Origin of the sequence: Actinosynnema sp. NPDC002837 (assembly GCF_040295345.1) — a bacterium.
In the GTDB taxonomy this organism is placed as follows: Bacteria; Actinomycetota; Actinomycetes; order Mycobacteriales; family Pseudonocardiaceae; genus Actinosynnema.
On sequence record NZ_JBEOVG010000005.1, the window covers coordinates 57,672 to 115,342 of the forward strand.

51 protein-coding genes (2 of these 51 cut by a window edge) are annotated in these 57,671 nt (G+C 67.5%); 28 read left to right on the plus strand and 23 right to left on the minus strand.

The features are described from left to right. Positions 1-81, plus strand: partial view of an ABC transporter substrate-binding protein gene (locus tag ABTZ99_RS05480; protein WP_499608363.1) — the 3' end only. The gene continues 1,341 nt to the left of window position 1, outside the view; 81 of the gene's 1,422 nt are visible here — the last part of the coding sequence; its start codon lies off the left edge, out of view; it ends in the stop codon at positions 79-81. 2 nt (positions 82-83) lie between these two features. Beyond that, a complete protein-coding gene (locus ABTZ99_RS05485) occupies positions 84-2,087 on the plus strand; it encodes an ABC transporter permease (RefSeq protein ID WP_498776608.1) in 2,004 nt (667 codons plus the stop codon). 46 nt (positions 2,088-2,133) lie between these two features. On the opposite strand, the gene ABTZ99_RS05490 is transcribed toward ABTZ99_RS05485, so the two are convergent. Then, complete coding sequence (locus tag ABTZ99_RS05490) at positions 2,134-2,874, minus strand: Imm52 family immunity protein (protein WP_499608365.1); 741 nt, start codon at positions 2,872-2,874, stop codon at positions 2,134-2,136. 354 nt (positions 2,875-3,228) lie between these two features. On the opposite strand from ABTZ99_RS05490, the gene ABTZ99_RS05495 reads away from it, so the two are divergent. The 3 genes from ABTZ99_RS05495 to ABTZ99_RS05505 are packed head-to-tail and all read left to right on the plus strand — an operon-like array spanning position 3,229 to position 6,919. Beyond that, positions 3,229-5,583: a xanthine dehydrogenase family protein molybdopterin-binding subunit gene (locus ABTZ99_RS05495; RefSeq protein WP_499608368.1), complete on the plus strand. Its 2,355-nt coding sequence runs from the start codon at positions 3,229-3,231 to the stop codon at positions 5,581-5,583. Beyond that, positions 5,580-6,425 carry an FAD binding domain-containing protein gene (locus ABTZ99_RS05500; RefSeq protein WP_499608372.1) on the plus strand — a complete coding sequence of 282 codons (846 nt, stop codon included), beginning with the start codon at positions 5,580-5,582 and terminating at the stop codon, positions 6,423-6,425. The genes ABTZ99_RS05495 and ABTZ99_RS05500 overlap by 4 nt, the downstream gene beginning before the upstream one ends. Beyond that, positions 6,422-6,919 (plus strand): (2Fe-2S)-binding protein, encoded by a 498-nt coding sequence (locus ABTZ99_RS05505; RefSeq protein ID WP_498782256.1) that lies wholly within the window; start codon positions 6,422-6,424, stop codon positions 6,917-6,919. Before ABTZ99_RS05500 ends, ABTZ99_RS05505 begins: the two co-directional genes overlap by 4 nt. Positions 6,920-7,077: 158 nt before the next feature. Here the strand turns inward: ABTZ99_RS05505 and ABTZ99_RS05510 are convergent, their stop codons facing one another. From ABTZ99_RS05510 to ABTZ99_RS05535, 6 genes are all read right to left on the minus strand, one after another. After that, complete coding sequence (locus tag ABTZ99_RS05510) at positions 7,078-9,108, minus strand: hypothetical protein (RefSeq protein WP_499608374.1); 2,031 nt, start codon at positions 9,106-9,108, stop codon at positions 7,078-7,080. 496 nt (positions 9,109-9,604) lie between these two features. After that, the gene (locus ABTZ99_RS05515; RefSeq protein ID WP_499608377.1) at positions 9,605-9,898 is read right to left on the minus strand and encodes a DUF3027 domain-containing protein; all 294 of its coding nucleotides are present in this window, start codon (positions 9,896-9,898) and stop codon (positions 9,605-9,607) included. Between the two features lie 43 nt (positions 9,899-9,941). Then, complete coding sequence (locus ABTZ99_RS05520; RefSeq protein ID WP_499608379.1) at positions 9,942-10,196, minus strand: hypothetical protein; 255 nt, start codon at positions 10,194-10,196, stop codon at positions 9,942-9,944. Positions 10,197-10,331: 135 nt separating this feature from the next. Next, a complete protein-coding gene (locus ABTZ99_RS05525; protein WP_498782248.1) occupies positions 10,332-11,075 on the minus strand; it encodes an SDR family NAD(P)-dependent oxidoreductase in 744 nt (247 codons plus the stop codon). Between the two features lie 110 nt (positions 11,076-11,185). After that, positions 11,186-11,617, minus strand: a complete 432-nt coding sequence (locus ABTZ99_RS05530) for an Rrf2 family transcriptional regulator (RefSeq protein WP_499608382.1) — start codon at positions 11,615-11,617, stop codon at positions 11,186-11,188. Positions 11,618-11,755: 138 nt separating this feature from the next. Continuing rightward, entirely contained in the window at positions 11,756-13,300 is a 1,545-nt protein-coding gene (locus ABTZ99_RS05535; protein ID WP_499608385.1) for an alpha/beta hydrolase, read from the minus strand. A gap of 322 nt (positions 13,301-13,622) precedes the next feature. On the opposite strand from ABTZ99_RS05535, the gene ABTZ99_RS05540 reads away from it, so the two are divergent. Continuing rightward, positions 13,623-13,955 (plus strand): hypothetical protein, encoded by a 333-nt coding sequence (locus ABTZ99_RS05540; RefSeq protein WP_499608387.1) that lies wholly within the window; start codon positions 13,623-13,625, stop codon positions 13,953-13,955. Between the two features lie 428 nt (positions 13,956-14,383). Here the strand turns inward: ABTZ99_RS05540 and ABTZ99_RS05545 are convergent, their stop codons facing one another. Next, positions 14,384-14,929 (minus strand): hypothetical protein, encoded by a 546-nt coding sequence (locus ABTZ99_RS05545; protein ID WP_499608390.1) that lies wholly within the window; start codon positions 14,927-14,929, stop codon positions 14,384-14,386. Positions 14,930-15,050: 121 nt separating this feature from the next. On the opposite strand from ABTZ99_RS05545, the gene ABTZ99_RS05550 reads away from it, so the two are divergent. Both ABTZ99_RS05550 and ABTZ99_RS05555 read left to right on the plus strand, forming a co-directional pair. Then, positions 15,051-15,353 (plus strand): transposase, encoded by a 303-nt coding sequence (locus ABTZ99_RS05550; RefSeq protein ID WP_499608393.1) that lies wholly within the window; start codon positions 15,051-15,053, stop codon positions 15,351-15,353. After that, positions 15,350-15,616, plus strand: coding sequence for a hypothetical protein (locus ABTZ99_RS05555; RefSeq protein WP_498782236.1), 267 nt, complete (start codon positions 15,350-15,352; stop codon positions 15,614-15,616). Before ABTZ99_RS05550 ends, ABTZ99_RS05555 begins: the two co-directional genes overlap by 4 nt. Before the next feature lie 25 nt (positions 15,617-15,641). On the opposite strand, the gene ABTZ99_RS05560 is transcribed toward ABTZ99_RS05555, so the two are convergent. Further along, positions 15,642-16,271, minus strand: coding sequence for a TetR/AcrR family transcriptional regulator (locus ABTZ99_RS05560; protein ID WP_499608396.1), 630 nt, complete (start codon positions 16,269-16,271; stop codon positions 15,642-15,644). Positions 16,272-16,360: 89 nt separating this feature from the next. Here ABTZ99_RS05560 and ABTZ99_RS05565 point away from each other — a divergent pair, with 89 nt between their 5' ends. Further along, positions 16,361-17,530 carry a cytochrome P450 gene (locus tag ABTZ99_RS05565; RefSeq protein ID WP_499608399.1) on the plus strand — a complete coding sequence of 390 codons (1,170 nt, stop codon included), beginning with the start codon at positions 16,361-16,363 and terminating at the stop codon, positions 17,528-17,530. A gap of 83 nt (positions 17,531-17,613) precedes the next feature. Then, positions 17,614-18,180, plus strand: a complete 567-nt coding sequence (locus ABTZ99_RS05570) for a class I SAM-dependent methyltransferase (protein WP_499608401.1) — start codon at positions 17,614-17,616, stop codon at positions 18,178-18,180. Between the two features lie 75 nt (positions 18,181-18,255). Here ABTZ99_RS05570 and ABTZ99_RS05575 read toward each other — a convergent pair whose 3' ends face one another. Both ABTZ99_RS05575 and ABTZ99_RS05580 read right to left on the minus strand, forming a co-directional pair. Next, positions 18,256-19,551 carry an MFS transporter gene (locus tag ABTZ99_RS05575; protein ID WP_498782228.1) on the minus strand — a complete coding sequence of 432 codons (1,296 nt, stop codon included), beginning with the start codon at positions 19,549-19,551 and terminating at the stop codon, positions 18,256-18,258. Beyond that, complete coding sequence (locus ABTZ99_RS05580) at positions 19,548-20,906, minus strand: MBL fold metallo-hydrolase (protein ID WP_499608405.1); 1,359 nt, start codon at positions 20,904-20,906, stop codon at positions 19,548-19,550. Before ABTZ99_RS05580 ends, ABTZ99_RS05575 begins: the two co-directional genes overlap by 4 nt. 76 nt (positions 20,907-20,982) lie before the next feature. Here ABTZ99_RS05580 and ABTZ99_RS05585 point away from each other — a divergent pair, with 76 nt between their 5' ends. Further along, complete coding sequence (locus ABTZ99_RS05585; RefSeq protein WP_499608408.1) at positions 20,983-21,639, plus strand: ArsR/SmtB family transcription factor; 657 nt, start codon at positions 20,983-20,985, stop codon at positions 21,637-21,639. Positions 21,640-21,859: 220 nt separating this feature from the next. Here ABTZ99_RS05585 and ABTZ99_RS05590 read toward each other — a convergent pair whose 3' ends face one another. From ABTZ99_RS05590 to ABTZ99_RS05600, 3 genes are all read right to left on the minus strand, one after another. Beyond that, positions 21,860-22,222: a DinB family protein gene (locus ABTZ99_RS05590; RefSeq protein WP_498782222.1), complete on the minus strand. Its 363-nt coding sequence runs from the start codon at positions 22,220-22,222 to the stop codon at positions 21,860-21,862. 216 nt (positions 22,223-22,438) lie between these two features. Then, the gene (locus tag ABTZ99_RS05595; RefSeq protein WP_499608410.1) at positions 22,439-23,032 is read right to left on the minus strand and encodes a tyrosine-type recombinase/integrase; all 594 of its coding nucleotides are present in this window, start codon (positions 23,030-23,032) and stop codon (positions 22,439-22,441) included. 15 nt (positions 23,033-23,047) lie between these two features. Further along, entirely contained in the window at positions 23,048-23,350 is a 303-nt protein-coding gene (locus ABTZ99_RS05600; RefSeq protein WP_499608412.1) for a phage integrase N-terminal SAM-like domain-containing protein, read from the minus strand. A gap of 634 nt (positions 23,351-23,984) precedes the next feature. Here ABTZ99_RS05600 and ABTZ99_RS05605 point away from each other — a divergent pair. Continuing rightward, positions 23,985-25,154, plus strand: coding sequence for a PIN domain-containing protein (locus ABTZ99_RS05605; protein ID WP_499608415.1), 1,170 nt, complete (start codon positions 23,985-23,987; stop codon positions 25,152-25,154). 299 nt (positions 25,155-25,453) lie between these two features. Here ABTZ99_RS05605 and ABTZ99_RS05610 read toward each other — a convergent pair whose 3' ends face one another. Together ABTZ99_RS05610 and ABTZ99_RS05615 are read right to left on the minus strand one after the other, a co-directional pair. Continuing rightward, complete coding sequence (locus ABTZ99_RS05610) at positions 25,454-26,146, minus strand: hypothetical protein (protein WP_499608418.1); 693 nt, start codon at positions 26,144-26,146, stop codon at positions 25,454-25,456. A 55-nt stretch (positions 26,147-26,201) separates the two neighbouring features. Then, positions 26,202-26,741, minus strand: a complete 540-nt coding sequence (locus tag ABTZ99_RS05615; RefSeq protein WP_499608420.1) for a DUF4365 domain-containing protein — start codon at positions 26,739-26,741, stop codon at positions 26,202-26,204. Between ABTZ99_RS05615 and ABTZ99_RS05620 the strand changes: the two genes are divergently transcribed. The 4 genes from ABTZ99_RS05620 (at position 26,695) to ABTZ99_RS05635 (ending at position 34,128) form a co-directional block, all read left to right on the plus strand. After that, positions 26,695-27,573 (plus strand): hypothetical protein, encoded by an 879-nt coding sequence (locus ABTZ99_RS05620; RefSeq protein ID WP_499608630.1) that lies wholly within the window; start codon positions 26,695-26,697, stop codon positions 27,571-27,573. The genes ABTZ99_RS05615 and ABTZ99_RS05620 overlap by 47 nt on opposite strands. Before the next feature lie 281 nt (positions 27,574-27,854). Then, on the plus strand, positions 27,855-29,702 hold the full coding sequence (locus ABTZ99_RS05625) for a type I restriction-modification system subunit M (protein ID WP_499608423.1): 1,848 nt from the start codon (positions 27,855-27,857) through the stop codon (positions 29,700-29,702). Next, positions 29,699-30,991, plus strand: coding sequence for a restriction endonuclease subunit S (locus tag ABTZ99_RS05630; protein ID WP_499608425.1), 1,293 nt, complete (start codon positions 29,699-29,701; stop codon positions 30,989-30,991). Before ABTZ99_RS05625 ends, ABTZ99_RS05630 begins: the two co-directional genes overlap by 4 nt. Then, positions 30,991-34,128, plus strand: coding sequence for a type I restriction endonuclease subunit R (locus tag ABTZ99_RS05635; protein ID WP_499608616.1), 3,138 nt, complete (start codon positions 30,991-30,993; stop codon positions 34,126-34,128). The genes ABTZ99_RS05630 and ABTZ99_RS05635 overlap by 1 nt, the downstream gene beginning before the upstream one ends. Before the next feature lie 990 nt (positions 34,129-35,118). Here ABTZ99_RS05635 and ABTZ99_RS05640 read toward each other — a convergent pair. The 4 genes from ABTZ99_RS05640 to ABTZ99_RS05655 all read right to left on the minus strand — a co-directional run bounded on the left by ABTZ99_RS05640 (position 35,119) and on the right by ABTZ99_RS05655 (position 38,021). Further along, complete coding sequence (locus ABTZ99_RS05640; RefSeq protein ID WP_499608429.1) at positions 35,119-35,382, minus strand: hypothetical protein; 264 nt, start codon at positions 35,380-35,382, stop codon at positions 35,119-35,121. 50 nt (positions 35,383-35,432) lie between these two features. Beyond that, the gene (locus tag ABTZ99_RS05645) at positions 35,433-37,316 is read right to left on the minus strand and encodes a tetratricopeptide repeat protein (RefSeq protein ID WP_499608431.1); all 1,884 of its coding nucleotides are present in this window, start codon (positions 37,314-37,316) and stop codon (positions 35,433-35,435) included. Then, the gene (locus ABTZ99_RS05650; protein ID WP_499608434.1) at positions 37,316-37,624 is read right to left on the minus strand and encodes an ATP-binding protein; all 309 of its coding nucleotides are present in this window, start codon (positions 37,622-37,624) and stop codon (positions 37,316-37,318) included. The genes ABTZ99_RS05645 and ABTZ99_RS05650 overlap by 1 nt, the downstream gene beginning before the upstream one ends. 115 nt (positions 37,625-37,739) lie before the next feature. Continuing rightward, the gene (locus ABTZ99_RS05655; RefSeq protein WP_499608437.1) at positions 37,740-38,021 is read right to left on the minus strand and encodes a DUF6289 family protein; all 282 of its coding nucleotides are present in this window, start codon (positions 38,019-38,021) and stop codon (positions 37,740-37,742) included. Positions 38,022-38,519: 498 nt separating this feature from the next. On the opposite strand from ABTZ99_RS05655, the gene ABTZ99_RS05660 reads away from it, so the two are divergent. The 5 genes from ABTZ99_RS05660 (at position 38,520) to ABTZ99_RS05680 (ending at position 45,538) form a co-directional block, all read left to right on the plus strand. Then, positions 38,520-40,040: an SEFIR domain-containing protein gene (locus tag ABTZ99_RS05660; RefSeq protein WP_499608439.1), complete on the plus strand. Its 1,521-nt coding sequence runs from the start codon at positions 38,520-38,522 to the stop codon at positions 40,038-40,040. Positions 40,041-40,256: 216 nt separating this feature from the next. Next, complete coding sequence (locus ABTZ99_RS05665) at positions 40,257-41,033, plus strand: toll/interleukin-1 receptor domain-containing protein (protein WP_499608441.1); 777 nt, start codon at positions 40,257-40,259, stop codon at positions 41,031-41,033. Further along, positions 41,030-43,600 carry a CHAT domain-containing protein gene (locus tag ABTZ99_RS05670; RefSeq protein WP_499608444.1) on the plus strand — a complete coding sequence of 857 codons (2,571 nt, stop codon included), beginning with the start codon at positions 41,030-41,032 and terminating at the stop codon, positions 43,598-43,600. Before ABTZ99_RS05665 ends, ABTZ99_RS05670 begins: the two co-directional genes overlap by 4 nt. 703 nt (positions 43,601-44,303) lie before the next feature. Next, a complete protein-coding gene (locus tag ABTZ99_RS05675; RefSeq protein WP_499608448.1) occupies positions 44,304-44,624 on the plus strand; it encodes a transposase in 321 nt (106 codons plus the stop codon). After that, complete coding sequence (locus tag ABTZ99_RS05680; protein WP_499608450.1) at positions 44,621-45,538, plus strand: IS3 family transposase; 918 nt, start codon at positions 44,621-44,623, stop codon at positions 45,536-45,538. The genes ABTZ99_RS05675 and ABTZ99_RS05680 overlap by 4 nt, the downstream gene beginning before the upstream one ends. On the opposite strand, the gene ABTZ99_RS05685 is transcribed toward ABTZ99_RS05680, so the two are convergent. Beyond that, positions 45,490-46,365 (minus strand): hypothetical protein, encoded by an 876-nt coding sequence (locus ABTZ99_RS05685; protein ID WP_499608452.1) that lies wholly within the window; start codon positions 46,363-46,365, stop codon positions 45,490-45,492. The two genes, ABTZ99_RS05680 and ABTZ99_RS05685, sit on opposite strands and share 49 nt — an antisense overlap. Before the next feature lie 517 nt (positions 46,366-46,882). Beyond that, positions 46,883-47,974 (minus strand): pentapeptide repeat-containing protein, encoded by a 1,092-nt coding sequence (locus ABTZ99_RS05690; protein ID WP_499608454.1) that lies wholly within the window; start codon positions 47,972-47,974, stop codon positions 46,883-46,885. A 1,150-nt stretch (positions 47,975-49,124) separates the two neighbouring features. Between ABTZ99_RS05690 and ABTZ99_RS05695 the strand changes: the two genes are divergently transcribed. The 4 genes from ABTZ99_RS05695 to ABTZ99_RS05710 are packed head-to-tail and all read left to right on the plus strand — an operon-like array spanning position 49,125 to position 54,851. After that, positions 49,125-50,189, plus strand: a complete 1,065-nt coding sequence (locus tag ABTZ99_RS05695) for a restriction endonuclease-related protein (RefSeq protein WP_499608457.1) — start codon at positions 49,125-49,127, stop codon at positions 50,187-50,189. Then, the gene (locus tag ABTZ99_RS05700; protein WP_499608460.1) at positions 50,186-53,548 is read left to right on the plus strand and encodes a pPIWI_RE_Z domain-containing protein; all 3,363 of its coding nucleotides are present in this window, start codon (positions 50,186-50,188) and stop codon (positions 53,546-53,548) included. Before ABTZ99_RS05695 ends, ABTZ99_RS05700 begins: the two co-directional genes overlap by 4 nt. Positions 53,549-53,551: 3 nt before the next feature. After that, the gene (locus tag ABTZ99_RS05705; protein WP_499608462.1) at positions 53,552-54,481 is read left to right on the plus strand and encodes a pPIWI_RE module domain-containing protein; all 930 of its coding nucleotides are present in this window, start codon (positions 53,552-53,554) and stop codon (positions 54,479-54,481) included. 7 nt (positions 54,482-54,488) lie between these two features. Next, positions 54,489-54,851 carry an RNaseH domain-containing protein gene (locus tag ABTZ99_RS05710; RefSeq protein ID WP_499608618.1) on the plus strand — a complete coding sequence of 121 codons (363 nt, stop codon included), beginning with the start codon at positions 54,489-54,491 and terminating at the stop codon, positions 54,849-54,851. Positions 54,852-54,947: 96 nt separating this feature from the next. On the opposite strand, the gene ABTZ99_RS05715 is transcribed toward ABTZ99_RS05710, so the two are convergent. Further along, positions 54,948-55,571 (minus strand): HNH endonuclease family protein, encoded by a 624-nt coding sequence (locus ABTZ99_RS05715; protein ID WP_499608464.1) that lies wholly within the window; start codon positions 55,569-55,571, stop codon positions 54,948-54,950. A 499-nt stretch (positions 55,572-56,070) separates the two neighbouring features. Between ABTZ99_RS05715 and ABTZ99_RS05720 the strand changes: the two genes are divergently transcribed. The 3 genes from ABTZ99_RS05720 to ABTZ99_RS05730 form a co-directional block, all read left to right on the plus strand. After that, entirely contained in the window at positions 56,071-56,307 is a 237-nt protein-coding gene (locus ABTZ99_RS05720) for a hypothetical protein (protein WP_499608466.1), read from the plus strand. 270 nt (positions 56,308-56,577) lie between these two features. Then, on the plus strand, positions 56,578-56,895 hold the full coding sequence (locus tag ABTZ99_RS05725) for a hypothetical protein (RefSeq protein WP_499608469.1): 318 nt from the start codon (positions 56,578-56,580) through the stop codon (positions 56,893-56,895). Between the two features lies 1 nt (position 56,896). Next, positions 56,897-57,671, plus strand: partial view of an ImmA/IrrE family metallo-endopeptidase gene (locus ABTZ99_RS05730; RefSeq protein ID WP_499608471.1) — the 5' end (the start) only. 782 nt of this gene lie beyond the right edge of the window; 775 of the gene's 1,557 nt are visible here — the first part of the coding sequence; it begins with the start codon at positions 56,897-56,899; the stop codon falls past the right edge of the window.

The window sequence follows — 57,671 nt, forward strand, 5'->3', positions numbered from 1 at the left end:
GGCACCCGGCCGGCCGAGGCCGTCGCCTCGACCCACGCCCGGATCGTCCAGGTCTTCGAGCAGCAGGGCTACCCGCAGTGACGGTGCTGCGTCCGCGCCCGGCGCCGGTCCGTCCGGCGCCGGGCGCGTCGTCCTCGCTCACCGCGTCGCAGCGCCTGCTCGGGCGCGACTGGCGCCTCGCCGCGGTGTTCATCGGGCCGACGCTGGTGCTGGTCGCGGGCCTGATCCTGTACCCGATCGCGGGCTCGGTCGTCACCAGCACCACGGAGCGCCACGGTGCGGAGACGGTCTTCGTCGGGCTGGGCAACTACCTCGACCTCATCGACGACGCCGTGTTCCACAAGGGCGTGCTCAACTCGTTCGTCTTCACCGCGTACGCCGAGATCTTCAAGGTGACGCTCGGTCTCATCGCGGCGTTGATGCTGCACCACATGCGCCGCGGCCGGACGATCCTCGCCGGGGTGATCCTGCTGCCGTGGGTGGTGCCGACGGTCGTCACGGCCTTCACCTGGCGGTCCTTGTTCGACCCGATCTTCGGCAGCGTGAACGTCCTGCTCACCGACTCGGGCATCGGGCCCGCCCTCGCCGCGATCGGGCTCGTCGACTCCTGGCCCGCGCAGTGGCTGTCCGATCCCGCGCTCGCGATGCCCGCGGTCATCCTGGTCAACGTCTGGAAGGGCGTCCCGTTCTTCACGGTGACGTTCCTCGCCGGGCTCAAGGCCATCGACGGCGGTCTCTACGAGGCGGCGGTGGTGGACGGCGCGTCGCCGTGGCAGCGCTTCGTGCACATCACGCTGCCGGGACTGCGCAGCATCATGATCGTGACGGTGCTGCTGTCGTCGATCTGGACGTTCAACAACTTCGACCTGATCTGGCTGATGACCCAGGGCGGACCGGGCGACGCCACCGCCCCGTACGTGATGGTGGCCTACTCGAAGGCCATCCAGCAGCTGCAACTGGGTGCAGGCGCCGCGGTCACGCTGGTGATGCTGCCGGTCATCGCCGTCCTCGTGGTGATCCTCGTGCGGATGATGCGACGCGGCGACTCGCCGGGCACGGGCGACCTGGGGCGCAGGCGGCTGACGCCCGCTCAGCGCCGAGCGCTGCCCTGGGTGGTCGTCGGTTTCTCGGTGCTCGTGCTGGTCTGGGCGTCGCCGGGGATCGTGTGGAAGGCCGCGCTGGTGCTGGGCGTGTTCGTGGTGCTCGCGGCCGCCGTCGGACGGGTCGTCTCGGTGCTCACCGCGCGGGGCAACCGGCGGGCCGCGCGCCTGGTCGGCGGCGGCGGCACGGGGATCGCGCTCGTGGGCCTGCTGGGCTTCGTGCTCGTCCCGCTGTACTGGATGACGGTCACGGCCTTCAAGTCCGACGACCAGATCGTCGCGCGCACCGACGACCTCTGGCCGACCCCGTGGAGCACCGAGCAGTTCACCAACCTGTTCACGGGCAGGGCGTTCGGCACCTGGTACGTCAACACGATCCTGGTGTCGGTGGCGTCCACCGTGATCGCCCTGGTCTGCGCGGCGCTGGCCGGCTACGCGCTGGCGCGGCTGAAGTTCCGGGGTTCGGAGAGCTTCACGGTGACGATCCTGCTCACCTACGTGATGCCGGGCGCGCTGCTGTTCATCCCGCTGTACCAGATGATGAGCGGGATCGGGCTCAACGACTCGTTGTGGTCGCTGGTGCTCGCCTACCCCACGTTCACCCTGCCGTTCGCGACGTGGCTGCTCGTCGGCTACTTCAAGTCGATCCCGGCCGACCTCGAGGAGGCCGCGCTGGTCGACGGCTGCACGCGGTTCGGGGCGTTCATCCGGATCGTGCTGCCGCTGGCCAAGCCGGGCCTGCTGGCGGTCGCGCTGTTCACGCTCACCAACGCGTGGAACGAGTTCCTGTTCGCCTTCGTGTTCATCACCAAGGACGACTACAAGACGCTGCCCGTCGGCATGCAGTCGATGATCTTCGGTGACGTCGTGCCGCAGGGGCAGCTGGCCGCGGCGTCACTGCTGATCAGCATCCCGGTGGCGGTCATGTACGCGTTCGGGCAGCGGTTCCTGACCGAGGGCCTCACCGCGGGGGCCGTGAAGGGCTGACGCGCAGGATGACGACGACACCGCACCATCGGCCCCGGAATCGGAGTCAGAAGACCGCACGCTCCTTGCCGATGGATCGCAAGGCTCCTGTCCGTTCGAGGCGCTTCCTGAGCTCCAGCACCTCCGAGTCCGACGGCACGCCATCCCCGTCCGGATCCAGCAGGGACAGGACCAGCCCTCCACCCGAAGTGGTGCGCGACGACGCGCCGACGTCCCCACCTGCCACGAGCTCCGCACGTCCCGACGACAGGTACTGGGCGTACCCCACGTACACCGTGCCGGGAGGAGCAGGGCGTTGCAGCGACCTCAACCCCGGGTTCCCGACGAACCCCCAATCGGGCTCCCAGCACTCCGCCACGCGGCCGAGCACGTCGACGACCGAACCCCGGAAGCCGGGGTCGGCGCCGGCCCCGGCGGTCCCCAGCCGCAACACGAGCGCATTCGGCCCACCACCAGGGCTGTGGTTCCCGACGACCGCTCGGAAGTGGGTTGCGCGAGGGCCGGCGCCCGCGCCCCAGCTGACCAACTGGAACCCGAGCTCCTCGAACACCGCCGCCCCGTCACGGTTCCGGCCCGCCTCGACCAGTTCGACGAAGTCGGCCGAGTCGAGGTCGAGCCGGAGCGGCCGGTCATCCACCACGCCCGGGTCGTCGACGTACCACGTGTCGAACATCGTGGGATTCACCGCGGTCATCCCGCGGAGGAATCGTCGCAGCCGATCGGCGATCTGCTCCGCCGTCTCGCGGCGTGCGCCCCAGTACGCGTAACAGGTCAACGCTTCCGACACAGCGGCTCTACCTCACAGGCCTGTGGAACACTGGAATGTCAAGGTTCGAGTTCGTCGAACGTTCCTTGGAGGGCTTCGGCCACCCTCGGGTCGGACGCGCCCCATTCTAGTGACTTGCCGCGCTGTCCCCCGACCTTGGTCCGCGGGCGTCGCGTCGTCGACCAGTGCACAAGGCCCGAGCTGCCGTTCTCGAACCACGGAAGCCATTCCGGATTCTGGTCGAGGCAGGGCCGAGGGCATGATCCACGCAGTTCCGCCGGATCCGCTCTAGGCAGTGGACCTGTCTCGATGTAACCCGACTGAGTGCTTCCCCGCCCTTCCGTTCAGTGCCATGGTCGAGGTGGACGACAGGGGGTGACCGTGGGCGGTGGGTTGATCGGCGCACGCGTGAGCCGTGCGGAGGACGTGCGGCTGCTCACGGGGCGGGCCGTGTTCATCGACGACGTGCGGCCGCCCGGTGTGCTGGAGGCGGCGATCCTGCGCAGCCCGCACCCGCATGCCCGGATCGTGCGCATCGACACGACCGCGGCCGCCGCGCACCCGGGTGTGGTCGCCGTCGTCACGGGCGCGGACGTGAAGTCGATGGTGCGGCGACCCCAGCCGCTGATCTGGCGGTCGGCGCCCGACGGGCCCGAGACGGTCGCGTACCCGCTCGCGGTCGACAAGGTGCTCTACACCGGGCACGGTCTCGCCGCCGTCGCCGCGGTCGACCGAGCCACGGCCGAGGACGCGCTGGAGCTGATCGACGTCGAGTACGAGCCGTTGCCGGCCGTCACGACGCTGGAGCAGGCGCTGGCGCCGGACGCGCCCCGGCTGCACGAGGACTGGCCGGACAACGTGGCGGGCCGCGCCGTGGTCGCGCAGGGCGACGTGGAGGCGGCGTTCGCGCGGGCCGACGTGGTGCTGCGGGAGACGTTCCGCTTCGCCCGGCAGTGGGGCGCGTCCCTGGAGACGCGCGGTGTCGTGGCGACGTGGGACCCGTTCACCTCGCACCTGGACGCGTGGGTCAACACCCAGAGCCCGCACCTGATCCGCGAGCTGTTCGCCGAGGTCCTCGGCCTGTCGGTGGACAAGGTGCGGGTGCGCGTGCCCGACATCGGCGGCGGCTTCGGTAGCAAGTCCGGCTTCTACGGCGACCAGGTGGTGGCCGCGGTCCTGTCCCGCGTGTCCGGGCGGCCGGTGAAGTTCCTGGAGGACCGGCGGGAGAGCTTCGTCGCCACCGTGCACGCGCGGGAGCAGCGCATCGACGTCGAGGTGGCGGCCCGGTCCGACGGCACGATCACCGGTCTGCGCGGCACCGTGCACGGCGTGCTCGGCGCCAACTTCAGCACCGTCGGCCTCAGCCCGTGCTGGACGACCGCGGCCGTCATGACCGGGCCGTACGCCATCCCGGCGGTCGAGCTGAACGTCGTCGGCGTGGTCACGAACAAGCCGCCCTACGGCGCCTACCGGGGGTACGGTCTGCCCAAGGCGAACTTCGTGCACGAGCACGTGGTGGAAGCGCTGGCCCGACGCCTCGACCTCGACCCGCACGAGGTGCGGCGGCGCAACTTCGTGACCGAGTTCCCCTACCAGAGCCCGGTGTTCGTCTACGACACCGGTCGGTACGCCGAGTGCCTGGACCTGTGCCGCGACGCCGTGCGCCGTGCCGGGTGGGCCGACCGGGTGACCCGTGCGCGTGCCGAGGGCGGGCACCTGGGCATCGGCTACGCCTTCCACAACGAGGTGTCCGCGTTCGCGCCGTCGCGGATCGTCAACATGTCGGGGCTGGACCACTCCGGGTTCGACGAGGCCGCGGTGCGCATCGACTCGACCGGGCGCGTGAGCGTCCACACCGGACAGACGTCGATGGGCCAGGGCATCCACACGGCGCTGGCGCAGGTCGCGGCGCACGCGCTGGACGTGCCGCTGGACCACGTCACGGTGATCTCCGGCGACACCGACTCCGCTCCGTACACGGGGTACGGCACCGCGGCCAGCCGTGCCGCCGCGGTCGGTGGCGCGGCCGTGCTCAACGCCGCCACCCGCCTGCGGGCCAAGGTGCTGCGCATCGCCGCCCACGTCTTCGAGGCCTCGCCGGACGACCTGGAGATCAGCGAAGGCGTCGTATCGGTCAAGGGCGTGCCGGGCCGCGGCGTGACCTTGGCCGACATCGGTGACGCGGCCTACCGGCGACCGCACGGCGTGCTGCCCGACGACGAAGATCCGACGCTGCACGAGCGCGAGGTGTACGACCCCGTCAACGTCGCCACGGCGTTCGGCTGCACGGCCGTGCTCGCCTCCGTCGACGTGGAGACCGGAGTCGTGGAACTCCTCGGCTACCTCATCGCCCACGACTGCGGCACGGTGATCAACCCGATGATCGTGGAGGGGCAGCTCCAAGGCGGCGCGGCGCAGGCCATCGGCGGCGCGCTGTACGAGCGGCTGGCCTACGGCGGCTCGGGGGAAGCGCTGACCCGGTCGTTCGCCGAGTACCTGCTGCCGACGGCCGGCGTGGTGCCGCCGTTCGGCATCGACCACCTGGAGACACCCGCCGACCACATCCCCGGCGGTTTCAAGGGAGCCGGGGAGGCCGGGGTGATCGGTGGCGGGGCGGCGATCGCGCACGCCGTGGAGGACGCGACGGCGGAGTTCGGCGTGCGGATCACGTCGCTGCCGATCACCCCGCCGGACCTGCTGGCCGCGATCCGGGCGGGAGCCGAGCGGTGAAGGCGGCGCGGTTCGACTACGTCCGGGCGGCCACCGCCGACATCGCGGTGGACGCGCTCGCGCGGGGCGCCGTCGCGTTGGCGGGCGGCCAGAGCCTCATCCCGCTGCTGAACACGCGGTCGCGACGGCCGGAGGTCGTGGTCGACGTGTCCCGGTTGCCGTTGACCGGCGTGGAGGAGGACGGTTCGACGCTCGTGCTCGGGGCGCTGACCCGGCTGCGCGCCGCCGAGACGTCCCCGGTCGTGCGCCGGGCCGTGCCACTGCTGGCCGAGGCCCTGACGCACGTCGGTCACGTGTCCGTGCGCAACCGCGGCACGGTCGGCGGCAGCGTCGCGCACGCCGACCCGGCGGCCGAACTGCCCGCGGTGTGCCTGGCGCTGGACGCGGTCTTCACGGCCCAGGGGCCCGGTGGCACGAGGGAGGTCGACGCCCGTGACTTCTTCCGCGGCCCGCACCGCACGGCGTTGGCCTCCGACGAACTGCTCACCGGCATCCGCGTCCCGCTGCCACCGCCGACCGCCCGCCACGGCATCGCCGAACTGAGCCGCCGCCCCAACGACCTGGCGATCACGGCGGTCTTCACCTCGATCACGCTCACCGACCGCGTCGTCGCCGAGGCCCGCATCGCCGTGGCCGGTGCGGCGCCCACCCCGATCCGCGCTCACGCGGCGGAAGAGCTGCTGCGAGGCCAAGCCCTCACACCGGAGGTGTTGACCGCGGCGGCGGACGCCGCGGCAGCCGCGACCGACCCCGTCGACGACGTGCACGCCCCTGCCGCGTACCGCCGCGACATGACGGCCGTGCTCACCCGCAGGGCGCTGCGTCAGGCGGTGGTCGGGTGAAGATCACCGTCACGGTCAACGGCCACACCCGCACCGCCGACTGCGAACCCCGCCGCACGCTCGCCGACTTCCTGCGTCACGACCTGGGCCTCACCGGTGTGCACGTCGGCTGCGAGCACGGCGCGTGCGGCTCGTGCACGGTGATGCTGGACGGCGCGACGGCCCGGTCGTGCTGCGTCCTGGCGGTTCAGGCGGAGGGCAGCGAGATCACCACGGTCGAGGGCCTGGCGACCACGTCCCTCACCCCCTTGCAGGAGTCGTTCCGCCGCCACCACGCCCTGCAGTGCGGCTTCTGCACACCGGGGGTCCTGGCCGTGGCGACGGAACTGCTGCGCGACAACCCCTCCCCCACCGAGGCCGAGATCCGCACCGCCATCTCCGGCAACCTCTGCCGCTGCACGGGCTACCACAACATCGTCACCGCCATCGCCGCCGCCCGCGACCACGGCGGCTCGTCGAACGCCGACGCGCCACCGCAGCCGCCCGGGACCTGACCACGACCCTTCCGCCCCTTCGGGCGGAGGACTGGACCGGGTCGGTGATCGTCCTCATCCCTGTTGCGTCGAACTGCGGCGCACCCGGACACGCCGATGCCGCACACGCGACCGAAGTTGCGTGTGCGGCATCGGTTACCGCCGGAGGTGGCCTGCCCTCAGCTCGCGACTGCGCGACGCGGCGAGGTCAGGGGTTCCGCCTTCGGGGCGGGGATAGCGCCCTGGACCGACGCGGACGCGGTCGGCGACACCCCGTCGAGGTAGAAGGTGCCCACCACGTCCACCAGGACGTGGGTCGAGCCGCGGTTGTTGTAGACGTGGAAGCCGTAATCGGGGCCGATCATGGTCTGCACGGCGTTCGGCGTGATCGCGCCGGGATCCAGGTTGAGGTTGGACGTGTTCGGGCGCTCGATCCCGGTGTAGCCCGCGGGCCACACCGTCAGGAAGGTGGCCGCGGTCGGCTGGACGGCGGTGACGTTGGTGGCCACCGCCCAGGTGTCGGCGCCGACGACGGAGTCCGGCACGACGATGGTCGCGGTCGTGGCGTTGCCGATCGCGGACGGCCAGTTCTGGCCCGTGCGGGTGTCGGCGATCCGCTTGGGCACGACCGGTTCGAAGCGCAGCCCTTCCGGCAGCGAGCTGTCGTCGTAGAAGCCGACGATGTCCACGATGACGTGGGTGTCCTGGTTGGTGTACACGCCGATGGACGGCAGGCCGTGCCCGCCGCCGCCGCAGTCGTAGCACCTCATGGTGGGCACCACCGCGAAGTTCGTCACGGTGCTGCCGGTCCCGTAGTTCAGCGTGGACGTGCTCGGCAGGCTGGCGCCGGAGCCGTTCCAGGCGGCGAGGAAGCCGGGTGCGCGGGTGTCGGTCGCGGTGATGTTCACCGCGAAGGCCCGGATCGTCCCGTTGGTCGAGGTGTCCCACGACGCGGCGACGTTGACGTAGTAGCCCGCCGGCAGTCGGCCGATGCCCCACTCACGGGTGTCGGCCAGGCGCACCGGCCTGGCCAACGGGTGGTACTGCCCACCCAGGTAGCTCGCGCGGCCCTTGGAGTAGAAGCCGTTGACGTCGGCGACGAGGTGGACGGACGCACCGTGGTTGTAGAGGTACACCCCGCCGTCCGCGCCCACCTTCACCGTGACCGAGTTCGCCCCGGTCCAGCCGGGCGTGTAGTTCAACGACGACACGGTCGGCCGCGCCACGTCGGTCGGGTAGATGGAGATGTGGCCCGGGCCGGACGGCCCGGTGACCGTCACGTTCAGCACGACCGTCGACGCCTCGACCGGCACCCCGCCCTGGCCTGCCAGCTGCAACCGGACCGACTGGCCCGAACCGACCGCGACCGCCGGCGCGCCGTGACCGGATCGGGTGTCCAGCACGCGGTACGGCGCGAGCGGGAAGTAGGTCCCCCGGTCGCCGCGCGCGTCGTAGCCCACCAGCGTCAGCTTGCGCGTGACGCTGCCACCGACGGAGTCCTCCGGCAGGGTCAGCAGCGCCGTCTGCTCGCCCTTGCCGATGGCCGTCGGCGTGATGGTCAGCGAGCACTTCTGGCCGTAGGAGAGCGTCTTGCCCGAGCAGGTGTCCGCCGTGATCCGGAACGAGGCGGGATTCGCGCCCGTCACCGTCGCCGCGCCGAAGGTCGTCGGCAGGGTGCCGTTCACCTCGACCGGGACCTCCTTCGGCGTGCCCGTCCGCCCCCACGGCTGCTCGCCGAACCGGAGCGCGTGCTCCCCCCAGGTGTCGGCGGCCCGGTAGCCGAGACCGGACTGGAACCGGATCTCGCCCTTCGCGAAGACCTCGGTGGTCCCGCCGCACTTCACCGAGTAGTCGGCCGCGAACACGGTGAACTGGCCGGTGGCGTCGTCGTAGACGGCCTCGTGGACGTTCAGCGTGCCCGAGGACGTGCCGGAGGCCGAGCACCCCCGCCCGTCACCGCTGATGTTGAACACCGTGATCGCGTCCAGCGGCGAGTAGGAGCTCGTCGTCGGGTACGACCGGCCGGCCTCGAACCGCGTCCCGTTCGGCGGCGACACGTCGAGGTGGTGCCAGTGCGCGTGGCCGCTGGTCGACCCGGACATCGCCAACGCGTACCCGTTGGTGGTCTGTTGGAAGACCTGGAGCGTGTTGCGGGACCTCTCATAGGAGAAGTTGCCGTCCACGTCCCAGCCCTCGAAGTGCACCGTCATGGCCGTGTACGGCGCGACAGGAGGCTCCGCGGCCACCGCCACGGGCGCCCCGACCGTCAGGGTCGTCCCCACCAGAAGCGCAGCGGCGCAGGCTCTAGCGCCGCGGAAAGTACGCACGATATCCCCCCGGGAAAATGGTCGCGGCAGAAGGAATGCCCGCGTCCCGCACAGGATAGGTACCCGAAGCCGCGCCGGGCAACAAACATCAGTCCCACCCTGCGCCCTGCGAGACGGCGCCCTCGTGCCTGCCGACCACCCCGTCCACGCAGGCGAGGCGGGAGCACGACGAGACCCGGGGACAGCCGTTGACGTGCTGCCGCCCCACTGCCTCGTCGACCAACACGGCGTGGATGCCCGGCTGTGCTGATCCGACTGGTCTCCTGAGCGTGACCAGCGCCGTTGGCGCCGCTGCGCCTAGGGCTTCTTTCTCGCCCCGGGTTGAACGCCGCTTACCCACTGGCACCGGAGTGCCCCGTGGAACTTCGGTCGAGCCGGTTCAGGCGATGTCGTCGGGACTCACCCATCGACCCGCATCGACGAAGACGTCACAGCCGTCGTGTTCGAACCGCACACGCCCGTCGAACGGCGATTGAGCGTTCGAGCAAGCGCCGTAGTCGTTGCCCACCCGGCCCGCCAGCGGGATCCAGAACCGACAACCACCGCACTGTTCCTCACCCCACGACTCCTGGTACTCCTGGTCGTCCCGCCCTCGGTTGCGGTCGCGGATCCACCGACCGTGGATCGAGTCGAGTTCCGCTTCGCTGAGGGTCACGTGGTCGAACTCATCCATCAGTTGGCCGCTGTGATGACGCGCGGGATCTCTTCGGGAGAGCTCACCCGTCGATCGATCCGGATAGCAAGCGTGCCGAAACCGCCGTCCATCTGCCTTCCCCTGTCCCGGTCACCACGTTGGCGCCCAACTGCTCGGCCACCTGCATCAACTTGTCGTCCTTGGTGCCGCTGAGTCTCAGCCACTGCCCGTTCCCGGAGAAGCCGACCTTCTTGGCGATCAGCTGCCGCAGTGCGCCGGCAGCACCTGCGCGCACACCCCAGGTGGCCGACGCGGTGGTGCCGCGCCAAAGGACCACGGCTGTACGACTGGGCCACGGCAATCCTTCCACCGGACCCCGACCAGTACCGCGACATGACGCGATGGCTGCGCCTCACCCTCGGCGGGGTCCGACATCTCCTGGCACACCTGATCACCAAGTGCGGCCGGAGTGCTAGAGCTGTGTGACACCGCCGTCGACGACCAGTTCCGCGCCGGTGGTGAAAGTGCTCTGGTCGCCGGCCAGGTAGACGGCGGTGGCGGCGACCTCGTCGGGACGGCCGGCGCGCCCGAGCGGGGACGGTTCGGCCGCGGTGGGCCCGTCGCCGTGCGGGAAAGCGGCGCGGAGCTCGTCCCCGCCGGGGGTTTCGACGAAGCCGGGAGTGAGGGCGTTGACGCGGATCCCCCGGCCGGCCAGCTCGGCGGCCCAGGTGCGGGCGAGGTTGCGGATCGCGGCCTTGGTGGCGGCGTAGACCCCCAGGCCGGGGACGGCCCGCAGGGCCGCGCTGGAGGAGAGCAGCACCACCGAGGCACCGGCCGTCAGCAGCGGCAGCGCCTTCTGGACGGTGAAGATCGTGCCCTTGAGGTTGATCGAGGTGGTGCGGTCGTACTCCTCCTCGGTGATCGCGCCGAGCGGACCGTACTCCCCGACCCCGGCGTTGGCCACCACGACGTCCAGGCGACCGCTGCGGTTCGCGATCTCGGCGAAGAGCAGGTCGAGGTCGCCGAGGTCCGAGACGTCGCCCTGGACGGCGATGCCCCGGGCACCGACCTGCTCGACGGCGGCGTCCAGCTCGGCCTTGCGGCGGCCGGTGAGGTAGACCGTCGCGCCCTCGGCGGCGAAACGGCGGGCGATCGCCAAGCCGATGCCGCTGGAGCCACCGGTGACGAGGGTGCTCTTACCGTCCAGCTGTCCCATGAGATCCTCCGATTCCTTGACGTAACCATTTTTGTTACGTCGGTGGGTGCAGAGCACGCTTCTCCTCGAGCAGGAGAAGTCAACGCGCCGAGTTCAGGTGTTTTTTGAGGTCAGGCGGCTTTCAGGACGTCCCGCAGCACGTCCTCCAACGTGGTCCGGGCCAACTCGCCGCGCAAGACGGCCTCCACCTCGTCGTACACGGCGGCCATCACCGGCCCGATGCCGTGGCCCACGACGCACTCGGGGTTCGGCGTCGAGCGATGCAGGGCGAAGAGCGGTCCCGGCTCGATCGCCTGGTAGACGTCGAGCAGGGTGATCTCCCCCAGGTCCCGCACGAGCGTCCAGCCCGCCCCCGCCCCCCGCTGCGAATCGACCAGGCCGGCCCTGCGCAGTTCGGCCAGCAGGCGGCGGATCACCACCGGGTTGGTGTTGACGCTCGTCGCGATCTGGTCGGAGGTGGCGACCTCGTGGCCGCGCCGCTGGTACAACCCGATCCACGTCAAGGCGTGCGCCGCTATGGTCAGTCGGCTGTTCGCGCTCACGTCGACCTCCTCTACCCCGAACCCAGTCGTAACTGTAATAGTTACAACGCCGTGCGGCAAGTCCCGCGAAGCAGCCTCGACCGGACCGGGTGCACCAGGAGTTCCCCGTCCACCGACGCTCACCGCCGGCAACCACGGTCACTGCGGGGCGACGTCGGTGCAGTCGACCTGCTTGTCCGGCAGCCGGCCGGTGGTCAGGAACGTCACGGTGGCCTCGTCCACGCAAGCGGAGCCCTGGTTGTAGACGTAATGCCCGCCGTTGTCCGCGCCGACGAAAGCCGCTCGCTTGCCGAGGACCTCGTACAGCCCGAGGCCGTCCTCCCACGGTGTGGCGTTGTCCCTGCGGTTCTGCAGGATCAGCGTGTTGCGCGGTCCCTCGCCCGTCACGCGGACGGGCTCTTCGATCGGCTTCGGCCAGAACGCGCACGCCCAGATGTTGGCGGGCATCCCCGCGGTGAGCGGCCAGGCCGCGCGGTCCTCGGCGGTGCGGCGGGCGTACTGGTCGACTTCGTCGGACCACTGCGCGTCACCACAGGTCAGTGCCAGGAACATGGTGGCCTGGTTGTCGGCCGGCACGCCCGGGGTCGGCGGCGGTGCGGTGAACACCTGCTGCAGCACCTGGCCGTCCGCCTCGGTGAGCACGCCGTCGGCCAGCCCGACGGCGGCCTTCCAGAACTGCGCGAGCACCGGGAGGGTCTCGTTGTGCAGCAGGAGGCTGTAGGTGACGGTGCGCAGCACCGAACCCGTCAGGGCCAGTGGGGTGCCGGGGACTGGCGCGGGGGTGCGGTCGAGGCGGTCGGCGAGTGCGAGGTACTTCTGGGTCACCTCGTCGACGGTGCCGCCCAGTCCGAGCGTGGCGTGCTGTGCCGCGGCGACCCTTGCCGCGTCGGGGAAGCGTTCCGACATGGCCTTGCCCCAGTTGTCCGTCGCGTTGGCCCAGACCTTCGTGGGGTCCACGTTGCCCTCGAGGACCACCCGGTCGGCGCGCTCCGGGAACAGTGATTCGTAGACGGCGCCGAGGTACGTGCCGTAGGACTGGCCCCAGTAGGAGATCTTCTCCTCACCGAGCGCCGTGCGGATGCGGTCCAGGTCGCGGGCCGTGTTGGCGGTGGTGAAGTACCGGAGCTTCTCGCCGGCGTTCGTCCCGCACCGCTCGGCGTCGGTGCGGGCGTGGTCGACGTTCGCGGTGATCGAGCCGTCCGCCGCCGGGTACGGGAAGAGGCCGGCGAGAGACGGGTCGTCGAGGCCGCAGCTCTGCGGGGTGCTGTGCTCGACCCCACGCGGGTCGAAGCCGATCAGGTCGTAGGCCGCCAGCACCGACGGCGGCAGGGTCGGCGCCACGACACCCGGGGTGTCCAAGCCGGGCAACGCCGGGCCGCCCGGGTTCAGCAGCAGGACACCGCGGCGGTCGCGGGACTTCGCTGCCGGCAGCTTCGAGACGGCCACCTCGATCTGCTCGCCACCGGGGTCCCGGTAGTCCAGCGGAACCTTCACCGTTCCGCAGGTGAGCCGGGGGTCGCGACTGGCGCCCTCGGCCAACGCCGGGCACGTGTGCCAGGTGATGCGTGGCGTGGCGGCCGCCTCGGCGACAACCGGTGGTGCGTCCTCACTCGTCGCGTCTCCTTCCGCGGCGGCGTCACAGGCCGCCACCGCGGAGACGCCGAGCGCCACCGCGATCACCACCCTGGTGAACCTCCGAGGGATACCGGCTCCCGCTGACCGTTGCATCGTCTTCAACGCCCTTGCCTCCAGGTCTCGGCGTGCCGCGACGCACTGACGTCGTCGCCAGCGAAACCTATGGGAGACCGCGGTGCTACGAATCCCCTTGGTGTGGACACTTTTCTGTAGTCCTCAAGGGGGACAGCGGCCTGCGACCGACCGACCGTCGCCCAATGCGAGGCGCGACGGACTGCGCGGCGCGGGCACCTCCCTCTCCGGCGGTGTTCGACTCCACCGGCGATCTCGACGCGAACCTGGACGACATGGTCGAGCCGTTCGGTCCGGAATGCTGGTCATCGACACGGTCCGACTCGAACCCGCCTGGCGTGGCTACGGTCTGGGTCCGCTCTGCGTGGGGATGATGATCGAGCGCCTGGCCGCCGGCCGTCGGCTGGTGGTCCTGCGGGCAGCGCCGGCGGAGCGTCGCACCGCGAAGGGCGAGGTGGTGGAGGAGATTTCCGCCGCCGAGCGTGACTTCGCCGTGGCGAAGCTCGGCCGCCTGTGGTCGCAATTGGGTTTCGAACACTTCAAGGACGAGGTGTGGGTGCTCGACCTAGGACTGGTCACCTTCTCGAAGGCGATGGACCTGGTTCGGGCGTGGGCTGGTCTGCCGCGCTGATCGCTGAGTCGGCAGGGCGCCAGTCACGGCACAACGGGTCACACATTCCAGATCGTAATGATCGCGGTTACCGCGCCAGGTCACCGACCCCACCGATCGACCGGGCGCGTCCGCGAAGCAGGACGGATCGACCGAGGATCTGGCCGTGCTTCGATCATTCAGCCGAACCACTTCACTTCGGTCGACGCCCAGTCAAGGAGTTCATGAACCGCCCCTCGAACCGAACACCACGATGTTCACCCAGGTATAACGGCACAAACCCCAGTCGCAGAACGACTGAGCGACGTGCTTGGTCCTGTTCTTCCAGGTCAACAGCCAAGGTAACTGGCCGAGTAGAGGAGTCACGGAGCCAGGCTCGGGCGGAATCGCGATGACGCTACGCCATCGGCCCTGATCGGAATCCCACAGGCCCCCCGCAAGCGGACCGCTCAGTGAGCAGCCAGCCAGGTGTCGACCTCGTCCCGCAGCATGGGATCGACGATGGCGTCGCGCACCCACGCCAGCGAGGGCAGCGTCCACGACGCGTCCTGCATCAATCGGAACTCCTCATCGGCCGGTTTGTCTTCATCGGCCTCCCGTGCCCACTTGACGGAGACCTCCCGATAACGTTCCAAGGTCAACGGGAACGACTCGATGGTGTGCCGCGCCACCCGGTCCGGTCTCAGAAGATCAGGCAACCCGTGATGCGGCGCCCGCTGAGCGACCGCAGCGAACCTGAGCAGCCAGTAAGCCGCGTACGAAGGCGTGAGGTCACCGAGCCGCACGCTCGTTTGCAGGAACCAGACCGCGAAGTCGAACGCGGGCAGATCCAGGCCACCGGCGCGCCTGGTCGAGACGGAAGCATGCGTCTCGACCGACTCGATCACCGACAGCGCCCACTGCGGCGAGCCGCTGTGGGGGCGCTCGCGCTCGACCCACGCAACTCTGCCCGTTTCCGGCATCCCGCACAACGCCCGGTAGTCGACTACTGTCATGGCCGCCTTCCTCCGTAGTCACGCCAAGCCCGCAACGGGATGCGCTGGGCTTGACCCGTTCTGACGGACATCTGAGATCAGGGGACGCGTGTCCCCGGAGGGATGTCCCATCATGGAGCCCATGGGCAGGAAGAAGCGGCGGCCACGGCGGTCGTTCACCCCGGAGTTCAAGGCCGAGATCGTGGAGTTGTGCTCGCGGGGTGACCGGTCGGTGGGTCAGGTCGCGAAGGACTTCGACCTGACCGAGACCGCGGTCCGGCAATGGGTCGTGCAGGCCGAACGTGACGCCGGCACCCGCGCCCACGGGCTGACCACCGACGAGCGGGAGGAGCTCGCGAGGTTGCGGCGGGAGAACCGTCGACTGACCGAGGACGTGGAGATCCTCAAGCGCGCCACGGCTTTCTTCGCCAAGGAGATCCGGTGAACGTCTACCCGTTCATCGAGGCGGAGCGAGTGGGCGGCGGCAACGTCCATCGGGCGTGCACGCTGCTTGAGGTCTCCCGGTCCGCCTACTACGCCCGCCGCACCGCGATCACCACCTGCGCCCGGTGCTGGACCTCTACGCGACCCACTACAACCATCGCCGACCACACCAAGCCCTACAACTCGCCCCACCACGACCGGACCACCCGATCGCAGAGCCGGACTACACCTCGATATGCCGTCGACCAGTCCTCGGCGGCCTGATCAACGAGTACGAACCTGCAGCAGCCTAACCGCAGGTCAGACCATGTGACTGGCTTTTGACACCCCACAGGGGTGGTCCATGCGCGGTCAGCGCCTCGGTCGCTCGGGCGGCTTGGATGACGCCGCCGACCGCTTGTTCGATCCGGGCGCTCGCGTGCTCGGGTTGCCCGGCGTCCAGCCAGGCGAGCACGGCCTCCAACGCCACCGCGGGCACGAGTGCCGCCGCCCACTCCCGCCACGGCCCGGCCGGGACCACCTCGGCCAGGTGGCGGCGGGTCACCTCGGTCGACGCCGAGCGCAGCCGGTCGACCACGTCGCGGAACTCCGGTTCCCGGACCGCGTGGCGGAACAGCAGGCGGAACCCCTCCGGATCAGAGGCGGCTGCCGCCAGCAGCGCGGAGATGCTGCCCTCGTCGAAGTCGTCGGACCCCACGGTGCCATCGAGCCGGGCGCAGGCGCGGTCGAGGACGGCCCGGTAGAGGTCGGTCTTCGACTCGAAGTGCCGGTACAGGATCACGCGGGTGATGCCCGCCTCGGCGGCCACGTCGTCCAAGCCGGTGGCGGCGAAGCCGGTCCGCGCGAACGCACGGGTCGCGGCGTCCAGGATCTGCTCCCGCCGTTCGGCGCGGGGCATGCGCTTGGTGCCTGCCGTCATCGTCCACCTCCTTGTTGACACGGGAATATACATGTAGCTTTGTTTACTGTCATGTATACATAGGCGAGTAAACAACCCTGGAGGTATGCATGAGCGTCCAGTTGCCGTTCGAGCAGGGCCATCCGCTCGACGTCCCGGCGGTGGTCGGCGCGCTGCGGTCGCGAGGCCCGGTGCACAAGGTCCGGACCGCCGTGGGCGACGAGGCGTGGTGGGTCGCCGACCACGCCCGGGTACGGCGACTGCTGGTGGACGACCGCCTCGGCCGCGCCCACCGCACCCCGGAGACGGCGGCGCGCACCGGGGAGTCGGCGTTGTTCGGTGGCCCGTTGGGTGATTTCGACTCCGAGCGGACCGATCACGCCAGGATGCGGTCACTGCTGCAACCGCACTTCACGCCGGGCCGGATGCGGGCGCTGCGGCCACGCGTCGAAGCGCTGACAGGCCGCCTGCTGGACGACCTGGCCGCCGGACCGCGGCCGGTCGACCTGCACGCGGCGCTCGCGCTGCCCCTGCCCGTCCTGGTGATCTGCGAGCTGCTCGGCGTGCCGTACGAGGACCGCGACGAGTTCCGCAGTTGGACCCAGGCCGCCTCCGACATCCACGACCGGGACCGCTCGCTGGGCGGGCTGGGCGCGTTGTTCGAGTACGGCAAGCGATTGGTCGCCCGGAAGCGGCGTGAGCCGGACGACGACGTGATCTCCCGCCTGTGCGCGGTGGACGACGTCGGCGACGACGAGGCCGCGATGCTGTCGATGGCGCTGCTGTTCGCGGGCCACGAGACGACCGTGGTGCAGATCGGCATGGGCGTGCTGCACCTGCTGGCGTACCCGGACCAGTGGCGGGCACTGCGGCAAGACCCGAGCTTGGTCGCGAGCGCGGTGGAGGAGATCATGCGGGCGCCGGTCCAGGGTGGTGGCGGCATCCCCCGGTACGCCCGGACCGACCTGGAGGTCGACGGCGTCGTGATCCGGGCGGGTGACCTCGTCCTGCTCGACATCGGCGCCGCCAACCACGACCCGGCGGTGTTCACCGACCCTGACCGGTTCGACATCGCCCGCCCGGCACAGCCGCACCTGGCGTTCGGCCACGGCGCGCGGTACTGCATCGGCGCGCCGCTGGCCCGCATCGAACTCCAGGCGGTGCTCACGCACCTCGTCCCCCGGTTCCCGACCATGACGTTGGCCGTGCCCGTCGAGGAACTGGCCGTGCGACGCGACACCCTCACCGGCGGACTGGTGGAACTGCCGGTGACGTGGTGACATTCGGACGGGAGGACGGCATGGACGAGGGACTGCGCGGCAAGTGGGACCGGTACGCGGGCCGGTACGACCGTGACATCGGCTTGGTCGAGAAGGTCCAGTTCGGCGGCGGCCGGGAGTGGGTGTGCTCGCAAGCCTCAGGTGAGGTGCTGGAAGTGGCGATCGGCACCGGGCTCAACCTTTCCCACTACCCCACCGGCATCCGGCTGACGGGTGTCGACTTCAGCCCCGCCATGCTCGCCCGCGCCCGTGACCGTGCCGCGCGGCTCGACCGCGACGTGACGCTCCTTGAAGGTGACGCGCAAGCGCTGCCGTTCCCGGACGCCGCCTTCGACACCGTGGTCTGCACGTTGGGTCTGTGCGGAGTGCCCGACGAGCGAGCGGCGATCGACGAGATGCACCGCGTGCTGCGGCCGGGCGGCCTACTCCTGTTGCTCGACCACGTCGGCAGTCATCATCGGCTGATCCACTTCGGACAGCGGCTGCTGGAGCGGCTGTCGGTGCGCATGCTCGGCGACTACCAGACCCGCCGACCGCTGCCGCTCGTCGAACAAGCCGGTTTCACCGTGCGTCGCCGGGAACGCCTCAAGCTGGGCACCGTCGAACGGGTCGCCGCCGTCAAGGAACCCAGCGACGTCGATTCCCTTTGACGTGCGCGGTGATCCCCCTGGCCGCGGCGAGCAGGTCCGCTCCGATGGTGCCGCGGCCGAGCCCGGCGGGGGCGCTCACGACGTGTCGTCCTCCCGGGAAGGTGAGCGGTGGCTCGGCGGGTGGGTTTCGTACATGCGCACGGCGACGATCAGGCCGGAGGCGGCGGTGACGGCGGCGACCACCCACACGGCGACCCGTATGCCCGCGAGGTCGGCGACCACGCCCGACAGGAGCGCGCCGACGGCGAACCCGCCGTCGCGCCAGAGCCGGTAGACGCCGACCGCACGGGCGCGCCACGCGGGGTGGGCGACGTCGCCGATGGTGGCCAGCAGCGTCGGGTAGACCATCGCGGTGCCCGCGCCCAACAGCACGGCGGCCACGGCCCAGGCGGCGAACGTGTGGGCGACGGCGGTCAAGGCGAGGGCGGCGGCCTGCACGAGCATGCCCGCGGTGATGAGGTGCTTGCGTCCCCACCGGTCGGACAGCGGTCCCGTGACCAGCTGCCCGAGTCCCCACACGGCGGGGTAGAGCGCGGCCAGGACGCCGATCCGGGCCACGGACAGCCCGGCGGTGGCGAACAGGATCGGGAACAGGCCCCAGGCCAGGCCGTCGTTGAGGTTGTTGACCATCCCGGCCTGGCTGGTCGCCGACAGCGCGGGTTCGCGCACGCTGGTGTGGGCGAAGACCTGCCGGTCGGTGAGGTCGGCGTGCAGGTGGTCATGCCGTCCGTCGGCGCGGGCGGTGTGCCGTCCGGCCTCGAGTCGCGCGTGATCACGGGTTTCGCGCACGAAGAACACCGACAGGCCGAGGCCGAGGGCGGCGTAGGACAAGCCCAGCAGGAACGGCGCGGGCCGCAACCCGTAACGAGCGGCGAGGTAGCCGGTGGCCAGCGCGGTCACCGCGACCGCGACGTAGCCCGCTGCCTCGTTCAGACCCATCGCCAGCCCGCGGCGTGACGGTCCGGCGAGGTCGATCTTCATGATCACGGTCGTGGACCAGGTCAGCCCCTGGTTGATCCCGAGCAGCACGTTGGCCGCCACGACCCAACCCCACGACGGCGCCCAGATCAGCATCAGCGGTACGGGGATCGCGACCAACCACCCGGCCACCAGCACCGGCTTGCGCCCGTAGCGGTCGGAGAACGTGCCCGCGACGTAGTTGGTCGCGGCCTTGGTCACCCCGAAGGCCAGCACGTACGTCAGCAGGAACGTGTAGCCGGTCAGGTGGAACGCCTGCTCGGCCAACGGGGACAGCACCGTGCGTTCCTGCCCGAGCACGCCGCCGACCAGGGCGTTGACCCCGACCAGCAGGCTGAACTGGGCGAGGTTCGCCCGGATTCCCAGCCGCGGGGTCGACGGTGCGGTGCTCACGCGCCGGTCTCCAACGAGCGGCCGGTCGCCGAGGCCCAGTCGCCGGGTCCGCCGGTGAGCACGGCGAGGTCGCGGTGACCGGCGCGTTCGAGCAGGCTGGCCGCGCCCATCGCGCGCTCACCGTGCCCGCACATCACCACCAGCGGCTCGGCGCCCACTTCCTCCACGCGGCCGACCAGATCGCCCAGTTCGACGTGCAGGGCTCCGGGAACGTGCCCGCCGGCGAACTCCGACGCCTGCCGGATGTCCAGGACCGCGCCCCGCACGTGCTCCGGACCGACCAGCCGGGTGCCCGTGGTCGGGTGCCCCGCCGCGGTCCAGGCGTCCAGACCGCCCGCGAGTTCCCCGACGAGGTTGGTGTAGCCGATCTTGGCGGCCTGCCACGCGGTCTCGACCAGATCCTGATCAGCTCCTCGCACGATCACCAAGGGCCGGTCGTGCGGGGCCAGCCACCCCAGCCAGGACGCGAACACCGGCCGCAGCGGGATGGACAACGCCCCCGGCACGTGGGCGGCGGCGAAGGCCGGCACCGGCCGCACGTCGACCAGGTGCGCCCCGTCCGCCAGCAAGGCCCGGACGGCGTCGACCGCCAGCGGCTTCAGCGCCGGCGGCCCGTCCAGGATCGCGGGCCCGCGGCGGTTGACCTCGCCCACCCGCAGGAAGTACGGCGGGAAGCTGCCCAGCGAGCCCACCAACCGGGCCACGAAAGCGTCCTCGTCCTCGACGGCCAGCAGCGGGTTGGTGGCCTTCTCCCGACCGATCGTGCTGACCCGGTCCGCGCCGGGCGGTGCCGAGCAGAACGATCCGGCGCCGTGGGTCGGCCACACCGCCACCTCGTCGGGGAGCTCGGCCAACCGCCGCAACGACGCGCACTGGGCGCGAGCCAACGCCTCGGTCCGCTCCGGCGAGACCAGGTCGGTCCGCGCCGCCGCACCCACCAGCAGCGAACCACCCGTGAACACACCGACCGGCCGGTCACCGTCGAGCAGGAGGAACGACAGGTGCTCGTGCGTGTGCCCCGGCGTGCCCAGCGCCCTCAGCCGCAACCCGCCCAGGTCCACCTCGTCACCGTCGCGCAGTCCACTGTGCGCGAACTCGCGATGCCCGTCCGCCGAGGCCAGCACCCGCGTGTCACCGATCGCCGACAGCTGCCGCGAGCCGGAGAGGAAGTCGGCGTGCAGGTGGGTGTCCGCGGCGAACGCCACCGACAACCCCCGACGACCGGCGACACGGGAAACCTCGCGCAGGTCGATGCTGACATCGACCACCAGCGCCCGACCGTCGCCGAGATCGACCAGGTAGGCGGAGTTGCCCAGCCCTTCGTCGACGAGCGGAACGACCTCGACCGTGCCCACGGCACCTCCCGACTCCACCGGCGGAACGTCCCGCCGCACCCATGTTCTACACTATTCCAAGGATGATTGGAGAATCATGGGTGACCGGGACGCTAAGACCGCCTTGTTCGAGCAGTTCGCCCGCGTGGGCAAGGCACTGGGCAGCGGCAAGCGACTGGAACTGCTGGACCTGCTCGCGCAGGGTGAGCGCAGCGTGGACTCGCTGGCCCGTGCCGCCGGGCTGGGCTTGACCACCGCCTCAGCGCACCTGCAGACGCTCAAGAACGCCGGTCTGGTGACCACCCGCCGTGACGGCACCAAGATCCACTACCGGTTGGCCGGGGACGACGTGGCGGCGTTGTTCGCACTGGTCCGGGCCGTTGCCGACGACCACTTGGCCGACGTCGCGATCGCGACCTCCGCCTACCTCGGCGGCCCAGCGACCGACGAGGTGGACCGCGAGGAACTCCAGCGCCGCGTCCACTCCGGACAGGTCACCGTGATCGATGTGCGGCCCCGCGAGGAGTACGCAGCCGGCCACATCCCGGACGCGCTGTCGATCCCACTCGACGAACTGGCCGACCGACTCGCCGAACTCCCCGCCGACCAGGACATCGTCGCCTACTGCCGCGGCGCCTACTGCGTCCTCGCCCACGACGCCGTCCGCCTGCTCACCACCCACGGGTTGACCGCCCGACGCCTGGCCGACGGGATGCTCGAATGGCGCCTGGCGAACCTGCCGGTGGCTACCTGAGCACTACTTCGAGGTTTCCGCGTGGCCTCCATGGTCGGAGATCCGGGCCACGCCCCAGGAGTGCAGTGCCTGGATTAGCTCCGGGCCGGACGTGCGGAAGTCCAGCACAGCGCCGTTGCCGAGGACCCGTCCGACGTCCACGGCTTCGAGGTGACAGACCATGGACTCGAACCGTGGTCACGTCGAAACGGCGAACTCCGTCAAGCTGGATCACCAAAGGTCAACTGGCGGGGTGGAAGTCGAAGTGCTGGACGGGGAAGCGGTACACGTCGGCCAGGGTCATGAAATCTTTATAGAACGGATCCCAGCGCGTCGGGTAGTGCATGCCGCGAGCGAGTTCGGCGTCCGTCTCGTGGTCGAGCCGTCGGTGCAGCGCGGCGATCACGCCATCGCAGAGGCCGGCCATGTGGCGACGTCGCAGCACTGAGCCGCCGAGCCACGAGCCGGCGTAGTTGACCACGTCGAACGGCCTGGTGGCTGCGTTGAGCAGGCGCGCGAAGCCTCGGCTGACCGCGGGCGGGAGCCGGTCGAACAGGCGCACGAGGGCCAGCAGCGCGCGGATGATGAGGAACCCGACGAGCATGTGGAACAGCAGCTGCCGGTTGTTCCACCGGGTGCCGTTGGACCTGCGGCGCAGGTTGGCGGATCACCAACATCCCGGCGGAAAATCGCTGGTCCGACCTGGGACCGTCTGCGTGTAGCCCTGCCAGGGATTCGAACCTGCACACCCCCGCCGGCGCGACTCCGAGACTCAGACATGTTCGCCGATCCCCATCCGCAGTTGCGTCTCCTGAGCCCGCTAGGCAGCCGCGCTCTCGCCGTAATGGCGGGGCATGTCCTCAGAGGTCCAGCCGAGCAGCAGCATCAGGTCGCCGGAGTCGCCGCCGGCGCGTTTCCACTCGTGGGCGAAGTTGTGCCGCCAGCGATGGGCGTGGACGCCGGTGAGACCCGCGGCCAGGCCGCGGCGCTTGAGCATGATTTTGACGCCGTTCGGCGCGAAGCGGCGGATGCCCCGTTCGGCCAGCCACAGATCCGGTAGGTCGGCGGCTTTGCGCTTGGCGCGGGCGCGGAGGTAGCGACTGAGGGCGCGGGCGGTTTTCGGGCCGAAGCGGACGCGGCGGTCTTTGTTGCCCTTGCCGCGGTAGTGGGCCGAGTCGGTGTCCATGTCGAGGTCGTCGAGGGTGAGGTTGCCGACCTCGGAGAGGCGAGCGCCGGTGTTGTAGTAGAGGCGGATGATGGCCTCGTCGCGGAGGTGTACGAAGTCCTTGCCCTTGCAGGTGTCCAACACGCGCTTCGTGTCGTCGTCGCGGATGACCGGAATGAGCTTCTTCCGCACCTGGGGTTGCTTCACCCGTTCCATCGGTGACCGGTCGATGTCCTCCTCGTCGAGCATCAGCCACTTGAAGAACTACTGCAGGCCCTTGTGCTTGTTCAGCGCGGTGGCACCCGAGCGGGTCTCGATCATCCACGCCTGGAATGCCTCGACGTGGGCCTTGGTCACCTCGCACGGGTCGTCGGCCGCGTCGTCGGCATCCGGGTCGGGCGAGTACTCGGCCAGGTAGCGGGCCAACTGAGTGGCGGTGAGGAGATAGTTGTAGCGGGTGGTCTCCGGGTGACCGGCCGAGCGCAGGGTCCGGTCCCAGTCGCGCAGGTAGCCCGTCCAGGTCTTCGACAGGCCGGTGGTGATCTTGGTCAGGTCCAGCAGAGGCATCGCCGAAGTCCTCCGAGTCAAGGTGTCGCTGAGCGACGTGCTCGACCTCGAAGAACGAACCAAGATCACAAAAAGAGGGCCCTCGCAGTGTCTGACCTGCGAAGACCCTCTTGGCCGTCGGGACGACAGGATTTGAACCTGCGACCCCTTGACCCCCAGGGTCGCCCTGATCATGGCCTGACCTGGGAAAACAACGTCAGCCGCCCTCGTGAGAGGTCAGTTGAGCGCAGTTGGAAGCAGGAAGAAACCTTTGCAGCACAACGAACTCTCCTCCGTCCGCTCCTCCTCGTCCATTCCCTTGACAAGAATCAAGTGGTCGACAGTGGGACGCAGCGACGGCGTGGTGTGCGTTCGAGTCCCCGGTGCGGCTCCTCCAGGAAGCACACGGACACCCGAACCGCTCGGCACGACCCACTTCTCACACACAAGTGGCGGAAACCGCTGGTCATCGCCGCTTGCGTGCCGCTCATGGTGGAGCGCCGAACCACGGATGCCGCACAGCGCGGTCGCCGTTCGTCGTGACGCTCAGAGCGGTGACCAGCGGTACGTTGCGGGCGTAGAGGGCCTCCGAGCCGGTCCACCAGGTCGTTGTCACGAGTGTTGCAGAGGATGATGCCTGCCTATCCTGATAGGTATGTTCCAGCGCAAGCGTGTCACAGTGGTGATCGACTCGAATGCGGTCTGGGACGACTGGCTGCTCAAACGTGACGCGTGGACCCGACTGGTGATCCTTGCGGACCACGGGCTAATCGAGGTGTGTGTCCCCGAGGTCGTCGTCCAGGAGCTGGCGCGAGGTTACAAGCGGACTCTCAACGACCTGGTGGCCGGGCTGGACAAACTCAAACTGGACAAGCTCGCGACGCTGCTGGGCCTCAACCTGCCGTCGAACGTGGCAGACCTAAACGACAGTACTGCAGAGAAGATCGCCGCATACGAGCCAGCGCTGCGTGCCCGCCTTGCCGAGCTGCGAGTGACCACGCTGTCGGTGCCAGAGGTAGATCAGCAGACGATGCTCACCAGGGCGCTGGAGGCCCGCAAGCCCTTCGATGCGGAAGGCAAGAAGGGCTTCCGGGACGCCTTGATCTGGCACACCGTCCTCACCGTGTGCCGGGACCGCAGTGCAAACGCGAAGATCATGTTTGTAACCGACAACATAAAGGATTTCTGCGACGCGACAGGAAAACTCCACGAAGTGCTGATAGAGGAAGTCGCCGCGACAGGGTCGCTTCCAATGGAGACCGTGCGAAGCCTCAACGCGGCCGTACAGCACCTTAAGGACGTGGAGCAACTCGACGCCGAACTCGCCCTTGACGAATTCCCCGTCGTTACGCCGACTCGCGAGCAGGTCGAGGCCATTGTGGTGGCGGCCTGCGAGCAGCTCACCGGCCAGAGCGTCACGACTGCCGAAGTAATTGAGTACCGCTACAGCGGCCCGAGCGATTTCAGCGGATTCGACACCATCATCGAGGACGAGGCCGATTTGCAAGAGATCCAACCTGACCTGGAGACGATCGAGTGGGGATTCGACGGCCGCGACCTCGACGGGCGCCCGATGCTCAAGATTTCGCTGGACGCCGGAATTACCCTCGATGGCATGGCCTACAAAGCCGACTACTACGGGGTCAGTACCAGCTCTGTGTACGTCCTGGACGGAGACTGGAACAAGCACTACATGTGGGTGGCAACCTACCACAGAGGACGGTTGTCGCTCCTGGTTTACCTCACTGCGGATGGCACAAACTTCGACGCAGTTGAGCTAGTGAATGCGGAGGAGATCGTCCCCGAGGCGATACCTGAGCACTAAAGTTCAGCCAGAGCCGCACGCAGCCCTACGCCGCCGACCAGCAAACTGTGATTGCGCCCCACGCGCATGGGCAATGATCAGCTCCCAACAGGTCAGTGCGCATCGCGGTGCATCATGAGATATTCGATCCTATAGGAGCGCCGCCACACCTTAACGCCCGGCATTGGTCACACGATGTTCGAAGTATCCGGCGACCCGATACCGCGGCACATGTGTGTTCCAGGTTGTCGGGCCAAACCGTAGGAATCGAAGTCCGGTTGGCCAAATTCACCGATACAACACCAAGGCGCGCCAGACACTCAGTCGAGGTCTCGTTCTTCCCTTCTCGGCGTACCCTCGAGTATCACGAGGTCCGACGTCAGTAGAGCATCGACGCTCGATTCCACAAAGGGATGCTTGCCTCTGTGATCGCCGCTGAGTTCCATCCGTTCAAACCAGTGCAACACGATGAGTTCAAGCTTGTCCTCCGCCAGGAACTCCCGCAGGTAGGAGGCCCGTGCCAGTAGCGCTCGACTGTCGTTCTCTCCCTGTTCGTAGTACGTGAAGACCGGAGCACCTTCTGCATCGAGCCAACTCGGGCCGCGCATGTCGAAGGTCAGTCCTGCGGCCTGCTGGATAAACGTCGAGGGCAAGACGGTGCTCGCTGTTTCCTCGATGGAACAGTCAAGGATGCTGCCCTCCCAGGCGTACTCCTCCACGGTAGCCACAATTCGGAAGTGCTTATCTCCGATGTCTACCTCACGAAGCTTGTCGTGCCGATGATGGCAGGTCGGCCCGACGCGGCCGACCTCACCGACATAGCAGCAATCGGTGTGGCCGTGAGAGTCGACGAGGTCACGGATTTGGTGGCGTGGCTCGTCCTGCAGGGCGGCGAGGAACGCCGGAGCGTCGCCAGCCGTGATGAGCAGCGTATCGATGGCACTGCTCTCTTGGAGACCACGCCAGCTTTTGTGCGCCAGCGGATCGATCTTCTTCACGAAGCTTTCGAGCACCACCCAGTCGCTGCCGTCGCGGTCACGGACGAACGTGGAACTGGCGATGGTTGGCTCAGATGCGGTGTCGGCTAGAAAACGCTTGATGTCTCCCTGGAAGCGGCCGAAGTTGAGGCGCGCAGGCGGCCACTCCTCCAGCCTGCCAGTGGCAGCGCTTGGACTCCGGGCGGTACAGAACCACGGCCACCGGCAGGGAGTGGTTCAGCCAGGAGGCCACATGCCCAGCATCCGGCCGGAACCACCAGCCCGTTGGCGCTGCCTCCCGGAAATAGCCCATCCCGCCCTTGATTTGCAGGGCCAGCAGCCGCCCGCGCACGTCCTCGCCGTCGACAACCTTGGCATGCGCGTCGATGCCGCAGTCCTCGGTCGGCTGGTCGCGGAACAACCATCCCAGCTCGGCTTGGACGGCCAACCGGGTGTGGGTTACTCCCTCGCTGGCGACCCTGGCAGAAGGCTCGCGTCGCATACCCGCATCTTCCCGCTGCCGGCTCCTCAACCGGCACCTAGGAGGAGCGGCCCAGCCACCCGCCCGTGCTACTCCTTTCCCCATGACCATGGCCTCCCTCCGCTTCCCGCCTCTCGGGCAGACCCACATCTCCCTCGGGGAGATCCACCTGACACCCGGCGTGGCAAACCACCGCCTGGTGCTACCGATCCAAATGACCGGCACCTGGCTGGACGGCCAAGACCCAGGTACCAATGCCCAAGCCCTCCTGACCGGCACCATCTGGACCGAGCAGCCGTCCTTCCGCTGGGTTGCCGGTCTGGAGGTCCAGGTCGCGACCCTCCGCAGCTATGCGGCTGGGGAGGATCTGGTCATCTCCCTGACCGACGACCAGCTCATCTGTCTAGAGCGCGCCCGTGGCCAGAACGACGTCATCCTGCGCCTGAAACTCCAGGCCACGCTTTTGTCCCCGCCGGACGGCGTGCACCCGGTGGCCCACGAGGAGCTGTCGGTGCGTATCCCCAGCACCCGCTGGTTGGAGTTGCTGGACCAAGCCGGGACAGAAGTCGGCGTGCTGATCCGGGTGCCCAGTCCGCTGACCGACTCAGCCCTCGCGGTGCCGCCAGCCGCCTCCGACGAGGACGCGGCCTCGCTGGCTCAGGCCACTGCCCGGCTACGCCAAGCACGAGCCGAGCTGCGCGATCAGCAGTGGGAGCACTGCGTGGCCACCTGCCGCAGGGTGCTGGAGAACATCTCCCGGCTGGCGGATATCCCGTCCGCAAAGAGCGTGGCCGACACCGCCGCCGCCCAGCGCAACCAGGAGCAGCGCTGGGCCGCGATTTACCACGACGTCAAGGGCATGGCGAACGCCGCCCACCACGACGACAGCACCACCGAGGGCTTCTCCTGGTCACGTGCCGACGCCGAGGCCATCTTGGCGGCCACGGCTGGGTTGCTGGAGAGGTACACAAGCAGGAAGTGACGACACTCGGGTGCATCCAATGGCGGGTTGCTGCCGTGTGTGTCGAAGTCCCGACCCTGGTCACCGCCCGCGCCGACCGGGCCGGTGGCGGGCGGTGCCCTGGCGAGGGCCGCCACACGGTGTTGCCCCGAGGCTGCCCACGACAAGCTCGGCCTCACCGCCCAGGGCTTCCCGATCCTTACGCCCAGCTTGCCGACACACGGTATGCCGACAACCACCGTGGAAGCCGTAGGCATGCCGCCGTCGACCTGCGCAGAGTTGTGATACGCAATGATGCTCTTGTGACGCACCGGCTGCTGCAGACTGTGGCCCGTTCGGGCGGCGGGCGCGGGCTCGCGCTGGACGTCGACATCTATCGTCGAGTGAGCCTCGTAAGGAGACTTGTGAGCACCCTCGGTAGCTTTATCTGGTCGATCGCCAACCAGCTTCGGGGTCCCTACCGCCCCAACCAGTACGGCAACGTGATCCTCCCGCTCACGATCCTGCGCCGTCTCGACTGCATCCTCGAGCCCGACCGGGAGACTGTCCGGACGTTGGCGACGAGGTACGACAACCCGAACCGGCTCAGGGTCGAGGTCAAGAAGGCAACCGGCCGGCCGTTCTACAACACCTCGAACTACTCCTTCTCTAACCTGCTGGCCGACGCCGACGGGCTGGCGGACAACCTGGTCGACTATATCGACCGGTTCTCGCCTGATGTCGATGTGTTCGAGTACTTCGACTTCAAAAAGGAGATCCTCGTCTTGGAGAAGGCGGGGCTCCTGCGTGAGGTCATTTCGTCCTTCAAGGCTGTCGACCTGCATCCGGATGTTGTCTCCAACGCCGACATGGGGGACGCCTTCGAGTACATCATCCGCAAGTTCAACGAGGCCGCGAACGAGACCTCGGGTGACCATTACACCCCGCGGGACGCGATCCGGCTGCTGGTTGACCTGCTCTTCGCCGAGAAAGACGTCGACCTGACCGAAGCCAGCATCATCCGTACGCTGTACGACCCCACGGCGGGCACCGGCGGCATGCTCGCCCTGGCCGAGGAACACCTGCTCGCGCACAACCCCAAGGCGAAGCTGAGCCTGTACGGCCAGGAGTACAACCCTCAGTCGTACGCGATCTGCAAGTCCGACCTGCTGGCCAAGGGCCACGATGCGTCCAACATCGCCTTCGGCAACACGCTCACCGATGACGCGTTCAAGGGTCGTCAATTCGACTTCTGCATGTCCAACCCGCCGTACGGCGTCGACTGGAAGCAGTACGCCAAGGCGGTCACGAAGGAGCGCGACGAAGCTGGCCCCTACGGCCGGTTCGCCCCCGGCCTCCCGGCGACCTCGGACGGACAGATGCTCTTCCTACTCCACCTAGTCCACAAGATGCGGGCACCGGAGGACGGCGGCGGTCGGGCCGGGATCGTGATGAACGGATCGCCGCTCTTCAACGGCGGCGCCGAGTCCGGCCCCTCCAACATCCGTAAGTGGCTACTGGAGAACGACCTGGTCGATGCGATCGTCGCGCTACCAACGAACATGTTCTTCAACACCGGCATCGCCACCTACATCTGGATTCTCGACAACGACAAGCGCTCCGAGCGAAAGGGCAAGGTCCAACTCATCGATGGCACCTCGTTCTGGACCAAGATGCGCAAGAGTCTTGGCTCCAAGAACCGTGAGCTCAGCGAGGAGGATCGCGCCAGGATCGTCCGGTTGTACGCCGACTTCACCGACGCCGACCCGGACTATTCCAAGGTGCTGCGCAACGACGAATTCGGCTACTGGACCATCACCGTCGAACGCCCACTCCTGGACGAGAACGGCAAGCCGGTTGTCGACCGCAAGGGCAAACCCAAACCGGACGCCAAGAAGCGTGACACTGAGAACGTCCCATTCACCTACGGCGGCTCGACAACTGGTCCGACTGGCAAGGTCGAGGTCATCAACGCCTACTTCGATGTCGAGGTGAAGCTGCACGCACCCGACGCCTGGATCGACTGGACCAAACTTAAGACTGGCTACGAAATCTCCATAACCCGCCACTTCTACAAGTACGTCCCACCCCGCCCCCTTGCAGAGATCGACTCCGACCTGGAGAAGCAAGTCGCCAAGATCCTCGATCTTCTTCGCGAGGTTGAAGGATGAACGACTGGTATGACTCAGTTCCGTCGCATTGGCACCGTGCCCGGGTGAAATCCGTGGCGGGGCGCGTGACCGATGGGGCGCACATTTCGCCAGAGACCGAGAATGGCCTGTATGACTTCGTGTCGACACGTGATGTGAAGGCAGGGAGGATCAACTTCGCGGGCTCTCTCAAGACCTCGCAAGAGACCTACGACTACATGGTAAAGACGGGGTGCCAGCCGAACCTGGGAGACGTGCTTTTCTCGAAGGACGGCACGGTCGGAGAAACAGCCGTCGTCACTGAGCAGCGTGACTTCGTCGTTGCATCGTCTTTGGTGATCATCACTCCGCGGCCCGGTGTCATGGTGCCGTCGTATCTCGCGTACGTGTTCGAGTCGAGGCCAGCTCAGGAACAGGCGGCCTCCTTCATGCGTGGAGCAGGGCTCCCGCGACTGTCAGTCGGCAACCTTGCTCGCTTGGAACTATTGGTGCCACCCATGGACGAGCAGCATGCCATCGCCGACTACCTCGACCGTGAGACCGCGCGCATCGACACACTTGTCGAGGAGCAGCAGCGCCTGATCGAGACGCTCCGTGAACGAAGGCGCGCGCTCCGAGTGCATGTGGCGCTGCACGGCACTGCACCAACCGAGGAAGTCAAGAGCTCTTTGCCATGGGCAAACCAACTCCCATCCAGTTGGCGCGTTGTCCCGCTGACCTCGGTCGCTCAACTTGAAAGTGGGCATACACCAAGCCGTTCCCGAGAAGATTGGTGGACGGACTGTTACATCCCATGGGTGAGTCTGCATGATGTCGGCACTATGCGTGGAACCAAGTATCTTCAAGATACGAAACAACGCATCAGTGACGCAGGGATCGCCAACAGCTCCGCGCGCTTGCTCCCGGCGCGCACTGTCGTCCTGTCCCGAGACGCGACTGTGGGACGGACCGCAATCATGGGCGTTCCGATGGCGACGTCGCAGCACTTCGCCGCGTGGGTATGTGGACCGGCCCTCGATCCTGAGTACCTCTGGGTGTTGTTCGCGGACGCGATGCAACCGTTCTTCGATTCGTTCCAGAACGGGTCGACAATCCGCACGATCGGCATGGGGGACCTCAAGGCCTTTCGTATCCCGCTCCCGCCTCTCGATGAGCAGCGGCGAATCGTCGAGTATTTGGATAAGGAGACCCCGAAGATTGACACGCTGATCGCTGAGATGGAGCGGTTCATCGAACTTTCGCGCGAGCGTCGGGCAGCACTGATCACCGCGGCGGTGACGGGGCACATCGACCTACGGGAGATGGCGTGATGGCGGACCACCACGAGGGTGTCTTCGAGGCTGAGATTTGCGAGTACCTGGCCGACCACGGGTGGCTGTACTCGGCAGACGACACCGGCTACGACCGGGAGCGGGCGCTCTTCCCTGGGGACCTGTTCACGTGGTTGAAGCAGACCCAGCACGCGGCATATGAGAAGGCCCTGAAGGCGGCGGGGTCGGAGGCGAAGTTCCTCGACGTGCTGGCCACGGCGCTCGACAAGCCTCTTGAGCATGGTGGCGGGACGCTGAACCTCCTGCGTAACGGCGTGCAGTACGTCGGTGGTGGCCGATTGAAGATGGCACAGTTCCACCCCGAGACTAGTCTGAACCCGACCACCAGCGAGCAGTACGCGGCAATGCGGGTGCGGGTGATGCGGCAGGTGCATTTCTCCACCGCTGACCAGCGCAGCATCGACCTGGTGTTCTTCGTCAATGGATTACCGGTGGCCACCGTCGAACTGAAGACCGATTTCACCCAGTCCGTCGATGAAGCGATCAACCAGTACCGCAAGCACCGGAACCCGCTGACGCACGGTCGGCCGGAGCCGCTGCTGTCGTTCGGGCATCGAGCGCTGGTGCACTTCGCGGTGTCCAACGACCTGGCCGCGATGACCACCCGGCTTGAGGGCGAGAAGACGCACTTCCTACCGTTCAACATGGGCCACAACAAGGGTGCGGGGAACCCGCCCGGCACGGGCGGGCGGTCGGCGACGGCGTACCTGTGGGAGCGGGTCTGGGAGAAGCACGCCTGGCTCAACATCATCGGCCGACTGATGATCGTGGAGACCAAAGAGGAGTGGGACGTCGCCACCGGCACCTCGGTGCGGCGTACGAGCATGCTCTTCCCGCGGTTTCACCAGTGGGAGGCCGTGGCGAACATCGTGGCCGCTGTGCGCGAGGAAGGGGTGGGGCAGCGCTACCTGATTGAGCACTCGGCGGGGTCGGGGAAGACGAACACCATCGCCTGGACTGCGCACCGGCTGGCGCGGCTGCACGTGAACGACGAGAAGATGTTCGACTCGGTGATTGTCGTCGTGGACCGCACGGTGCTCGACGGGCAGCTCCAGGAGGCGATCCGGCAGATCGACGGGTCGGGGAAGATCGTAGCCACGATCAGTCCGGAGGATGTCCGCAAGGCGGGGGCGAAGTCGAAGTCCAGTCTGTTGGCGACCGCGTTGAAGAACGGTGAGCTGATCATCGCGGTGACGGTGCAGACCTTCCCGTTCGCGCTCGAGGAGATCCGGGCAGACAAGGGTCTGAAGGGCAAGAGGTTCGCGGTGATTGCGGACGAGGCGCACTCCTCGCAGTCCGGGCAGATTTCCTCCAAGCTGAAGGCCGTGTTGACCGCCGAGGAGGTCAGGGAGATCGAGGAGGGCGGCTCCGTCGACGTGGAGTCGATCTTGGCCGCGGAGATGACCGAGCGGGCGGAGTCGAAGAACATCTCCTACTTCGCGTTCACCGCGACGCCGAAGAACAAGACGCTGGAGCTTTTCGGCCGCAAGGGTCCTGACGGGAAGCCGGTTGAGTTCCATCTCTACTCGATGCGGCAGGCGATCGAGGAGGGCTACATCCTCGACGTGCTCAGGGGCTACCAGTCCTACGACACCGCGCTGAAGATCGCCGGTCAGGCCGAGAGCGGCGATGGTGACGAAGTGGTCGAGGAGGCCGCAGCCCGCAAGGGGCTGATGCGGTGGGTGAAGCTGCACCCCACCAACATCAGCCAGAAGGTGCAGATCATCGTCGAGCACTTCCACGTCAACGTCGCCCACCTGCTGGAGGGCAAGGCGAAGGCGATGGTCGTGACCGACTCGCGCAAGGCCGCGGTGAAGTACAAGAAGGCGATCGACGCCTACATCGCCAAGCGGGCCGCCCAGGACGCCTCGTACAACTACCGCACCCTGGTCGCCTTCTCTGGCTCGGTGACGATGGCCGAGGACGAAGAGTGGGTCTCGGACTGGGGGCCGCAGCCGAGCAAGGACGACGAGTTCACCGAGGCCAACCTGAACCCCGGCGCCGGCTCGGACCTGGCCGCCGCCTTCAAGGGTACGACGTACAAGATCATGCTGGTCGCCAACAAGTTCCAGACCGGATTCGACCAGCCACTGCTCTCGGCCATGTACATCGACAAGAAGCTCTCCGGAGTCGCTGCGGTGCAGACGCTGTCCCGGCTCAACCGCACCCATCACACCGCGGGCGGGGAGCAGAAGCGCAAGACGTTCGTCATCGACTTCGTGAACAAGCCCGAGGACATCCAGGTCGCGTTCGAACCCTACTTCACCAACGCCACCCTGGAGATCGAGACCGACCCGTACGTCGTATTCCACCTCGGCACCAAGCTCGCCCAGGCTGAAATCTACACCCCAGAGCAGGTGCGTGAAGTCGCCGAACTGTGGGTCATCCGCAAGGGAAACAACGCGCTCTCGGCCGCGATCAGCCCTGCCAAGAACGAGTTCGCCCGCCGGTACGCGTCTGCGATCGAGGCCGAAGACAAGGTCACCCTGAACACGCTCGACCTGTTCCGCAAGGACGTCTCCACCTACGTCCGGCTCTACGACTTCATGAGTCAGGTCATCGACTACGGCGACCCGTACATGGAGATGTTGTCGATCTTCCTCCGGCTACTGGAGAAGGTCATCGCAGACTCGTCCTGGGCTGCGGAAGTCGACCTGTCCAATGTCGTCCTGATCGGCGTCAAGCACAACAAGAGGACTACGATCGACATCTCGCTGACCGGCGACGGTGAGCTGAAGGGGATCGGGGCCGCGGGCTCCGGCACTCGGAAGGAGCCGAAGTACGTCGCTCTCCAGGTCGTCATCGACAAGATGAACGACCTTTTCGGCGCCGAGTCGTTCACCGCGTCGCAGGTCCGTGAGTTCGTGCAGGGGCTCGTGCAGCGCCTGCTTGCCTACCCGAATCTGGTCAACCAGACCAAGGTCAACTCGAAGAAGCAGTTCATGGAGTCACAGGACTTCCAAGCCGCGGTCACCGAGGCCGTCGTCGAGAACCAGGAAGCCCACAACACCATGGCCGACTACTTCTTCAGCGACGGTCCCGCCATCAACGCCGTCATCATGGCCCTCGCCGACGCCTTCTACGAGGCTGCAATCGATCAGCGGACGGACACGTAAGCACCCCTATCCACCTGAAAATGACCGGTCGGCGAACGGCATCGTCAACTCTTCGCCAGCGGAGAAAGGCATTGGCACGTTCGACAAAGGCAGTGCAGCGCGAACTTTTACCGTGTACGGGTCCAGGGCGAGGATGCGGTGCTGATGGGTCTTGGTGTCCTTCTCTCGGACCGCGCGGTGTAGCCCTGGGCGATGGCGCCGGGCGGAAGTAGGGCCAGACCTCCTGCGGGCTATCACGACGGACACCCGCCGGGTACCCGACTGCTCCGGTGAGCAGCCATCGGTCGAACAGCCAGTGGACGACCTCATAGAGAAGACCCGGAAGATCGACGCCGAGCACTGGGCCACACACAACCGGCCCACCTCCGCGGAATCGCTCCGCAAATGCCTTCACGTGGGTACTCGACGCGGACGGGACCTGGTTGCCGCAGTCCGAGCGAGCTACGGCCTCACCGGCCCACGCGGCGACCACTCGTGGCGTCGTCCACGTACTTCGCTCCCCTGGGTGGGCTTCGCACCATGAAGTTGTCAGACAGCGTCCGAACAGCCATGAGGTGTCGCGGCTCAATGCGAGTGGGTCGAGGCGGGGAACTTCTGGGGTGGCGTGGCGCTACGGCAGGTCGTGCCGTGGCTGCGTAGCGGCGCCGACGATGCCGACCTGTCCACCATCATCGAGCAGGCGCTATGCCTGGGGTGCTCCACCGCTCCCGACTGGTGAGCCCTGTACCTGCCGATAACTCCATCCGTGCAGGTTGAAGCCGTACTTAGCGTGAGGAGCCGACGCCCGCCCGGTACGCCTCGTCGAAGTGCTTGAGCGCCCGGGTGCGGGTGGTGGTCCGGCCGACCCCGCGGCACCGCTGGTGACGAACCGCTCCTCGTGTCGACCGCGCGCTGCCGCCGGGCTTTGCGCGACACGTTCGCACCGTCCTCGGAAACCGCCCACCGCAACCCAGTCGACCGCGCCGCGGTCGTCGGCGGGCAGCACGACCTTCACGTGGTGCTCGAAGTACAGCTCGTCGGAGCGTCCAGGTCGGACGCGGGCACCCCATCGTTCCACGGCGCGGCTTCGATCCGGACCCGCAGGACCCGAAGCCCCTCCACCGCCGAGCCGGCCCGCCACCACCCGGCAAGGCGGTGCAGATCCTCCAACGTGCCACTGCCGCGCACCGTCAGCATCGGCTGGGATGGCGTGTCGCCGCGGTTGAGCAGGATGTGGGTGAACTTCGCACCCCGCGCGGAGGCGAACGCGGCCAACGCGTCCGTCTGCTCCGCGGAGCCGTCAACGGCTGCGGAGTCGCCGACGGCTACGGATCCATCGGCGTGTGGGGAGAACAGGACGGGCTCGGCGCCGCCGGCCGCAGCTCACCGTCGTCCGGCTCGGCGCGGAGAAACTCGTACCGCTCGATCTCGATCCCGCTCCTCCTCGCGGTGGCCGCCACCAACTCCTCGTGGATCCCACGCGACTCGGCGCCGACGACCGCGCTCTCCGCGCGGCGCCCCATCTCGAACCACCGGTCGCTCAGCTTGCTCAAGGCAATCGCCTCGACCAGTCGGTCACCTTGCTCGCGGTGCACCGCGAGCGCACGCTGGTAGAAGCCTTCTGCCTGGTCCATGCGGTGCAGGCTGCGGTAGGCGTCGCCCAGCCGGTGCAGCGTGACGCCCTCGCTGTAACGATCGGTCCGGTCCGGAACGCCGTCCTCCGCCATGGCCAATGCCCCCTCGAACTCCTCGATCGCCCGCGCGGGGTCGTGCAGGTCGAGGTAGGCGTGGCCCAGGTTGCTGCGGGTACGGGCCTCGCCCATCCGGTCGCCGATGTCCCGGCGGATCGTCAACGATGCCGTGTAGTGCCGGACGGCGTCGGTGGCGCGCCCCAGCGCGCATTCGGCGTTGCCGATGTTGGACAACGCGTTGCTCTCGCCGAAGCGGTCGCCCAGTTCGCGGGCGAGCGCCAAGGCCTGTCCGTGGCACTCCAATGCTTTCTCGTGCTGCCCGACGCCGTGGTAGGCGTTCCCCAACGACGTGAGCGCGTTGCTCTCCCCCGCCCGGTCACTGATTCCCTGGCTCGCGCGGACGGCGGCGCGTGCGACGTGGATCCAGGCGTTCCAGTTCTTCCGGAAGTCGAAGTGGGGGTCCATCGCGGCGGCGAGGTCGCGCAGTTCGACGCGCAGCCCGAGCTCGCCAGCCAGGTCGACGCCGGCCACCAGGTTGGGGTGCTCGACGTCGAACCAGGCCACCGCGTCGGCCCGGGACGGGAAGCGAGGGCTGCACCGATCCGCCGGGACGCGCGGGTCCAACCGCTGTGCGGCGTACCGGGCGAGGTCGGCGTAATGGCGCACCAGCCGCTTCGCCGCGGCCGGGCGGTCCGGGTCCTGCTCGGCGAGTTCGCCCGCGTAGAGGCGCAACAGGTCGTGTATGCGCCATCGTCCGCGCGCGGACCCCGGCGCGACCAGGTACGCGTGCACCAACCGCCGCAGCGAGCGACGCGCCGCGGCCTCGTCCACCCGGACGAGCGCGGTCACGGCTTGCGTCCCGATCTCCGGACCGCCGCTCAGCGCGAGCAGCCGGAACACCCTGGCGTCGGCGTCGGCCAGCCGTTGGTAGGACAGGTTGAACGCGGCGCGCACGGACAGGTCGGCCTCGACGTCCAACTCGGCCAGCCGACCGCGCTCGTCCGCTAGGTCCGCGACCAGCTCCACCAGCGGCTGGGTGGGGTCGGCGGCCAGCAGCGCGATGGCGGTGCGCAACGCCAGCGGCAGGCCGCAGCACAGCTCCACCAGGCGCCGCGCCGACGCGGGGTCGGACCGCACCCGACCGTCGTCCGACCGCGCGGTGGTCAGCTCCGCGGCGAGCAAGGTCGTCGCCGGCTGGTCCGGCAGCACGTCGAGGTCCAGCAGCCGCGCGCCCTGGAGCCCCGACAAGGTGGTCCGGCTGGTCACCAGCACCCGGTGGCCACCACCGGGCAACAACGGCCGCACCTGCTCGGCGGACGCGGCGTTGTCGAGGATGATCAGCATCCGCCGCTCGGGCCGGTCGTGCTCGGCCAACACCGAACGCCACAACAACTCGCGCTCGCCGACCGCCGTGGGCACCTGCTCCGCCCGCACCCCGATGGCCACCAGCAGCGACCGCAGCGCGTCCGAGGCGGTGAGGTGCCGCCCACCGCGGTCGTAACCGCGCAGGTCGACCATCAGGACGCCACCGGGGACCACCCGTCGGCCACGGCACGCCGTGCCGCGTGCACCACCAACGCCGTCTTGCCGATCCCGCCCATCCCACCGACCGCGGACACCACCACCGCGTCACCACGTGCGCCGTTGCCCGGCCGCAGGGCGTCCAGCAGCTTCGCCACCTCCGCCTCACGGCCCACGAACACCGGTTGCGGAGGCAGCCCGGCCAAGGCCGTGCGCGCGGGCACCGGTGGAGCGACGTTGACGGTGCCGTGCACCGCACCGATCTGCACGGCGTTGCCCATGACCGTGCCGCCGATGTCGTTCACTGTCCGGCAAGGGCATCGGACAAGTGTGCGCCCGAACCCCCGAGCCACGGCGCGCATCGTGACACCGCCACCTGGATGGGTGATGCCTAGAAGATCACCGAGGCTGGTGGTTCGGTCAGCAGGGTTCGGAGGTGGTGGCGTGGTATGGGGTTTGGGCGCCCCAGCCGTAGCTGCCTTCCTCGCCCGGGCAGTTGTTCCACGTCCGGGAGCCGACCAGCGTGGTCAAGCTCGCGTCGCTGTAGTAGTCGACGAAGACAATGAACCGTTCCACCGGCGCGGCGACCGCCGGCGCCACCGTACTCACCACCACGCTCAGACCGAAAGCGGCTACCGCTGCGGCGAGCAAGCTCGTCCTGCGCCGACGGGCCATCAGGTCCTCCTTCACCGACTGCGACACGGGTTGTCGAGCGTAAGCGCCGATCACGCGCCCGAGCAGCGCCGTTCAGCCGCCGGCAGCACGCATTCGTGTGACGCCACCGACCCTGGTGTGCGAAGGACAAACGCCTTGGTCGGCGCAAAGCGCGCCGGAGCGCGCATTCCATGTCGCAGGGCAACGACCCATGGCCAGAGACGGCGGCGTGGACGTTCGACCGTGGCCAGGTCAGACACGTTGCCGCAGGTAAGCTGCGACCACCCCGCAGCGAGCCGCTGCAATGACGTCTGCCCCCTGACTCGACCCACGTAGCAACGGCGTCTGCGGTCAATACAGCCCCGCGATCCTCTCAGCCCACTGCGCACTTCCAACGGCCCGTTCGCCAACAACCAGGTTGGTAGTCCGCATTTTTCGAGGTTGTCCGGTTCGATGGAACGGTATGAACCGTTGACACGATGGTTGGTATAGGTGACGGATCGGGAGCGGGGTGTTCGAGTGGGTGGCGGTTCGGGTCCGTTGCGGGTGTTCATCTCGTACGCGCACGAGTCGGACGAGCATGTTGAGCAGGTGCGGGATCTGTGGATCTTTCTGCGTCGGTGCGGGATCGACGCCAAGCTCGACCGGGTCGCCGGGCAGCGTCGGCAGGACTGGGCGCTGTGGATGGGTGACCAGGTCCGTCAAGCCGACCACATCCTCGTGGTCGCGTCCATGGCGTATCGGGAGCGCTCGGAGGGGCGTTCGGCGCCGGAAGTGGGCAAGGGGGTGCAGTGGGAGGCCCGTCTGATCCGTGATGCCTTCTACCGCGACCAGCGGGCGCTGGACCGGTTTGTGCCGGTGGTGCTGCCGGGTCAGTCGACGGAGGGTGTGCCTGATTTCCTCGCTCCGGCCTCCACCACCGTCTACACGGTGCGGGAGTACACCCCGACCGGTGCCGAGCAGCTGCTCCGCTTCCTGCTGGACCAGCCCGAGGAGGTCGAGCCACCGCTGGGGGCGGTGCCGACGTTCGGGCGGCGCGATCATGGTGCACTTGTGGGCGACGCCCCCAGGGCCGATACAGGCGGGCCTGACAGTGCGGCCGCGGCGGGTCAAGCTCCCCGGACAGGCGCCCGCGGAGGTGGTATGCGGATCGACCAGCGCGCTTCCGCCGGCGGGGCGAGCACCGTGGTGCAGGCGGGTCGGGATGTCGTGTCCTATACCCGGATACAGCACTTCCACGGTGTGTCCCCGTCGCTGTTGATGGGCTTGGGACAGATCCCGCAGGGCACGTCGGACGGCGGGACCGGAGAGAGGTCGGCGTTGACGGTCCGCGTGGACTCGATCCACTCCTGTTCCCAGGGGTGGTTCCATGCTTTCCGACGGGATGACGCCGGGGCGGCCGACCAGTTGGCGCGCAGCCTACGGTTGCCCCGCGACGTGCAGGGGATGGATCTGCTGTTTCGTCGGCAGTTGGCGGCGGGCGCCTACGTCCTGTCGGACTATGGGGATCCGACCTCTGTCGTGCTGAGCCTGCACAACGCCACCGGGCACGATGTGGTCGTCCGGGATGCGATCGTGACCGACAAACGGGACGAGGCTGTCGTGGACGGGACCGCGTTCTGGATCGAAGCCGGTGCCTACAACGACGACCCGATCACCTTCCGGCTCGATACCGCCTATCCAGTGGCCCGGCTGGTGGACGAGGGCGTGGACAAGGGCGCCTACTTCGACAGCCGTCGAGTGGTTGTTCCCGCCGGCGGTCAGGCCGTGCTGCCGCTCCGGTTCGACGCGGTGCACGCCGCGCACACGTTCGGTCTGCTCCTGAAGTGGGACTGGGCGGGCGGCAGCTACTCGACCATTGTGGACAACGAAGGGCAGCCGTTCAGGGTGTCCCCGATGATCCGGCACCACGGCGAACAATCGGACGAGTTCACCCCGATGCAACGTCAGGCCCGAGCGGCCCTGCGTTACGAGCGCGTCCTCGGCATGGAATACGACGACAGTGGCAACCAGGTGCTTGTCGAGCGCTCTCCGGACGGCGATTCCGACAGCGTCAACCGCCCGTGACCGCCCCTGATCGACAGGTTGTGCCACCCCCACTTCCGGTTACGGGTTCACCGGCAGCGGTGGAGGCGACCGGCAGCAGCCTCGACGAACAAACGCGGCAGTGTCAGCCGCGTCGTCCTCCGGTCGGCCCGGTTGGCGGTTCCGGACGGGTGAACCTTAAGTACGCGTTGAGACGAGTGGGGTTTTCGGGTGGCTGGTGAAGCAGGTCCGCGGTGGGTGTTCATCTCGTATGCGCACGAGTCGGACGAGCGCGTCGAGCGGGTGCGGGATCTGTGGATCTTCCTGCGTCGGTGCGGGATCGACGCCAAGCTCGATCGGGTCGCCGCCCAGCGGCGGCAGGACTGGGCGCTGTGGATGGGCGATCAGATCCGCGAAGCCGACCACATCCTCGTCATCGCCTCCCCCGCCTACCGACAGCGCGCCGAGGGGTCCGCCGAGCCGGATGAGGGACGGGGTGTGCAGTGGGAGGCCCGTCTGATCCGTGATGCCTTCTACCGCGAGCGGCGGGCGCTGGACAGGTTCGTGCCGGTCGTGCTGCCGGGTCAGTCCAGGGAGGGGATCCCCGACTTTCTCGGTCCGGCTACCTCGACGTGGTACCGGGTCGAGGATTACACGCTCGACGGTGCCGAGACGTTGCTGCGGTTGCTGCTCGACCAGCCCGCGGAGGTCGAACCGGGTATCGGCACCGTGCCCGTGCTCGGTCAACGCGACCACATCCTGTCGTCGTCGGCACGCCCGGTGGTGGGTCTTCCCGGCGGAAGGTCGATGCGGCACGAGTTGGATATGCGACTGGACCGCGAGGGCAACGGCCACGTGCGGACCCGCGTGTTGGTCGACAGCGCGTTGCTGGGCGAGCAGGTCCGGGCGCTGCCCGCCGGGATCTGGGCCTGGCACGGGGAACTGCGCAGCACGCGGGGTGCTGAGCGGCTGGTTATGCTGGGCAAAGCGCTGTGGGAGGCGCTGTTAGACGAGGCACCGGCGGGCGGCTGGTGAATCTGATCGACCGCAGCCCGGTGAGCAGCACGGTCGATGTGGTGGTGCACCTTCCGGAGGAATTGTCGGCGCTACCGGTGGAACTGCTGCGGCTACCCGATGGTCGTTTGGCGGCCACGGTGCCCGGTGTGCGGTTCGCCCGTCGCTTGGACGGTGTGGAACGTGCGGCGACGCCGCCGCTGGCCGGGCCGTTGAAGATCCTGGCCGCGGTCGCCGCCCCGGAGGAGACCGCTACGTCGAACCCGCCGTTGGATGTCGAGGCGGAGATGCAGGCGCTGCTGGACGCCGTCACCGACCTCGAGTTGGGACTCACGACCGACTCCGACACAGTGGCGGCGCAGGTGCGGATCCTGGAGGTCGCCTCACTGGACGAGATCGGCCGTGCTCTGTCCGCCGACCAATACCACGTGCTGCACCTGTCCGCGCACGGCTCCGACAGTACCGTCGAACTGGAGGACGAGGACGGGCACCCCGTACCCGCCGATGCGGACCGTCTGGTGGCCGCGCTGCGGGCGGGCGAGCGGCCGTTGCCGCTGGTGGTGCTGTCCAGCTGCCGCGGTGCCGCCACCGGCACCGCGGGACTGGCCGCCGCCCTCGTGCGCCACGGCGCCGACCGAGTTATCGCCATGCAAGCCGCCATCAGCGACGACTACGCCACCGAACTCGCCCGCGACCTCTACACCCACCTCGCCCGCAACCCCGAGGCACCCGTGTCCACCGCCCTGGCCACCGCCCGCCGCCAAGCCGCCGAACGCCTCAGCGAACGCGCCCGCAAGGCAGGCACCCCAGCACCGAGACCCGAGTCTGCGGTCCCGACCTTGATCTGCGGCGGCGTCGACAATCCCCTGCGCACCACCACCCAACCGGCCGCACCGCTGCACCGCCCGGCTCTGGCACCCGGCGGGACCGGGGTTCGTGAGCTGCCGATGGGGCGGTTGATCGGACGACGGGCCCAGGTACGCACCGCCATGGCCGTGCTGCGCGGCACGGCACAGGACCGGGAGAAGGTCGGGGACTGGGCCGGAGTGGTACTGACCGGAATCGGCGGAATCGGCAAGACCGCCGTCGCCGGCCGCATCGCCACCCGCGCCCGCGAGCAAACCTGGACCGTCGCCGAACACGTCGGCCTCTGGAACCCCACCGTATTGATCGACGCCGTCGCCGACGCCCTCACCGACCCGCGCCACAGTCAGCTTGTCGCGGCGTTGCGCGATCCTCGAGTGGACGCCACCGCGAAGGTCGGCCAGGTAGCGCGGTTGCTGTCCGGGACACGGTTGCTGCTGCTGTTCGACGACTTCGAGCAGAACCTCGACCCCGACGGCCGGTTCCTCGACCCCGGCTTCGCCGAACTGTTCACCGCGCTCTGCGACGCCGCCCACACCGGAGGCATCCTGGTCACCTGCCGCCACCCCATTCCCGACAGCGACACCCTGCTCCGCCTCGACCTGCCCCCACTCTCACCGGCCGAGCAACGACGCCTGTTCCTACGTCTACCCGCCCTGCGCGTGCTGTCCACCGACGACCGACGACTGATCGCGGCCGCCATCGGCGGACACCCCCGACTACTGGAATTCCTCGACGTCCTGCTGCGCCAGGGCACCGCTGCGGATTTCCGCCACGTCACCAGCAAACTCCGCACCCTCGCCCGCGATGAAGACCTCGACCTCCGCCCCGGCCGCAACCTCGCCACCGGCATCAGTGACACCGTCCGCCTCGGCAGCCGAGACATCCTGCTCGACACCCTCTTGGACCAACTCACCTCCGACCAACGAGAACTGGCCCTTCAAGCCAACCTTGCCCGCGCCTCCCTCACCCACCGCGACCTGGCCCACACCCGCCACGGCCCGGGCTCCACCCCCGAACAACTCCGTGTCCTGAACCAGGATGTCGAGAGGTTGCGCGACCTCACCCTGCTCACCACCACACCCGACGACGAACTGCTCATGCACCCCTGGGTCGCCACCGCGCTACACCACACACCCGACGAACTGCTCACCCGCCACCGACGTGGTGCCGCCATGCGCCTACACCGCCTCAACACCGGGCCCGGACGCACCGAAGACATCGCCGACCTGATCCACCACCTGGCCGGACACCACGACTACGACACGGCCACGGGCGTAGCCTTCCATGCCTGCGACATGCTCGGAGGCCAGGTCGCCGTCGCGGCACTCCTCGCCGATGCTCTTCCTCTCATCCCGACCGACCACCCCAACTATCTCGCCCTCGCCGACCGTGAATGCCAGGCACTACAGAACATCGGCCTCACCACCGCCACCACCCAACGACGCCACCACCTCCTCACCATCACCGAACAACGCGTCACCACCGACCCCGACAACGCCCAATACCAACGCGACCTCAGCGTCAGCCACAACAAGCTGGGCAACCTCGCCATAGCCCGCGGCGACACCACCACCGCCGAACACCACTACAACGCCGCCCTGGCCATCCGCGAACACCTCGCCACCACCGACCCCGACAACGCCCAATACAGGAAAGATCTGGAAGTCACACAGGGCGCCATACAAAAATTGAAGGAAGAAGACCTTCAAGAGGAACTGTAGAACGAGCGACTCTGGCTCATAGTCGGCCGTTATAGGGTCTGTCAAACGAGCGGCTCTGGCCCATAGCCGGTGGTGACGCTGAGTACCTGTCAGGGTAGGAGGATGCGGTGGCGGAGTAGGTCGAATCCGGCGCTGTGCCTGCCGAAAACCTCAGCCATGCAGGAAAGACGCCCGGATCGACCCGGCGCCCCGGCGCACCACGACGACCTGGTCGGCCTCCTCCGCCCGCAGGCTGATGCTCTTCCTGCCTGTGACTTCGTCGAGACCTGGACGCCGTCGTGGCGGCCCGCGTCCTCCGTCCCGGTCTCGGCTCGGGGTCGTTGGTCGTGGTCGTGATGGTCTGCGTCGGCGTGAAGGTGACGGGCAGGTCCGGAGACCGCCGCTCCGGCGTTCCGCAGCGGAGGTGGTGGTTGCCGGTGGCGAGGCCGGGGATGTCGGGGAGTCGTCGCCCGACGTGGACAAGGCGACCGGTCCGGGACAGCGGTGACTGCGGCTGCGACGTCGGCGGCGTGCTCGACGACCAGCTACCTGCCGTCGGACGGACACATCGTCCAGATCGCCGGCGCTGTTGGCCGAAGAGACCAGCCACCCCCGCGATCCTGACTGCGGCAACCGGTGTCATCCCTGGCCGACGATCCGCTCGGTCGGCCAGCGCTCCACGTCCACCACGATCTCCTTCGAGTGCCCCTCGGTGGTGTGATGATTGGGCAGCGGTGGCCGGTGGGGCGGGCTGGAGGAGGGCGCGTCGGGCCTGAACGGCCGGTTGTACCGCGAGTCGGTCCCGAAGCCTGTGATCCGGCGCCTGGCCGAGCAGCTGGGCGTGCATCACGAGGCGTTGCGGAACTGGATCCGGCAGGACGAGTCCGACCGCGGCGAGCGGGACGACCGGCCCACCGCGACCGAGTCCGAGGAGTTGCGCCGGCTGCACAAGGAGAACGCGGAACTCAAGCGGGCCAACGAGATCCTGAAGACAGCGTCCGCGTTTTTCGCGGCGGAACTCGACCCGACCCGGCGACGGTCGTGAAGCTCGTCGAGCAGCTTCGCGGCCGCTTCGGGGTCGAGTTCGTCCTCCGGGTCCTGGGTGTCTCCTCCTCCACCTACCGCGGCTGGGTGGCCCGACAGACCGACCCGTCCCGCCGTGAGCGCGAGGACCGGGCGATCACCGCCGAGATCACCGACATCCACACCGCCTCCGGCGGCACCTACGGCAGCCCGCGGGTTCATCAGGTCCTGCGGCGTCGGGGCGTCCGCGTGTCTCGCAAGCGGGTCGAGCGGCTGATGCGCCAGGCCGGTCTGCAGGGCGCCTTCCTGCGTAAACAGTGGCGGACGCCGTCGACCAGGCGGGATCCACGAGCGGCACCGGCACCCGATCTGGTGAACCGGGACTTCACCGCGGCCGCGCCGGACCGGTTGTGGGTGGCCGACGCGACCCGGATCCGCACCGGTGAGGGTGTGTTCTGGCTCGCGGCGGTGCGTGACGCGTTCTCCAACCGGATCGTGGGCTGGAAGACCAGCGACCGCTGCGACACCGACCTGGTGCTCGGCGCCCTGGAATACGCGATCTGGTCCCGCGACGTGCGCGACGGGCAGTTGATCCACCACAGCGACCGCGGGTCGACCTACACGGCCTTCCGGTTCACACAACGGTTGGCGGACAACGGAATCCTGCCGTCGATGGGGTCGGTCGGCGACTCGTATGACAATGCCCTGATGGAGAACTTCTTCTCCACGTTGAAGATCGAGCTGGTCTACCGCCGCTCCTGGCGCACCCGCGACGAGGCCGAGAACGAACTGTTCCACTATATCGACGGGTTCTACAACACCGAACGCATCCAGAAGGACCTCGGCTGGCTCAGTCCCGACGAGTATGAAGCCGCTTGGCACGCCGCTCAGACCCAGCCAGCTACCATCCCGGCGGCACCGATCGCATCCAGGTAACAACCGCCTCGGGTTATCGGGGGAAGCTCATAGTAGCCGCGTTGCCGGTCGTAGTACTCGCGATACCGCGACGGCGACACGGGGCAGGTGCGGACTGTGTAGCCCTCTCGCAGTGCAGCCTGAGTCAAGGCGTGCAGGATCAATAGGCATCGGTGCCGCAAATGCTCGGGCATGATAAGGCGGTGGGTGTCGCGGCGAAGTTCCTCGATCGCGGGGTGCGCGTCGCGCAACTGCTCCGGCATGGGTACTTCGACGAGGCTCGGTGGGTTGCGTCGGATGCTGCTCGGATGGACTCCGGGCAGCAGCTGCACGATGAGGCTTCCGTCCTGGATGCGGAGTGTCTTCAGCCGCGTTCCAGACGGTACTAGTCGATGGCGTTTGGCGTAGTCGATGGTTCGTCGCCACTCGGCGAGCGTGTGCTGATCGGTGCACTCGAGGCGCACGAGGGTTTTCGCCGCCAGTCGTCGGAGTAGTTCGGTGGCCACCTCTGCGCGGCGTCGGGCGGTGGCGGCGGGCGGTTCCCGCGGTGAACCCTGGTTGGTCGGTGGCGCAGTGACCCGAGGTGGTTTCCGCGCCTGGGCCGGTGCGGTGTCCTGAGTGGTCGGGCGGTTCGGGTGATGTCCGCGTTCCAGATAGAAACGGCCTGCGTCCGTCATGGCGGCCGTCCAGTGCTTGTTCACCTTGGTCAGCAGCGGGAGCCCGCGGTCGCGCAGCGCCCGTGCCGACAGCCGCGCCGTCCCGTCCGCGGGGGCGCTCAAGGTGTCGCCTGCCGCCACGCGGTGCAGGACTGCGAGTTGCCGGTCGTTCAACGGTGCCCAGCGCCGCACGACATCAGTGTCGCGGCGGCACACGCAGGCCGAAAGTCGATCTATCCGCAACCACGGCATGTGGGTTGTGGTCCGTTCCCTCGGCGTGCCCCTGGGCTTGGACGGTGTCGCCTGGGGACGGTCCTGACCGGTCGCGGACCCGGCCAGAGTCGCGATAAGAACAAGCATCTCGCAATAGCGAAACTCGTTCAGGTGAATTTCATATACCCATCGAGCCGATGGACCAGCGGGCCGATAACGGCCGATCAGAGGACAACGGAGAGGAGCAGCGGGCCGGGAACCGCAATTCTGCGAGTTTATCGCGACACCCACTTCCTGCTGACGTGCACGAACACCGGTTCGGCTCTTCCGTCATGTGATCAGCACCGTCGCCGTACGGCGAGTGGGTCGAGCCGTCGGAGACCGAGGTCCTGCCAAAGGCACTGCGGGGGATGCGGGAATTCATGCCGCATCCACTGCCGTCCGACGTCATTGTACCCACCGAAACCACCGCGTGCAGGCGATGGACGGATTGGCTCTAGAGCCTTTCCGGCCTCTCGGGAAGGATCACGGGCACAGGTACTGGCCGTAGCCACTTGTCACCCTTCTCGAAGTCTTCCGTTGTTGTCCAGCCAATAGGCCAAGCTGGAGAATCTTCATGAGTAAGGGCTGCACTTAGCTTGACATTCGGCGGAGCAAGAGTCGGAAAATATGCAAACCATGTACCATTCCATGCCACGACTCTGTGAAAAAACACTGTCCTGAACTGAACCGAGTCGTCGAACGTTACCCGAGAGAACCATGCCGACAGAAAATGGATGCTGCTGAAAAGTGTTTCGCCAGCGAACGCGGCACCCCTGAAGTCGACGAAGGCGAAGACGACTCCGGAAAATGATACGTCCTTGGCGAACCTCGTCGAGGTGAAATACGCGCTTCTCTTGAAGGTCAACCCTTGGAACCATCCATGACCGGAAAACGTCACTCCGCCTAGGTATGCGTCACCGTGGCAAGTGACCGCACGGAACCCGGCAAAATTCCCGAAATGAGCTTGATAGAACAGGACATCACCCTTGAAAGTAACTCCGGTAAACGAAGTATCTTTGGTGAACACTGCTTCCTCGAAAGAGGCATCCTGAGCAAACTCCACTCCTGCAAACGACGCTCGCCCGTCGAACGTCACCTCGCCAAAGGATGTGTAACCAGCGAAGCGAGTCCTGCCCGCTTTCGGGGTACCGAACACTGCGTCGCCGCCGAACGTGGCTTTCGCGAATGATGCGTCCCCTGTGAAGGCGACTTCGTTGAAACTGGCTCGACCCGTGAAGATCGTTTCGCTGAACTGGGCTTCGCCAGCAAAGTGAGCGCCGTCAAAGCTGGCATCGCCAGAGAAGGTTGCCCCTTTGAACTGTGCATGACGGATGCGACAGCCGGTGAGGCTAAAATCGATAAGTATTGCACCTGCAAGGTCGACGTCGAGATTCGGCCAAAAGGTGTCGACGGGACGTCGTGTGTTGTCGCCCGGATGCAGATGTCGAGCTAGAAGGCGCTGGGCGGTGAGTCGTACTTCGCGTTCCTGGCGTCGTTCCTCGTCACTTGGTGTCGAAGTAGGTGGAGCGAGAACGGCACGGCGCAAGGCCGCAATAGAAGAACTCCGCCGGGCCGAGTCGCCGACTAGCGACCGCCCTACTCCGCGCAGGCGGCGCGTTCCCGGCTTGGCAGGAGGTGGACTGAAAGGTGCACGGAGGTAGGCGCAGACTACTGCAACTATAGCTGGCGGTGTTTCGGATTGTCCTGAGCTACTCGTTCTAGTGCGTAAAGTGCGCCGTGGCGAACTGCGGCCCGTTCGGACCCGAGCTGCTCAACGGACCTGATGTACAAGTCAGTCAGTCGGCGTTCGGTGGCGTCGTGTTCGGTGGCCCACTGCCGTCTCCAGGCCAACACCAGGGTCATGACTGCACCAGTCCCGGCACCGACAGCCAGAGCGGTCCGGATAAGCTCTAGCCTGCCAGTCGAACTCCCAGTGTCCAGTACCAGTTGAAGCACCAACACTGCCACGGTTGTTAGCAGTGTTACCGGCACCAAGATCACTAGCGTCGGTCGCCACCACGACCCGACGGGCAGCAACTGCCGGGTGCGCCAACCACGCTTGCCCTTAACCATGCTCTAAGCATCCCGCCATGTGCGGAAGGTGCACGAGCGTGGCCAGCAGACGGTCAAGTAACGCCAACCGCTACCTCAAGCCCAGGGCCCGCCGCGCGCAGCCGTGATCAAGCCGCACGTCGCGCATCCTGCCGCGCATGCCAGACCGGGCAGGCCTCCGCCGCCGACCCAGCGATCACCCGGGCCGACAGACCTCGCGCACGCTGTTCAGCAGCCAGCCTGGGATCGTCCGTCACCTCGCAGCTTCCCCCCGTGCTGTCGTATTGACCACCGGTACGACGGCCTTCAGTGTCCGATGCACGTTCAGGGCAGCTCGGTCGCTGAAGCCACCGGTCTGAAGATCGTTTGATGGTCTCTGCTAGTTACACCACCGATCGCTTACAATCCGTCACCCTTGGTGAACTCAGATGCTACTCAAGTGAGAGCAAGGCTCGTCTTGCCGATACGCAAAGTAGCGAATTGCTCTGAACGGGCTACTTCGGTAACGCTTTCGTGGACGGCGGCTGCTCGGAGGCCGGTTTTGTCGGTGTCGAGGTCTATCTTGCCGCGCATGGCGCGACGCACGTCATCGACTGAACGAAACGACAGAGCTGGCCCGACCGTGGCCCGCCGAGTGGAACACGGTGGCTATCAGCCTTGTGGCCAGCGGGTTCGTCGAACTGGCGCAGAAGTTGGACCGGCAGGGTGCCTTCCCGGTGCCGTATCCCCCTGCCTTGCAGCGTGGTCTTGACCGGCTGACGGCGATGGGCGTCGTGGCCGACGCGGAAGTGCCGCGCAGCGTCATGGACTTGGCGGCGTGGGCGCACCGCCCGTTCTCGGAGTGGCCCTTCCGTCCTGACGTGGAGGGGTTGAACGACGACGAGGCGCTTCTGGTGGACGGCAAGCCCAGCACGGCGTGCCTGGAATGGGCGGTGGTGAGTGGCGACGTCGAGGGCGAGATCCGGGAACGTCTCCTGATCCACGGTGTGCTGGATGTGTGCAAGGCGAACGACGATCCTGACGCCTACGTGCGTTTTCGGCAACTCTTGGTGGAGAAGCCGGCCATGTCGGAGCGAGATCTGCTGGTCACGATGGCCAAACCCGGCTACGTGGTACTCGCTCAACACCTGCGAAACGCCTACCGCTCGGCGCCAGCGGAAGCCTTGGTTGACGGAGAGGCGGTGGTGTGCGGAGGTTGCGGACACCTGTGGATCGTGCAGCTTGACGGTGTCCGCCGATGCGGTGAGTGGGACTGCCCGGCGCCGACGACCATCAAGAAGCGACTGCCCGCCTCGGAGGGTGTGGTGTGGCTGAGCCGCGAGTTGCGCATGTTCGTGTCCGGCCCGGGACGTGCGGAGCTGCGGATCGCCAAGGCGCTGGAGCGCGCGGGAGTCACCGTGCGGTTGTGGCCCGACTTCGACGCCTGCGACGTCCTGCCGGTGGAAGTGCCGTGGGCGGCTGACGTCAAGTCGTGGACGAACCCCGTTCGGCTGGCCTGGCGGTTGACCGAGCGGCCCTTCATAGTCCCGCGCGGCGCGGAGCGTGGCTTCATCGTGATCGCGAAGGAACAGACGGCGGGTCGACCCGAGTACCTGCGGGCTCTGCGGAACCACTGCGCCTGGTTGAAGGGGCAGTCCCGCGTCGAGGCGGTGTCGGAGAAGACGTTCATCGAGCGGGTGGTCCGCGAGTTCCGGAAGGCGCAGGCGTGAGGGACAGCAGCACGTGGAAGAAGGACATCGCCAAGACGCTGCGGCGTGAATCGGATGCCCCGGAAGGGCGGGCGGTACTGCGGCTGATCGACATCGAGCTGGTGCTGTACCTGGTCCAGCAGGTCGCTCCGGACCAGTCGGTCCTCGACGCCTGGGCGTTGCTGGGTGGACATCCCTTTCTGAACGTCGGCCGCACACCCGTCCCGGCCGAACACGAGTCCATGATCGGCGTGGCTCGGCACCTGGTGTTGTGGTTCAAGGACCGTGAGGACTGGCGTACCGCGCTGGAAGAGTACGTCGACTACCCGGAGAGCATTCGGGGCTTCGAAGTGGACCTGATCGCCGGTACGGCCTCACAACGTGAGCCCAGTGTGCTGGGCGACCGCTTCGACTACTACGAGGACGTCCTGTGCAATGCCCCGCCGGATCTGACGAGCAAGATCACGACTGCTGGGCCTGGACGCTATTTCAACCAGGCCGAGCCGACGACCAGCGTGACGATCCCGGACTGGTTTCCCAGCCGCCCCCGTGGCCGCGGCCACGATGTGCTGGCCCGACGTGACCGGGAGCCGATCGATCTGAAGTGGTCGGAACTGGTCGCTGCGGCACAGTGGGGCGACGATCGCGAGGCCGAGCTGAAGTGGCCGGAGAAGATGCGGTCGAACTGGGTGGACCGGCTGACGCGGGTGACTCTCGAAGTCCGTCAAGCCGACGACAGCTTCTCCGAGTCGAAGGAGCTGACGATCGCCGGGATCATGCACATGATCGGCATGGTCGGGGCAGGCAAGAGCACGCTGGTGGAAGTGCTACTTCTGTGGTGCCACCTCAACAACAAGCGCGTGTGCGTGGTCGCCGACAACGTGACGGCGGTGCTGCGCAAGACGGTGCACCTCCAGGCTCTCGGTGTCCGTGCGGCTCCCGTGCTCGGGCAGTCCAACCGCGTCCAACACTTGACGCGCCTGCACCGGTTGACCAACCCCCGCAACGGCCGTATCGCCCCGGTGGGCGACCAGATGTTCGACCTGACCAGCACCGCATGCTCGTTGGACGGCTTGCGCGATCACGCCGCGACGCCCTGGGAACTGCGGCATTCACCCTGCTCGGGTCTGATCCCCGAGGCTGGTGACGGCGTGGCCGACAAGCCGAAGGTCCACTCTTGTCCGGCGTGGCACACCTGCCAACGGCATGAGCCCTCGCGCGACTTGGTGGAGGCAACGGTCTGGGTTGCGACCACGGCGAGTCTCATCCACACCCCGGTGCCCAAGCAGCTCAACGAGGAACGGCTGCGCCATCTCGAACTCGCGTGGCGCCGCAGCGACCTGATCATCGTCGACGAGGCCGACCAGGTCCAGGCTCAGTTGGATTCGGTGTTCAGCCCCGAACAGCAACTCATCGGTGAGGACTACGACGCCTGGCTCGACGAGGTCATCGACCGCACCAAGAGGACGATCCGTCAAGCCGGCCGTGAGCCCATGCACGAGCCACTGGTGCGGCATTGGCTGGTCAACCTCGACAACGCCAACATCGCGGTGGACATCATCTACTCGGCGGTGTCACGCGACAGCGCGCGACCGCAACCGGCCCTGTCCCGCCGATGGCTGGACAAGGCGTACTTCACTGAGTGGACGCTGTCACAGCAGCTGGCCCAGTCCTGGGCAGGGTTCGGGCCGGCCAAGTCCAACAGCCACCGCCCCGCCGAGGGCTGGGAGGACAACCCGGTCTACCGCAGGTTGCGTCGGGCCTTCGATGGAGTGATCGACGATCCGCTCGGCGCGAAAGACACCGACGACGAGCTCACCCAGCGAATGATCACCCTCACCGCACAGGTCCTGCGGGATGCCAACGAGTCGGTTCGTCTTCGCAGGGTCGGCGACTGGCTGGAAGCCACCGCCAAAGAACTCGCAGAGCAGGGCTTGCCGCTGACCATCGACGATCTGGAGCGCCAAGCCGTCCGCCTCGAGTTCACCCTCGCGGTCGCGGTCCTGGCGAAATCCCTGGATCAGGCAATGGACATGTTCCGGGCCGTGGAGATGGAGCTGGGTCTGGAAGGCACCAGCTCCGCCCTGTTCCACCGCGCCCCGGCGGACTACCAGCCCGTCGTCCCGGACTCGCCGATGGGCAATGTGCTGGGCTTCCAATACCTCGACGAGGACCACGACCAGCGCAAGGGGCGCTCTAAAATGGGGCGCCTGCGGTTCTTCCGCTGCAGCGGCGTCGGCCGCTGGGTACTGCTGCACCTGCACGAGTTGTTCCGCACCGACTCCGACCGCGGCCCCAACGTACTGCTCCTGTCAGGCACGAGCTGGGCTGGCACCTCGGCGCGCTACCACATCGACATCCCCGTCACAGCGATCCTGACGCCCCCGAAGAAGGAACTGGCCGCGGTCCGGGCCAGCCGCTTCGAGTTCTTCCCCCTCTTCGCCGGTGACACCACGGCCCCGATCAAGGTGTCGGGCAAGTTCGGCGAGAAACGCGAACTGGCCTTGCGGCAGATGATCGCCGAGCTGGCCAACCCCGGCGCCGGCAAGAGCATCCTGGAACAACACCGGGACTCCCTGCCTGCGAACCGGCAACGACTGCTGCTGCTGGTCGGCAGCTACGCCGAAGCCCGCATGGTCGCCCAACACCTGGTCTCGCTGCGCACCAGCTGGCAGGACCAGGTCCTGCACCTGGTGGCCGACGACGAGGAGTTCACCGACTCCTGGGACGGCGCCAACGGCCTGCGACGCGGAGACGTGCACACCCTGGCCCACACATCCGCCTGGATCCTGGTGGCACCCCTGCTGGCCGTCGAACGCGGACACAACATCCTCAACGATGACAGCCAAGCCGCGATCGGGGCCGCCTACTTCCTCGTCCGACCCCATCCCCGTCCCGACGACCTCAGCTACGTCATCCAGCGCGTCAACCGGTGGGCCACCCACCAGATCCGCAATGGGTTCCCCGCCGTCGAAGCAGCCGACCGCGCAGCCCTGGGGCGATGCGCCACCGCATTCCGCTCCGCGGGTCACCGCCAATGGAGGTGGTTGCTCAACCTCAAGCTCGCCTACAGCAACCTCCCGGTACGCGAGCGCGAGGCCCTAGCCTGGACACAGCTGGTCACCATCTGGCAGGTGATCGGCCGTCTGGTGCGCGGCGGCGTGCCCGCCGAGGTCTACTTCTGCGACGCGGCCTTCGCCCCCAACGCGGCCCGCCGCTCGGAGAACAACAGCGACGACGCCTCCCTGAGCCTGCTCATCGGTCTGCGCGACGTTCTGGCGCCCTACTTCGCCGACGGCTGCACCGACCCCGACACCTACCTCGTCGAAACCCTCTACGGCTGCCTGTACGAAGCGCTCGCCCAGCTCGAAGGACTGTGACCAATGCCAGCCAAGCCCAAATACGAAGACCTCCAACTCGCCGCGTTCCGATTGCGGACCGACGTCCCCTGGGAACGCCGCCTGTACCTGTTGCGCTTCCCCGAGTCCTGGAAGAAGCCACTGACCGCCCTGGCCAAGCCACGCCGCAACGGCGAAGAGATCCGCTCCATCCCGATCGCACTGCTCAACGACGTCATCGCCGGCCTCGTACCCGACGTCATCACGGTCGCCACCCGCGCGACGATCGGCGAGAACGCGCCGTGGATCTACAGCGACGTCGAGGTGGACACCGAGTCACTGTTCCTCATCATCGCCACCTGGGTCCGCGCCACGGCGACCGACCCTCGCAAGGCCGACGCGATCCTGAGCAAGCTGCACCATTCCGAGCTGGTCTGGACTCCGCTGAACGTCGACTTCACCACGTTGACCTCCGACACCGACGATCGGATCCGCTCCGACGAGCTCTACCGCCTCCTGCCCCACGTCATCGCCGCCGAGCTCAGCGCACCGGACCTCCAGCACGTCCACTTGATGCCGAAGAACCCCGACGCGGATCCCGACGACGAATCAACCGAAGTCGAGCAGGTGATCTCACGGTTCCACCGCACTCCCTCTGAAGAGGGCGCATGCGTCATGAACTGGCCCCCACACAATATGCCCAAGCGACCACTGTCCTACATGATCAACATCACCGCTCAGAGCAGGGCATTCGGTTCGCAGCCCCTGGTCCACCTCTCGGTGGGGCTGGCCGCACCTCAACAACCCCGACATGGCCATCGACACCATCAAGTTCGGCCAACATCCCCAGGACATCACCCGTTACCCTGGCCTGCGTCACCTCCGCCTACGCACGACCGAACGCGACGAGGTACCCGACGCCTGGGCCGTCAACAGCAAGGAAGAAGGCCATGCACCGGGCTAATGGCCCGATGAGAACCGCATCTTCTTCAGCACCGGCGAGAAACCCCGGAGCGCCAGCAACGCCGTCAAGAGCGCATCGAAAGTCGTCCCCCGGTGGAGGAAAGGGCAGCTCGTCAACCCGTCGACCAAGTCGATGGTATGGAACGCGCACGCCCTTGAACTCACCGTCGCGGCGATCCAACCCGGCGACGACCCCGAAGAATGGGCCGCGCTCGTACATGACCTCCGCTGGGCAACGCCACACTACGAGTACTCCATCTCGCTGCCCCGGCCACTCTCCGTAGCAAAGCAACTTGCCCAATACATCATGCCGCTCGACCTCCTCGACGACGTCGACGAAGTTGAGGCGGACGCAACATCGCCTGTAGAGAGCGACAGTTAGCGAACCTCGCCACTCGTAGGCGGTCAAAGCGGTCGACTTGTTGCCCGTTATTCGTTCAGCCGCCCAACCGCAGGCTGGGTGGCTGAAGGCGGGACTTCAGGCGACCGGCTGGGTGGTGATCGGGACGTTCGGGCAGTCCGCGGCGCGGGCGGTGAGCATCTCCTGCTCGGCCTGGTCGACGGTCAGGCCCCAGCGAGTTTTCACGGTGCCCCAGGCCGTGATGTAGCTGCAGACGGCGGGCTCGTGCGGTGGCAGCCACTCTCGCACGTCGCGGTCGGCTTTGCTGCGGTTGGAGCGGCCGGTGACGGCCCAGAGCGCGACGGCTTCGTCCAGGTTGTTGGCGTAGTCCCGGCGTCGCTCGGGGCTCCAGTCGTAGGTGCCGCTGTCCCAGGCTTCGGCCAGCGGCACCATGTGGTCGATGTCGAGGCTGCGGGGGTTGTCGACGTAGGTGTCGTCGTAGAAGGAGTACCAGAGGCCGCCGGTGATGGTGCAGCGGCCGGTGATCTCGGGTGCCTCGACGGCTTCCTCCAGCAGTACTTCGGCGCGGGTGGAGCAGCCGTCGCCGTCGGCGTCGATCCAGTGCTTGAACTTGTCCCGCTCGTAGCCCTCGCGGTTCTCGTCGGCCACCGTGAGCTGTGCGACCGCCTCGCGCAGCGGCAGTACGCCTTGAAGTTGTCGCTCGTCGGCGCTAGCCGGTCCCGGCAGCACGAGAGCTGACACGGCGCTGACCGCTATTGCTGCGACCGCTCGCACCCAAGATCGCATCGCCGCCACGCTCCATCCACACCGTTGATCTTCCTGACCGGGGTTCTACAGGCGTTGAGAGGCGATGGCGGCGCGACTTCTGCCGCTCCACCCGACCGTGAGGGGCGCTCACGCTCGCAGGTCATCGGGTCGTCACCAACCGCAAGCCCCTGGCGAGCGACAGCTCGACACGGCCTCCGAGGCAGTGCCTTCGACCGGGAGGTGGGCCACGACAACGGCAAATCCCTGGCATCGGCCTGGCCCGACTCGACACTGATCACCACCAACGGCTTGGGCCACCACCGGATCCTCACCAATACCGTCATACTGCACGAGGCGGTCACCTACCTCCCCGCGGCCGTCCCGTGCTGGGGACCGGTTGGCGCCAGACCCGGCCATTAGCAAGGCCGGCAAGGACTCGGCGGAGTGGATGCCGCCGAATGAGCCTGCGGTGTGCCGCTACCTCGCGGCGTAGGTGATGCTGAAGGTCCGGTGGGGCCTCGACGTCGATCCGGCCGAGCGCGACGTGCTGGCCGCCAGAGTCGCGGAGTGCCGACACCTTCTGATCACCACTACTCGCCCGTGGCAGTCGACAGGAAGCACCCGGTGGCGTGAGCAAACATCCGGATGCGGTGCCCTCGCCGACCTCGCCGGCGACAACCTCGACGAGTACACCGACCCCGCCTTGGAAGCCATCGGCGGCGTTGCCTAACTGGTTGAAGACCGCAACGCCCACTACGTCCTCTTGGGCGACATACAGGGCTCCGATTGGTGCGATGGTCAGCCAGGATGCGAGGGCAACGCTATGCGTCGTCGTACCCCCCGCAGCGGCATCTCGACTACCGCGATGCGCGGGCGGCCCGATGGCCAACGCTCGCGTGAGGTGCTAGACTTCACTCAAAGCTCTGAGCGAGAGGCGTCCAGTCGTTGAGACTCGATGCCTTCGCATCAGGGCTTTTTGTCGTCCGCCGAGGGAGGGGCAGTGCCCGACGTCTACGCCGCCAACCCACGCCACAAGCAGCCTTGGCAGCCGGGGGCACGAGGCACGCTGTGCCCCGTCGACGTGGACGGGGTAGCGCTGTTCGCCTCTGCAACCGCTGACCCGGCGAAGCCCGGCAAGCGCTACAACACGGATGGAGAACGCGCTTACTGCGCGCACCCGGACACGAAGAACGCTGCTGACCCGGACCAGACGATCATCTGGCACGGGTTCCCCGTCAGTTGGCGCGAGGTGCCCATCACCGTCCAGCGGCAGTGGGTCGCCGACGGCCGTCTGGTCCGCGTGAAGCTGAAGGGGTGACATGTCTTCCGTCACATGGCGATACCTATCGGGCGATACCGCGACCTTCGCGGTAGAGCTGGCCTTGGTTGCCGATCAATCGGGTGACTGGATGGTTGATGCAGACGAGCGCGCCAGTTGGGGTTCACTTGCTTTGTGGATCAATGGTGTCAACGTCTGCGAGCACACCGTTCAAGGTGAGACCATCCACGGGGCCCACTGGTACCTTCTGCCAATCGCGGAGTGGTTGGTCGAGCACTGGGACGCGCTGCTGCATGAAGAGCGACCGCCACTGGTGGACAGAGGTCTCGACGCCGCTCAAGCCTTCGCAGGTGCCGCGCTCGCGGTGGAGAGCGACTCGCATGCCGTGCTCGATCCGGAGCGGATCCAGGATTGGTACCTGCGTCATGGGCTGCGATCCAGCGCCCCCGGGGCAATCCTTCCCGATCTCTTTATCCGCAGATACGGGGATTGGGTCGAGTTCTCTACCGGTCGCGAACCACTCGCAGGTGAAGATTGGGGAATAACATTCACGCAGGCGGTAACCACGTCACGCCTATCGGTGCAGGCTGTCGCGGACACTCTCGGCGATGTACTGGCCAGTCTCGCTAATGTATTGTTGAAGCGGCATCCCAATCGAAGCCGTATCGAAGCTCTGCGCGACAGCGTCGAAGCTCTTTCAGGCGTCGGCCGCGAAGCGGAGCGCGTGGCATGGCTGTCGGGTGCGGTTGATCTTCTTGATCGCTTCAAGAACCTATGGGCCGAGGTAGTCCATTCAGTACCCAACGGTGCATCTG

Coding starts and splice junctions, on each gene's coding strand:
- ABTZ99_RS05510 (WP_499608374.1), bottom strand. CDS start 9,108: ATGACGGTGCACTTCGAGGGCTGGGACGTGGACGGCAACTTCTCCTAT.
- ABTZ99_RS05515 (WP_499608377.1), bottom strand. CDS start 9,898: ATGGATGAGTTCGACCACGTGACCCTCAGCGAAGCGGAACTCGACTCG.
- ABTZ99_RS05525 (WP_498782248.1), bottom strand. CDS start 11,075: ATGGGACAGCTGGACGGTAAGAGCACCCTCGTCACCGGTGGCTCCAGC.
- ABTZ99_RS05540 (WP_499608387.1), top strand. CDS start 13,623: ATGCTGGTCATCGACACGGTCCGACTCGAACCCGCCTGGCGTGGCTAC.
- ABTZ99_RS05545 (WP_499608390.1), bottom strand. CDS start 14,929: ATGACAGTAGTCGACTACCGGGCGTTGTGCGGGATGCCGGAAACGGGC.
- ABTZ99_RS05550 (WP_499608393.1), top strand. CDS start 15,051: ATGGGCAGGAAGAAGCGGCGGCCACGGCGGTCGTTCACCCCGGAGTTC.
- ABTZ99_RS05560 (WP_499608396.1), bottom strand. CDS start 16,271: ATGACGGCAGGCACCAAGCGCATGCCCCGCGCCGAACGGCGGGAGCAG.
- ABTZ99_RS05565 (WP_499608399.1), top strand. CDS start 16,361: ATGAGCGTCCAGTTGCCGTTCGAGCAGGGCCATCCGCTCGACGTCCCG.
- ABTZ99_RS05585 (WP_499608408.1), top strand. CDS start 20,983: ATGGGTGACCGGGACGCTAAGACCGCCTTGTTCGAGCAGTTCGCCCGC.
- ABTZ99_RS05590 (WP_498782222.1), bottom strand. CDS start 22,222: ATGCTCGTCGGGTTCCTCATCATCCGCGCGCTGCTGGCCCTCGTGCGC.
- ABTZ99_RS05595 (WP_499608410.1), bottom strand. CDS start 23,032: ATGCTCGACGAGGAGGACATCGACCGGTCACCGATGGAACGGGTGAAG.
- ABTZ99_RS05600 (WP_499608412.1), bottom strand. CDS start 23,350: ATGCCTCTGCTGGACCTGACCAAGATCACCACCGGCCTGTCGAAGACC.
- ABTZ99_RS05605 (WP_499608415.1), top strand. CDS start 23,985: ATGTTCCAGCGCAAGCGTGTCACAGTGGTGATCGACTCGAATGCGGTC.
- ABTZ99_RS05620 (WP_499608630.1), top strand. CDS start 26,695: ATGACCATGGCCTCCCTCCGCTTCCCGCCTCTCGGGCAGACCCACATC.
- ABTZ99_RS05615 (WP_499608420.1), bottom strand. CDS start 26,741: ATGTGGGTCTGCCCGAGAGGCGGGAAGCGGAGGGAGGCCATGGTCATG.
- ABTZ99_RS05630 (WP_499608425.1), top strand. CDS start 29,699: ATGAACGACTGGTATGACTCAGTTCCGTCGCATTGGCACCGTGCCCGG.
- ABTZ99_RS05635 (WP_499608616.1), top strand. CDS start 30,991: ATGGCGGACCACCACGAGGGTGTCTTCGAGGCTGAGATTTGCGAGTAC.
- ABTZ99_RS05645 (WP_499608431.1), bottom strand. CDS start 37,316: ATGGTCGACCTGCGCGGTTACGACCGCGGTGGGCGGCACCTCACCGCC.
- ABTZ99_RS05705 (WP_499608462.1), top strand. CDS start 53,552: ATGCCAGCCAAGCCCAAATACGAAGACCTCCAACTCGCCGCGTTCCGA.